This is a genomic window from Paraburkholderia sp., assembly GCF_047605525.1.
In the GTDB taxonomy this organism is placed as follows: Bacteria; Pseudomonadota; Gammaproteobacteria; order Burkholderiales; family Burkholderiaceae; genus Paraburkholderia.
The window spans coordinates 56,373-113,792 of the sequence record NZ_JASGFN010000024.1 but is presented as its reverse complement, the minus strand read 5'-3'; the positions used below and the strand labels follow the sequence as shown (position 1 = coordinate 113,792).

General features: G+C 66.4%; 51 protein-coding genes (2 of these 51 running past the window's edge). 24 read left to right on the top strand and 27 right to left on the bottom strand.

Features of this window, described 5'->3' with window-relative positions; genetic code table 11:
- Positions 1 to 818, bottom strand: the 5' portion of a protein-coding gene (locus QM685_RS28765) for a sulfurtransferase (protein ID WP_415121836.1). It extends 46 nt beyond the left edge of the window; the window shows 818 of its 864 coding nt (coding positions 1–818); the start codon lies at positions 816 to 818; its stop codon lies beyond the left edge, outside the window.
- Between the two features lie 227 nt (positions 819 to 1,045).
- Between QM685_RS28765 and dnaE the strand changes: the two genes are divergently transcribed.
- Complete coding sequence (dnaE, locus tag QM685_RS28760) at positions 1,046 to 4,609, top strand: DNA polymerase III subunit alpha (protein WP_415121834.1); 3,564 nt, start codon at positions 1,046 to 1,048, stop codon at positions 4,607 to 4,609.
- Between the two features lie 27 nt (positions 4,610 to 4,636).
- Here the strand turns inward: dnaE and QM685_RS28755 are convergent, their stop codons facing one another.
- Positions 4,637 to 5,398 (bottom strand): glycosyltransferase family 2 protein, encoded by a 762-nt coding sequence (locus tag QM685_RS28755; RefSeq protein ID WP_415121832.1) that lies wholly within the window; start codon positions 5,396 to 5,398, stop codon positions 4,637 to 4,639.
- A 366-nt stretch (positions 5,399 to 5,764) separates the two neighbouring features.
- Between QM685_RS28755 and msbA the strand changes: the two genes are divergently transcribed.
- Positions 5,765 to 7,558 (top strand): lipid A export permease/ATP-binding protein MsbA, encoded by a 1,794-nt coding sequence (msbA, locus tag QM685_RS28750; protein WP_415121830.1) that lies wholly within the window; start codon positions 5,765 to 5,767, stop codon positions 7,556 to 7,558.
- A 70-nt stretch (positions 7,559 to 7,628) separates the two neighbouring features.
- Here msbA and QM685_RS28745 read toward each other — a convergent pair whose 3' ends face one another.
- Entirely contained in the window at positions 7,629 to 8,588 is a 960-nt protein-coding gene (locus tag QM685_RS28745) for a glycosyltransferase family 2 protein (RefSeq protein WP_415121864.1), read from the bottom strand.
- Between the two features lie 340 nt (positions 8,589 to 8,928).
- On the opposite strand from QM685_RS28745, the gene QM685_RS28740 reads away from it, so the two are divergent.
- Positions 8,929 to 10,032: a glycosyltransferase gene (locus tag QM685_RS28740; protein ID WP_415121828.1), complete on the top strand. Its 1,104-nt coding sequence runs from the start codon at positions 8,929 to 8,931 to the stop codon at positions 10,030 to 10,032.
- A gap of 100 nt (positions 10,033 to 10,132) precedes the next feature.
- On the opposite strand, the gene QM685_RS28735 is transcribed toward QM685_RS28740, so the two are convergent.
- A complete protein-coding gene (locus QM685_RS28735) occupies positions 10,133 to 11,440 on the bottom strand; it encodes an O-antigen ligase family protein (RefSeq protein WP_415121826.1) in 1,308 nt (435 codons plus the stop codon).
- 253 nt (positions 11,441 to 11,693) lie between these two features.
- Here QM685_RS28735 and QM685_RS28730 point away from each other — a divergent pair, with 253 nt between their 5' ends.
- Entirely contained in the window at positions 11,694 to 12,539 is an 846-nt protein-coding gene (locus QM685_RS28730) for a glycosyltransferase family 2 protein (protein ID WP_415121824.1), read from the top strand.
- Positions 12,540 to 12,574: 35 nt separating this feature from the next.
- On the opposite strand, the gene QM685_RS28725 is transcribed toward QM685_RS28730, so the two are convergent.
- Entirely contained in the window at positions 12,575 to 12,904 is a 330-nt protein-coding gene (locus QM685_RS28725) for a hypothetical protein (protein WP_415121822.1), read from the bottom strand.
- A 207-nt stretch (positions 12,905 to 13,111) separates the two neighbouring features.
- On the opposite strand from QM685_RS28725, the gene QM685_RS28720 reads away from it, so the two are divergent.
- A complete protein-coding gene (locus tag QM685_RS28720) occupies positions 13,112 to 14,041 on the top strand; it encodes a recombination-associated protein RdgC (RefSeq protein WP_415121820.1) in 930 nt (309 codons plus the stop codon).
- Between the two features lie 192 nt (positions 14,042 to 14,233).
- Here the strand turns inward: QM685_RS28720 and QM685_RS28715 are convergent, their stop codons facing one another.
- The 4 genes from QM685_RS28715 to QM685_RS28700 all read right to left on the bottom strand — a co-directional run bounded on the left by QM685_RS28715 (position 14,234) and on the right by QM685_RS28700 (position 18,524).
- Positions 14,234 to 15,442 (bottom strand): MFS transporter, encoded by a 1,209-nt coding sequence (locus QM685_RS28715; RefSeq protein ID WP_415121818.1) that lies wholly within the window; start codon positions 15,440 to 15,442, stop codon positions 14,234 to 14,236.
- A gap of 135 nt (positions 15,443 to 15,577) precedes the next feature.
- Positions 15,578 to 16,054 (bottom strand): VOC family protein, encoded by a 477-nt coding sequence (locus QM685_RS28710; RefSeq protein ID WP_415121816.1) that lies wholly within the window; start codon positions 16,052 to 16,054, stop codon positions 15,578 to 15,580.
- Positions 16,055 to 16,182: 128 nt separating this feature from the next.
- The gene (locus QM685_RS28705) at positions 16,183 to 16,668 is read right to left on the bottom strand and encodes a VOC family protein (RefSeq protein ID WP_415121814.1); all 486 of its coding nucleotides are present in this window, start codon (positions 16,666 to 16,668) and stop codon (positions 16,183 to 16,185) included.
- Positions 16,669 to 16,865: 197 nt separating this feature from the next.
- On the bottom strand, positions 16,866 to 18,524 hold the full coding sequence (locus QM685_RS28700; RefSeq protein WP_415121812.1) for an SH3 domain-containing protein: 1,659 nt from the start codon (positions 18,522 to 18,524) through the stop codon (positions 16,866 to 16,868).
- A 284-nt stretch (positions 18,525 to 18,808) separates the two neighbouring features.
- Between QM685_RS28700 and QM685_RS28695 the strand changes: the two genes are divergently transcribed.
- The 4 genes from QM685_RS28695 to QM685_RS28680 all read left to right on the top strand — a co-directional run bounded on the left by QM685_RS28695 (position 18,809) and on the right by QM685_RS28680 (position 22,946).
- The gene (locus QM685_RS28695; RefSeq protein ID WP_415121810.1) at positions 18,809 to 19,234 is read left to right on the top strand and encodes a TOBE domain-containing protein; all 426 of its coding nucleotides are present in this window, start codon (positions 18,809 to 18,811) and stop codon (positions 19,232 to 19,234) included.
- A gap of 157 nt (positions 19,235 to 19,391) precedes the next feature.
- Positions 19,392 to 19,892 carry a GAF domain-containing protein gene (locus QM685_RS28690; protein ID WP_415121808.1) on the top strand — a complete coding sequence of 167 codons (501 nt, stop codon included), beginning with the start codon at positions 19,392 to 19,394 and terminating at the stop codon, positions 19,890 to 19,892.
- Positions 19,893 to 20,200: 308 nt separating this feature from the next.
- Positions 20,201 to 21,916, top strand: a complete 1,716-nt coding sequence (locus QM685_RS28685; RefSeq protein WP_415121806.1) for a putative bifunctional diguanylate cyclase/phosphodiesterase — start codon at positions 20,201 to 20,203, stop codon at positions 21,914 to 21,916.
- 220 nt (positions 21,917 to 22,136) lie between these two features.
- Positions 22,137 to 22,946: a mechanosensitive ion channel family protein gene (locus tag QM685_RS28680; protein ID WP_415121804.1), complete on the top strand. Its 810-nt coding sequence runs from the start codon at positions 22,137 to 22,139 to the stop codon at positions 22,944 to 22,946.
- Positions 22,947 to 23,021: 75 nt separating this feature from the next.
- Here QM685_RS28680 and rng read toward each other — a convergent pair whose 3' ends face one another.
- The 9 genes from rng to upp form a co-directional block, all read right to left on the bottom strand.
- Entirely contained in the window at positions 23,022 to 24,491 is a 1,470-nt protein-coding gene (gene rng / locus QM685_RS28675) for a ribonuclease G (protein WP_415121802.1), read from the bottom strand.
- 9 nt (positions 24,492 to 24,500) lie between these two features.
- Positions 24,501 to 25,130, bottom strand: a complete 630-nt coding sequence (locus QM685_RS28670) for a Maf family protein (protein ID WP_415121800.1) — start codon at positions 25,128 to 25,130, stop codon at positions 24,501 to 24,503.
- 296 nt (positions 25,131 to 25,426) lie between these two features.
- A complete protein-coding gene (rlmH, locus tag QM685_RS28665; protein ID WP_415121798.1) occupies positions 25,427 to 25,897 on the bottom strand; it encodes a 23S rRNA (pseudouridine(1915)-N(3))-methyltransferase RlmH in 471 nt (156 codons plus the stop codon).
- Positions 25,898 to 25,924: 27 nt separating this feature from the next.
- Positions 25,925 to 26,377 (bottom strand): ribosome silencing factor, encoded by a 453-nt coding sequence (rsfS, locus tag QM685_RS28660; RefSeq protein ID WP_415121796.1) that lies wholly within the window; start codon positions 26,375 to 26,377, stop codon positions 25,925 to 25,927.
- 4 nt (positions 26,378 to 26,381) lie between these two features.
- On the bottom strand, positions 26,382 to 27,071 hold the full coding sequence (locus tag QM685_RS28655; protein ID WP_415121862.1) for a nicotinate-nucleotide adenylyltransferase: 690 nt from the start codon (positions 27,069 to 27,071) through the stop codon (positions 26,382 to 26,384).
- A 77-nt stretch (positions 27,072 to 27,148) separates the two neighbouring features.
- Positions 27,149 to 28,072, bottom strand: coding sequence for an oxygen-dependent coproporphyrinogen oxidase (gene hemF / locus QM685_RS28650; protein ID WP_415121794.1), 924 nt, complete (start codon positions 28,070 to 28,072; stop codon positions 27,149 to 27,151).
- A 182-nt stretch (positions 28,073 to 28,254) separates the two neighbouring features.
- Positions 28,255 to 29,553: a phosphoribosylamine--glycine ligase gene (gene purD / locus QM685_RS28645; RefSeq protein WP_415121792.1), complete on the bottom strand. Its 1,299-nt coding sequence runs from the start codon at positions 29,551 to 29,553 to the stop codon at positions 28,255 to 28,257.
- Between the two features lie 180 nt (positions 29,554 to 29,733).
- Complete coding sequence (locus QM685_RS28640) at positions 29,734 to 30,462, bottom strand: YebC/PmpR family DNA-binding transcriptional regulator (protein WP_415121790.1); 729 nt, start codon at positions 30,460 to 30,462, stop codon at positions 29,734 to 29,736.
- 583 nt (positions 30,463 to 31,045) lie between these two features.
- Complete coding sequence (upp, locus tag QM685_RS28635; RefSeq protein ID WP_415121788.1) at positions 31,046 to 31,696, bottom strand: uracil phosphoribosyltransferase; 651 nt, start codon at positions 31,694 to 31,696, stop codon at positions 31,046 to 31,048.
- 245 nt (positions 31,697 to 31,941) lie between these two features.
- Between upp and QM685_RS28630 the strand changes: the two genes are divergently transcribed.
- From QM685_RS28630 to QM685_RS28560, 15 genes are all read left to right on the top strand, one after another.
- Positions 31,942 to 32,721: an SDR family oxidoreductase gene (locus tag QM685_RS28630; protein WP_415121787.1), complete on the top strand. Its 780-nt coding sequence runs from the start codon at positions 31,942 to 31,944 to the stop codon at positions 32,719 to 32,721.
- A 60-nt stretch (positions 32,722 to 32,781) separates the two neighbouring features.
- On the top strand, positions 32,782 to 33,171 hold the full coding sequence (locus QM685_RS28625; protein WP_415121785.1) for a methylglyoxal synthase: 390 nt from the start codon (positions 32,782 to 32,784) through the stop codon (positions 33,169 to 33,171).
- Between the two features lie 70 nt (positions 33,172 to 33,241).
- Entirely contained in the window at positions 33,242 to 34,216 is a 975-nt protein-coding gene (locus tag QM685_RS28620) for a quinone oxidoreductase family protein (RefSeq protein ID WP_415121860.1), read from the top strand.
- Between the two features lie 186 nt (positions 34,217 to 34,402).
- Positions 34,403 to 34,516, top strand: coding sequence for a potassium ABC transporter ATPase (locus QM685_RS28615; RefSeq protein WP_415121783.1), 114 nt, complete (start codon positions 34,403 to 34,405; stop codon positions 34,514 to 34,516).
- Complete coding sequence (kdpF, locus tag QM685_RS28610) at positions 34,513 to 34,605, top strand: K(+)-transporting ATPase subunit F (protein WP_415121781.1); 93 nt, start codon at positions 34,513 to 34,515, stop codon at positions 34,603 to 34,605. Before QM685_RS28615 ends, kdpF begins: the two co-directional genes overlap by 4 nt.
- Positions 34,602 to 36,407, top strand: a complete 1,806-nt coding sequence (gene kdpA, locus QM685_RS28605) for a potassium-transporting ATPase subunit KdpA (protein WP_415121779.1) — start codon at positions 34,602 to 34,604, stop codon at positions 36,405 to 36,407. The genes kdpF and kdpA overlap by 4 nt, the downstream gene beginning before the upstream one ends.
- Positions 36,408 to 36,515: 108 nt before the next feature.
- Positions 36,516 to 38,600, top strand: coding sequence for a potassium-transporting ATPase subunit KdpB (kdpB, locus tag QM685_RS28600; RefSeq protein ID WP_415121777.1), 2,085 nt, complete (start codon positions 36,516 to 36,518; stop codon positions 38,598 to 38,600).
- A 57-nt stretch (positions 38,601 to 38,657) separates the two neighbouring features.
- Positions 38,658 to 39,236 (top strand): potassium-transporting ATPase subunit KdpC, encoded by a 579-nt coding sequence (kdpC, locus tag QM685_RS28595; RefSeq protein WP_415121775.1) that lies wholly within the window; start codon positions 38,658 to 38,660, stop codon positions 39,234 to 39,236.
- A gap of 190 nt (positions 39,237 to 39,426) precedes the next feature.
- Positions 39,427 to 42,435, top strand: a complete 3,009-nt coding sequence (locus tag QM685_RS28590; RefSeq protein ID WP_415121773.1) for a DUF4118 domain-containing protein — start codon at positions 39,427 to 39,429, stop codon at positions 42,433 to 42,435.
- Entirely contained in the window at positions 42,428 to 43,126 is a 699-nt protein-coding gene (gene kdpE, locus QM685_RS28585; protein WP_415121771.1) for a two-component system response regulator KdpE, read from the top strand. Before QM685_RS28590 ends, kdpE begins: the two co-directional genes overlap by 8 nt.
- A 190-nt stretch (positions 43,127 to 43,316) precedes the next feature.
- The gene (gene sugE / locus QM685_RS28580; RefSeq protein WP_415121769.1) at positions 43,317 to 43,637 is read left to right on the top strand and encodes a quaternary ammonium compound efflux SMR transporter SugE; all 321 of its coding nucleotides are present in this window, start codon (positions 43,317 to 43,319) and stop codon (positions 43,635 to 43,637) included.
- A 235-nt stretch (positions 43,638 to 43,872) separates the two neighbouring features.
- The gene (locus tag QM685_RS28575; protein WP_415121767.1) at positions 43,873 to 44,484 is read left to right on the top strand and encodes a DUF4126 domain-containing protein; all 612 of its coding nucleotides are present in this window, start codon (positions 43,873 to 43,875) and stop codon (positions 44,482 to 44,484) included.
- Between the two features lie 101 nt (positions 44,485 to 44,585).
- Complete coding sequence (locus QM685_RS28570) at positions 44,586 to 47,075, top strand: ABC transporter permease (RefSeq protein WP_415121858.1); 2,490 nt, start codon at positions 44,586 to 44,588, stop codon at positions 47,073 to 47,075.
- A 25-nt stretch (positions 47,076 to 47,100) separates the two neighbouring features.
- On the top strand, positions 47,101 to 47,514 hold the full coding sequence (locus QM685_RS28565; protein ID WP_415121765.1) for a group II truncated hemoglobin: 414 nt from the start codon (positions 47,101 to 47,103) through the stop codon (positions 47,512 to 47,514).
- A complete protein-coding gene (locus QM685_RS28560; protein ID WP_415121763.1) occupies positions 47,507 to 48,154 on the top strand; it encodes a DUF924 family protein in 648 nt (215 codons plus the stop codon). Before QM685_RS28565 ends, QM685_RS28560 begins: the two co-directional genes overlap by 8 nt.
- Positions 48,155 to 48,213: 59 nt before the next feature.
- On the opposite strand, the gene QM685_RS28555 is transcribed toward QM685_RS28560, so the two are convergent.
- The 9 genes from QM685_RS28555 to QM685_RS28515 all read right to left on the bottom strand — a co-directional run.
- Positions 48,214 to 50,130 carry an ArnT family glycosyltransferase gene (locus QM685_RS28555; RefSeq protein WP_415121761.1) on the bottom strand — a complete coding sequence of 639 codons (1,917 nt, stop codon included), beginning with the start codon at positions 50,128 to 50,130 and terminating at the stop codon, positions 48,214 to 48,216.
- Between the two features lie 268 nt (positions 50,131 to 50,398).
- Positions 50,399 to 51,145, bottom strand: a complete 747-nt coding sequence (locus tag QM685_RS28550; protein WP_415121759.1) for an SDR family oxidoreductase — start codon at positions 51,143 to 51,145, stop codon at positions 50,399 to 50,401.
- 50 nt (positions 51,146 to 51,195) lie between these two features.
- Complete coding sequence (locus QM685_RS28545; protein WP_415121757.1) at positions 51,196 to 51,786, bottom strand: TIGR00730 family Rossman fold protein; 591 nt, start codon at positions 51,784 to 51,786, stop codon at positions 51,196 to 51,198.
- A 3-nt stretch (positions 51,787 to 51,789) separates the two neighbouring features.
- Positions 51,790 to 52,515, bottom strand: coding sequence for a TetR/AcrR family transcriptional regulator (locus QM685_RS28540; RefSeq protein ID WP_415121755.1), 726 nt, complete (start codon positions 52,513 to 52,515; stop codon positions 51,790 to 51,792).
- 285 nt (positions 52,516 to 52,800) lie between these two features.
- Complete coding sequence (locus QM685_RS28535) at positions 52,801 to 53,460, bottom strand: diacylglycerol kinase (RefSeq protein ID WP_415121753.1); 660 nt, start codon at positions 53,458 to 53,460, stop codon at positions 52,801 to 52,803.
- A gap of 22 nt (positions 53,461 to 53,482) precedes the next feature.
- Positions 53,483 to 54,514: a glycosyltransferase family 4 protein gene (locus tag QM685_RS28530; protein WP_415121751.1), complete on the bottom strand. Its 1,032-nt coding sequence runs from the start codon at positions 54,512 to 54,514 to the stop codon at positions 53,483 to 53,485.
- A gap of 49 nt (positions 54,515 to 54,563) precedes the next feature.
- Positions 54,564 to 55,505, bottom strand: coding sequence for a UDP-2,3-diacylglucosamine diphosphatase (locus QM685_RS28525; RefSeq protein ID WP_415121749.1), 942 nt, complete (start codon positions 55,503 to 55,505; stop codon positions 54,564 to 54,566).
- A gap of 867 nt (positions 55,506 to 56,372) precedes the next feature.
- Positions 56,373 to 56,897, bottom strand: coding sequence for an RDD family protein (locus QM685_RS28520; protein WP_415121747.1), 525 nt, complete (start codon positions 56,895 to 56,897; stop codon positions 56,373 to 56,375).
- Between the two features lie 31 nt (positions 56,898 to 56,928).
- Positions 56,929 to 57,420, bottom strand: partial view of a DUF3106 domain-containing protein gene (locus QM685_RS28515; protein ID WP_415121745.1) — the 3' portion only. Its footprint extends 282 nt past the window's final position; the window shows 492 of its 774 coding nt (coding positions 283–774); its start codon lies beyond the right edge, outside the window; it ends in the stop codon at positions 56,929 to 56,931.

Sequence of the window (57,420 nt, the reverse complement as noted above, 5' to 3'; positions counted from 1 at the left end):
GTCTTGCCCGCGACGTACAGCGGCGACAACTGCTGCTCGGGCGTGACCACCGCGCGGCAGCCGAAGCATTGCGCGGTCGCGGTCGGTTCGAGTCGCGGGTTCAGCGCAGTACGATAGTCGAATACGAAGCAGTCGCCGTGGTAGTGCGCGCCGCCCACTTCCTCGAAATATTTCAGGATGCCGCCCTCGAGCTGGTACACGTTCTCGATGCCGACCTCCTTCATATGGATCGCCGCCTTCTCACAGCGGATGCCGCCGGTGCAGAACGACACGACCGTCTTGCCTTCGAGATCCGCGCGGTTGTTCTCGATCACCGCGGGGAACTCGCTGAATTTCGTGATGCGATAGTCGAGCGCGTTGTCGAACGTGCCGACGTCGACTTCGAACGCGTTGCGCGTGTCGAGCATCACGACCGGGCGGCCTTCGTCGTCGTGACCGCGGTCGAGCCAGGTCTTCAGCGTGGGCGCGTCGACGAACGGCGCGCGGCCGAGCTCGGGGCGGATCGCCGGCTTCTTCATCGTGATGATTTCACGCTTGAGCTTGACCAGCATGCGTGTGAACGGCTGCTTGTCCGACAGGCTTTCCTTGAATTGCAGATTCGCGAACTTGCCTTCGAAAAGGGGATCGTGGCGGATGTAGTCGATGAACGCGTCGGTATTCGCGCGCGTGCCGGCCACGAACAGATTGATGCCTTCCGGCGCGAGCAGCACGGTGCCGCGCAGGCCGAGCGCATTGCAGCGTTCGGTGACGAGCGGGCGCCAGGCGGCGGTGTCTTCGATGGTCGCGAATTGATACGCGGCGAGATTGACGATACTCATGTGTGTTCAGCGGGAAAGGGGGCCGGCATGGTGGCAGGCTTGCGCGGCCACGTCGGATGAGGCGAAGCCGCTATTATCCCTCAACCCGGCGTTTTGCCGATTCGGCCGAATGGCTGATGGTTTGCGCCAGCGCAAACTCGCGCCGCCGCGCCATCCTGTCGACCCCACCCTGGCCGGATGGCCAACGCGTCTTTTTGGCATGAACACGCCGGAACGGTGGAGTTACAATGTCGCCCATGTCAGATCCCCGCTTCGTTCATCTCCGCGTTCACTCCGAATTCTCGATTGCCGACGGCATCGTGCGCCTCGACGACATCGTCGCGGCGGCGGCCAAAGACGGTCAGGGCGCGCTCGCGCTCACCGACCTCGGCAACGCATTCGGCCTCGTCCGTTTCTACAAGGAAGCGCGTGGCAAAGGGGTCAAACCCATTGCCGGCTGCGACGTCTGGATCACCAATCCGGACGACCGCGACAAGCCTTCCCGTCTGCTGCTGCTGGTCAAGGACCGGCGCGGCTATCTGAACCTCTGCGAACTGCTCAGCAAGGCGTCGCTCACGAACCAGTATCGCGGCCGCGCGGAAATCGAAGCCGGCTGGCTCGAATCCGGTCTCGGCGAGGGGCTGCTCGCGTTGTCGGGCGCGCAGCAAGGCGACATCGGCCTCGCGCTCGCGGCCGGCAACGAGGAGGCGGCCAAACGCAACGCGCGGCATTGGGCGAAGGTGTTTCCAGGCGGCTTCTATATCGAGTTGCAGCGCTGCGGCCAGCCCGGCGGCGAGCAGTACGTGCAGCAGGCGGTCGCGCTGGCGGCGTCGCTGAAATTGCCGGTCGTCGCGACGCACCCGATGCAGTTCATGACGCCGGACGACTTCACCGCGCACGAAGCGCGCGTGTGCATTTCGGAAGGCGACATTCTCGCCAATCCGCGCCGTCAGAAGCGCTTCACGCCCGAGCAGTATTTCCGCACGCAACAGGAGATGACCGAGCTGTTCGCGGACATTCCGTCGGCGCTCGCCAACACCGTGCAGATCGCGAAGCGCTGCAATCTGACGCTCGAACTCGGCAAGCCGAAGCTGCCGCTCTTTCCGACGCCCGACGGCATGTCGCTCGACGACTACCTGGTGCAACTGTCGAAAGAGGGCCTCGAAAAGCGGCTCGAACAGTTGTATCCGGACGAGGCCGAGCGTAACGCGCAGCGCGAAACCTACTACCAGCGCCTCGAATTCGAGTGCGGCACGATCATCAAGATGGGCTTTCCGGGCTACTTCCTGATCGTCGCGGACTTCATCAACTGGGCAAAGAACAACGGCGTGCCGGTCGGGCCGGGTCGGGGCTCGGGCGCGGGTTCGCTGGTTGCGTACGCGCTCGGCGTGACTGACCTCGATCCGCTGCGCTACAACCTGCTGTTCGAACGTTTCCTGAATCCGGAGCGGGTGTCGATGCCCGACTTCGACATCGACTTCTGCCAGCACGGGCGCGACCGCGTGATCCAGTACGTGAAGGACAAGTACGGCGCGAACGCGGTGTCGCAGATCGCGACGTTCGGCACGATGGCGGCGAAGGCGGCGGTGCGCGACATCGGCCGCGTGCTCGATCTCGGCTACATGTTCACCGACGGCGTCGCGAAGCTGATCCCGTTCAAGCCGGGCAAGCACGTGACGATCGCCGACGCGATGAAGGAAGAGCCGCTGTTGCAGGAGCGCTTCGACAACGAAGACGAAGTGCACCAGCTCCTCGAGCTCGCGCAGCGCGTGGAAGGTCTGACGCGTAACGTCGGCATGCACGCGGGCGGCGTGCTGATCGCGCCCGGCAAGCTGACCGATTTCTGTCCGCTCTACACGCAGGGCGACGAAAGCGGCGTCGTCAGCCAGTACGACAAGGACGACGTCGAGGCGGTCGGCCTCGTGAAGTTCGACTTTCTGGGCCTGACCACGCTGACCATTCTGGACTGGGCCGAGCGCTACATCCGCCGCCTCGATCCGTCGAAGCAGGACTGGTCGCTCGCCCAGGTGCCGCTCGACGACCCGGCGTCGTTCTCGATCCTGAAGAAAGCGAATACGGTCGCCGTGTTCCAGCTGGAAAGCCGCGGCATGCAGGGCATGCTGAAAGACGCGCAGCCCGACCGCTTCGAGGACATCATCGCGCTCGTCGCGTTGTACCGTCCGGGTCCGATGGACCTGATCCCGAGCTTCTGCGCGCGCAAGCACGGCCGCGAAACGGTCGAGTATCCGGATCCGCGCGTCGAACCTGTTCTGAAAGAGACCTACGGCATCATGGTCTACCAGGAGCAGGTGATGCAGATGGCGCAGATCATCGGCGGCTATTCGCTCGGCGGCGCCGACCTGCTGCGTCGCGCGATGGGCAAGAAGAAGCCCGAGGAGATGGCCAAGCACCGCGAGATTTTCGCGGAGGGCGCGGCGAAGAACGGCCTCACGCGCGAGAAGGCGGACGAAACCTTCGACCTGATGGAGAAGTTCGCGGGCTACGGCTTCAACAAGTCGCACGCGGCCGCGTACGCGCTGCTCGCGTACTACACCGCGTGGCTGAAGGCGCACCATCCGGCCGAATTCATGGCGGCCAACATGTCGCTCGCGATGGACGACACGGACAAGGTCAAGATCCTGTTCGAAGACTGCCTCGCGAACAAGATGGCCGTGCTGCCGCCGGACGTGAATCTATCGGCGTACCGTTTCGAGCCGGTCGCGGAAGCCGACGGCAAGCGCTCGCGCACGATCCGCTACGGTCTGGGCGCGATCAAGGGCAGCGGCCAGAATGCGATCGAAGAAATTCTGCGCGCGCGCGAAGAAGGTCCGTTCATCGATATTTTCGATTTCTGCAACCGCGTCGATCGCCGCATCGTCAATCGCCGCACGATCGAGGCATTGATTCGTGCCGGCGCGTTCGACACGCTGCACGCGAACCGCGCGCAGTTGATCGCATCGGTGTCGCTCGCCATGGAAGCCGCCGAGCAGGCGGCGGCCAATGCGTTGCAGGCGGGGCTGTTCGATATGGGCGATGCGCCGTCGCAGGGTCACGAACTCGTCGACGAGCCGGAATGGCCGGAAAAGAAGAAGCTCCAGGAGGAGAAGGCCGCGCTCGGCTTCTACCTGTCGGGCCATCTGTTCGATGCGTATAAGGACGAAATACGCCGCTTCGTGCGCCAGAAAATCGGCGAGCTGAAGGAAGGGCGCGACAAGTTGGTCGCGGGCGTGATCGTGTCGCTGCGCACGCAGATGACCCAGCGCGGCAAGATGCTGATCGCGCTGCTCGACGACGGCACCGGCCAGTGCGAAGTGACGGTGTTCAACGAGGTCTTCGAAGAGCACAAGCAGTTGTTCAAAGAAGACGAACTGCTGGTCGTGCAGGGGCAGGCGCGTAACGACGCATTTACGGGCGGCATCCGCTTCACCGTCGAAACGGTCATGGACCTCGGCCGCGCGCGCTGCCGTTACGCGGACTCGGTGAAGGTGCAGATGAACGGCAATGCGGATGCGCTCGCGTTGCGGCGCGTGCTCGAAGCGCATAGCGCGGGCAAGGACGAGCCGGCTGCGGCGCCGGCGGCCGCGCCGCGCGGCAACGGTGGGGGGCGCAACGGCGGCTTCGGCGGCGATGGCGGCCGTCAGCGTCAGCCGGTGCAGATTCCAAACGGACTCGCGGTGCAGGTCGTTTATCGCAGCGAGAACGCGCAGGGTGAGATGCGTCTCGGCGACGCGTGGCGCGTGAAGCCGACCGATGAACTGCTCGCCGCGCTGCGCGGCGAGTTCGCGGGTAGCTCGATCGAGATCGTCTATTGACGGATGGCGGGATGGCGTGGTCGCCGCTTACCGCCCGCCGGTCTCTTCCAGGCGTGCGAGCTTCAGAAACCGGTAGTACACCGTCTCCGCATTGAACAGTGCGATCATCAGGCCGGCGCGGCCGTCCAGAAAACCGCGCCGCAGCAGGTAGGTGCGCACGAAGGCCCACAGGCCGCGCCCGAGCGCGAGGCGAATGCCGCCGCGCTGCCCGGCCAGGTAACGCTGCCGCGCGCCGGCCGTCGAATACGCGTCGAGCTTGCGCAGTACGGCCTCGTAGTCTTCGTACGAGTAGTGCATCAGCTTGCCGGTCAGGCGCTGCGCGGGTGTGTCGAACACGAGGCGCTCGTGCACGAGGTCGTCGGAGAAGCGCGCGGTGCCGCGTTTGAAGAGGCGCGGAATCCAGTCCGGATACCAGCCGCTGTGATGAACCCAGTGGCCGCAGAAACTCGATAGACGATCCACCGCGTAGACATCGGCGGCGGGCGCCGTGACGGCGGCGCGGATCGACGCGGCGAGTTCGGGCGTGACGATTTCGTCGGCGTCGAGCGACAGGATCCAGTCCGTCGTGAGCGCGTCCACCGCGCGGTTCTTTTGCGGGCCGAAGCCGGGCCAGTCCGTCTGTTCGATCACGCGGGCGCCGTGCGCGCGGGCGATGTCGGCGGTGCCGTCGGTGCTGCCGCCGTCGATCACGACGATCTGATCGGCGAAGGCCACGGCCTGCAGGCATTCGGCCAGCCGCGCCGCCGCGTTCCGGGTGATGAGGGCGACGCCGAGAGTGGTTTCTTGCATACCTGGGTTGCGTGGAGGACGAAATGACGGAGTGGCCCACGCAGGCGGGCCGATTGCGCGCGGGCGGATTCGCCAGCCAGAGCGCCAGCCCGCGCCGCGCGAACACATGACCGCGCACACCCTCTTCGCGAGCGGCAAACGAACCGACGAATACGCCGACGAATGCACCACCAAACGAGCAGCGAGTATACACAGCCAATCCGTCCCCACGCCAGCGCGCCGCCCCGCCGTGTCTTTGCGCGCATGGCGTTACGCACTCCGCGCCGGCGGTCATCTTCAACCGATTACAATGCTCTTTTTTAATATTTCACGCGGCGGCCGGACCGTGCGCCGCGTGCTCGCCGTTTCGCATTTTCAGAGGATTCCTTGAGCGCGAAGCCAACGTTAAGCAAACCCATGGGTTCAGGCGATGCGTCGTCGCCGGCTGTCGTCCTGCGCCGCCTGTGGCCGTTCATCAAGCCGCTGCTGTGGGTCCTGCTCGGCGCGATCGCCGCGATGGCGGTGAGCGCCGGCACCGACGCCGCCATCCCCGCGCTGCTCAAGCCGCTGCTCGACAAGGGCTTCGGCTCCCATGCGGTCGACAAGACCAAGTGGCTCGTGCCGATCGCGGTGATCGGCCTCGCGCTGATCCGCGGCGTCTCGCAATACGCATCCGGCTACCTGCTCGCGTACGTGTCGAACAGGATCCTGCTCGAACTGCGCCTGAAGATGTTCAACCGCATGATCCACACGAGCGTCGCGTTCTTCCAGCGCGAGACCGCGAGTACCGTGATCAACGCGATCGTCTTCGAGGTCAACCAGATTCTCAACGTGCTGCTGAGCGTGATGGTCACGCTCGTGCGCGACTCGCTGACCGTGATCTTCCTGCTCGGCTATCTGTTCTATCTGAACTGGCGCCTGACGCTGATCGTCGCGGTGCTGCTGCCGGGCATCGGCTGGCTGGTCGGCAAGATCAACCGCCGGCTGCGGCGCCTGAACCGCGAGCATCAGTTGCTCACCAACGAGCTGTCGTACATCGTCGAGGAGACGGTCGGCGGCTACAAGGTCGTCAAGGTGCATAACGGCGAACAGTACGAGATCGACCGCTTTACCGCGATGAGCAAGCGCCTGCGCGGCTACGCGATGCGCATGACCGTCTCCGGCGGCCTCGCGCAGCCGCTGACGCAGTTCCTCGCGTCGATCGCGCTCGCGGTCGTGATCACGATCGCGGTGGTGCAGTCGTCGTCGGATCAGACGACGGTCGGCGGCTTCGTCGCGTTCGTCACGTCGATGCTGCTGATCATCTCGCCGTTGAAGCACCTGATGGACGTAAACCAGCCGCTGCAGCGCGGCATGACCGCGGCCGAACTGATTTTCGGTCTGATCGACGAGCCGGCCGAGCCGGAAGGCGGCGGCAAGCCGCTCGAGCGCGCGCGCGGCGAAGTCGAGTTCCGCGACGTGTCGTTCAGCTACGGCACGAACTCCACGCACCACCGCCATACCCTCGATCAGGTGTCGTTCAAGGTCGCGCCCGGCGAGATGGTCGCGCTCGCGGGGCCGTCCGGCAGCGGCAAGACCACGCTGGTGAACCTGCTGCCGCGCTTTTTCGATCCGACCGGCGGCGCGATTCTCGTCGACGGCGTTGCGCTGCCCGAATACGACCTGCACGCGCTGCGCGGGCAGATCGCGATGGTGAGTCAGGACGTCGTGCTGTTCAACGACACGATCTCGCATAACGTCGCGTACGGTCAGGATGCCGATCCGGACAAGGTCAAGGCGGCGCTGCGCGCGGCCAACCTGTGGGACACCGTGCAGGCGATGCCGCAGGGTATCGAAACGCTGGTCGGCGACAACGGCATGATGCTGTCGGGCGGCCAGCGCCAGCGTCTCGCAATCGCGCGCGCGATCTACAAGGACGCGCCGATCCTGATTCTCGACGAAGCGACCTCGGCGCTCGATTCCGAATCCGAGCGCCACGTGCAGGCCGCGCTCGAAACGTTGATGAAGGGCCGCACGACGCTCGTGATCGCGCACCGCCTTTCGACGATCGAGCGCGCCGACCGGATCCTCGTGATGGAAGCAGGGCGGATCGTCGAGCGCGGCAGCCATCGCGAGTTGCTGGCGCAGGACGGGCTGTACGCGCATCTGCATCGCATCCAGTTCCAGCAGACCGCGGCGTGAATGGGCGCGTTTTAGCGCGCGCGATAGCAGCCATGCGGGACCCGGGCCCGGCGTTCAGCCCGCCTGAACTTCAGCGCCTGTTTCCGCGCACGACCCGCTTGATCCAGAGCCCCGGCGCGTAAACCACCGGGCAGCTCGCATACAGAAACATCCGGATCCGCAGCCCGAGCTTCACCCCGGCACTGCGCGTCAACAGCCCGAGCCGCTCGCCCGGCCCAGCCGCTTCGAACATCGCGTGGATGAACTGCTCGCGCGCGAGCTTCGGCGCCATCGCCGCGCGCATGCGTTCGCCGACGCCGGCGATGTCCGCGTCGCGCTGCAACTGCGCGAGCTCCGCGAGTCCATAACGATTGCTCTGCCGCATCCGCGCGATCAGCTCGTCGACCGACTGGTAGCGCCGTTTGCGCGAGAGCCCGCCGCGCCGGTAGCGCACCAGCGGCTCGCGCAGGCTGATTGCGCCGCCCGACAGGATCGCGCGCAGCACCATGATCTGATCTTCGGCCGCGGCGCCCGGCAGCATCGGCCCGAAGCGCTCGATCAACCGTCGCGACCATGTGTGTGCCGCGCCGATCAGCCAAGGACGGCCGGCGAGCCAGTCGTCGAAGCCGCGGTAGCCGTCGAGTTCGGTCGGACTCACGCACTCGTGCACGTGGCCGGCTTCGTCCATGTCGGCGAGATCGGTCGCGATCAGGTCGGGACGGCGGCCGTGCGCGAGCCAGCAAGCGACGACGCGCTCGCAGCGCTCGGGCGCGGACATGTCGTCGCCCGCGGCGACGAACAGCAATTCTCCCCGCGCCATCTGCGCGAGTTGCGACAGATGCGCGCTGATGCCCTGGTTGACCGTGTTGCGCCGCGTGATCACGCGGTGCGGCCCGTCGTAGCCGGCGAGCGCCGCTTCGATCGCGGCGAAGGTGGCGTCGCTGGACGCGTCGTCGGATACGATGATTTCGAGCGGCTGATAAGTCTGCGCGAGTGCGCTGCGCACCGCGTCGCCGATCTGCTGCGCCTGGTTGTAGGCGATCACGAGCATCGAGACGAGCGGGCGGTCGCTGCCGGAGCCGGTGGCTGGCGCAGCCGGCGCGGCGGCCTGCGCTGACACGTTGGGATCGGCGGGCGCGCGGGGTAGGGCGGACGTGGCGGGCGGCGGGCTATCGGTCATGGAGTCGGGGCAAAGGCGATTGGTCTAGATTCTAGCCGCTGACAGAGGCGCCGCGCGGCGGACCCGGCAAGCAGAGCCCGAGACCGGCAGGGCAGACCAAACCAGGCCCGCAATAACGCAGCCCCACGAACCCCATCCTTTACAATTGCCGCTGCCCCGATACCCCGCACGCGCGGCCCGTTACGCGCGTGCGCCTCACCGAGACCGATCCTTGACAGAGCCAACCCGCGAGCCGAGCCGCGACCCGAGCGGCCGTCCCCTCACCGACATCGCGTTGACCGCCCAGGCGCTGAAGAATAGCGGCGGCGCCGAGCGCTACACGCGCGATGTGATCGCCGGTCTGCATCGGCTCGGTCTGCGTCCGACGCTGTTCGCGCGCGAGATCGACCGCGCGCTGCCCGAGGCCGCATGGATCGACGCGCAGCCGCTCAACGTGCGCTGGGCGCCGCGCAAGCTGCGCAATCTCGCGTTCGACTGGCGTCTGAAGCAGCGCCTGAAGCGGCATCGTCCCGCCTGCGTGTTCTCGATCAATCACTCGACGCATGCCGATGTCGCGCTGTGCGGCGGCACGCATCCGGGCTCGCTCGAAGCGGCGGGCCGCGCGCCGCGCCGCAGCGACGAATGGCAGATCGCGCTCGAGCGGCGCGTCTATACGCGCGCGCGTTCGATCGTCGCGCATTCGCAACTGATGAGCCGCGAGCTGCAGCGCTTTTACGGCGTGCCGGCCGAGCGCATCGACGTGCTTTATCCGCCGGTCGATACCGAACGCTTCAAACCGCTCGACGACGCCGCGCGCGCGGCGGTGCGCCGTCGACTGGATCTGCCGGAAGACCGCGTGATCTTCGTGTTCTCGTCGACGAGCCATGAGCGCAAGGGCTATCCGCTGCTGGAGGCGTTTTTCTCGCGCACGACGCTGCCGGTGTGCCTCGTCGTGGCCGGCCGCCCGGTGGCGAAAACCGGCGACACGATCCGCTATGCCGGCTACAGCAAGGAGATCGAGAAGCTGTTCGCGGCCGCCGACTTCACGGTCGTCGCGTCGGCGTACGAGCCGTTCGGGCTGGTTGGCGTCGAATCGGTGATGTGCGGCACGCCGCTCGTGATCGCGGACAATGTCGGCTCGGCGGAGACCGTGACCGGCGCGGCGAAGATCGGGTTTTCGCGGCAGTCGGCGGGCAGCTTCGAGCGCGCGATCGAGCAGGCGGTGGAACGCGTGAAGAGCGGCGGCGCGCGGATTGCGGCGCCGCGCGACAGTCTCGTGTACGACCCGAGCGTCGACGCGCATGTCGCCGCGCTTTATGAGCTGTTCATGCGTTGATTCGCGCCGCGCTGAAGGTCGAAGCGTGGCGCGACGCCGGACACTCACTCGAGCCTTCACTGCGCCATGCGTTGCGCAGTTCACGGAAAGGGGCAGCAGGTCACTTCACCTCGGCCCGCGTTCCCCCGCATCCGTTGTCCCGCGCGAGCGTCGCCATTCGCGGCTCGCACTGCAATTCACGCTTTCTTGCATCGATCACCGCCAGCAGCGTCGCGACCAGCAGCGCGAGCAGCACCGTGACCATGATCGGCACGAGCACGTCGATCGTGAGCCCGAAAATCACGGTGCTCGTCGCGACCGCGAGGCCGGCATACGCGGCAGCGCGAATCGTGGGATCGGCGGCGTATCGGTGCCGCCAGAAATAGATCGACATCCCGTAATAGAGCAGCAGCAGGCAGATCACGCCGATCAGGCCCATCTCGGCGAGCGTCGAGAAAAAGTCGCTATGCGCGCGCTCGTTGACGATTTCGGCCTTCACTTCGCCGCGTTTGGCCATCGCGCCGAGTTCTTCGACCAGATGGCCCTTGCCGATGCCGTACAGCGGATGGTGCATGAAAATGAGCCGCGACGCGTCCCACAGTTGCAGGCGCAGGCCCGTGGCCGTGTAGTCTTCGCCCTTGTGCATCATCGACACGTCGTTCGGCACTTCGGCCAGCCGCTTGTGAATGCGTCCGGTCGACAGCAGCCCGCCCGCCGCGATCACGATCGCGAGCGTCGCGATCGCGAACCGCTTCTTATGCGTGAACCAGTGGTACTGCATGCCGAGCAGCACGACGAACACCGGCACCGCGAGCCAGCCGCCGCGCGTGCCCGACAGGAACGACGCATAGCCGCCCGCTACCAGCGCCAGCGCGCGCGGCACCAGCACGCGCCAGTCGCGCGGGTTGTCCCAGCCGAGCGTGAACACCGACAGGAACGCGAGCAGCAGCGCGGTATCGCCGAACGGAATCGCGTTCGTGTACGAGTTGTTCAGACGGTTCGCGTCGGTCCAGCCGCCCGGCGGCTGATCGATGATCGCCCACAGGCCGACCGCGAGCGCGCCGGCCGCGCAGCCCCAGCCGATCATCCGCAGATTGCGCGACGGCAGTTGCCGCAGCAGCAGGAACACCGGCAACGCGAACACGAAGCGCGACAGCGCGTCGAACTGGCGCGGCAGCCAGTAGCCGAACACAAGCTGCTGCACGCCGATCGCGACGACGAGCGCGAGCATCCCGATGGTGAACCAGCGGTAAGTGCGCAGCGCGGAGAAATAGCCCGGCAGGCGCCGGTTGACTACGGCCGCGCCGAGCGCGAGCGCGACGATCGCGAAGAAACAGTACCCGGTGCCGCCGCGCCAGATCAGATTGACCGCGGGCGCGAGAAACAGCAGGACCGTCGTGAGCCAGACCAGGCTGGAAGCAAAAATCATAGGTCTACGATATGTAAGAACACTACCGTTCCGGTGGTGGATTGCTGGGGCGCCGGACCATTTGAATTTTTTCAAGACGGCAGAGCGATCCGGATTATAACCATGTGCTTCCTTGCAGAATGCTTGCTGCCGCACGCGGTAAGGATACGGCTGCGTCGATCGCGCGCCGGGGCGGGGGCGGTACAATCGCGCGACACTCATGGCCGGCGCGCGGCGCATGCCGCGCCCGCATCCAGCCCAACGGACCGACCCGATGTTCTCAATCATCATCCCGACCTGGAACAACCTGCCTTACCTGCGCCTCGTGATCAGAAGCCTGCGGCGTCATTCGACGCACCAGCACCAGATCATCGTGCACGTGAACGACGGCTCGGACGGCACGCTCGCCTGGGTGCGCGACGAGGGCATCGAGCACACGGAGTCGCCCGGCAACATCGGCATCTGCCACGCGGTCAACATCGCGGCGGCGCGCGCGACGCGCGACTACATCGTCTATATGAACGACGACATGTACTGCTGCCCCGGCTGGGACGACGCGCTCGTCAAACGCCTCGCGCGGATGCCGGCCGACAACCTGTTCATGCTGTCCGGCACGATGGTCGAGCCGGTCGATTCGGGCAACCCGTGCGTGGTGGTGCGCGATTTCGGCCGAGACGCGCAGGTGTTTCGCGCCGACGAGCTGGTCGCCGCGACGCCGGACCTCGTGCGCGCCGACTGGCGCGGCGCGACGTGGCCGCCGACGCTCGTGCATCGCGACTGGTGGTTCAAGGTGGGGGGCTACAGCAGCGAACTGAGCCCGGGCATGAGCAGCGACAACGATTTCTCGATGAAGCTGTGGGATGCGGGCTGCCGCGTGTTCCTCGGCGTCGGCGACAGCCTCGTCTATCACTTCCAGCAGAAGAGCACCGGCAAGGTCGTCAAGAACGACGGGCGCCGCCAGTTTCTCAACAAGTGGGGAATGACGCAGGCGACCTTCGACCGCTACTACCTGCGGCGCGGCACCGCGGTCGACGGCGCGCTCGCGGTCGGCGATCCGGAACCCACCGGCCGGCTGCGGCGCGCGCTGTTGAAGTCGCGCATCAAGCGCGCGTTGGGGTGACGGGGGCGGGCGGCGCGCGGGGCGGTGCCCGGGCTTCAGACCCCGCCGGTCACGAGCGGCAGCACCGTCAGATCCGGGTGCGTGCCGTCGACGATGCTGCGTCCCACGTGCACTGCTTCGTAGAGCGCTTCGTCCTGACTCGCGAAGCTTTCTTCGCCGTCCGCGTGAAACGGCACCGCATGGCCCGGAATATGGGGATCGGCGCCCGGATGGCAGACGTAGCCCAGATACGTGTAGCGGATGTCCCGCGCGTCCGGCGCGCCGGCTGCATGAGACGCGTCGGGCGGGTTCTTCTCGACAGGCGATACATGGATTTCGAAGCCCTCGTATTCCACCGTCTGCCAGGCTGCGGTTTCATCGGCCATGGCCGCCTCCGTCCTGATCTTTCCTATCAAAAAGTCTAGGTGATTTGCCGTTAAAACGCGCATGAACAACCCTTGGAGAAAGCCTCTATAAAAGGATTTTCATATTCAGATTGAAAATCCGTTCGCGTAACGCAATGCCCCGTCAAAACCGCTGGAAGCACTTACGTCGGATAAAATGGCGCGCTTTGCCCGGAATCGACTTCGCTCATGTGGTTCAAAAACCTTCAGTTGCACCGTCTTCCCGCTCCGTGGTCCGTCACCCCCGAACAGATGCAGAAGTGGCTCGCGCCGTACGCGTTCGCGCCCGGCAACAGCGTCGAGATGCAGGCGCACGGCTGGGCGCCGCCGCGTGACGGCGACTCGCTCGTGTACGCGCTCAACGGCCAGATGCTGCTGACGTTTCGCGCGGAAAAGAAGCTGCTGCCCGCGTCGGTCGTCACGCAGGTGACGCGCGAGCGCGCGCTCGAACTCGAGGAGCAGCAGGGTTTCAAGCCCGGCCGCAAGCAGCTGCGCGAGTTGAAGGAGCAGGTCACCGACGAGTTGCGGCCGCGCGCGTTCAGCATCCGCCGCGACACGCGCGTGTGGATCGATGGCAGGAACGGCTGGCTCGTGATCGATGCGGCGTCGCAGGCGGTTGCCGACGACGTGCGCGGGCTGCTCGTGAAGTCGATCGATCAGTTGCCGCTGATGACGGTGCGCGTCAAGCAGTCGCCGGTCGCGGCGATGACCGGCTGGCTGCTCGACGGCGACGCGCCTTCGGGCTTCACGCTCGATCAGGACACGGAATTGCGCTCGGCGACCGAAGGCAACGCGACGGTGCGCTACGTCGGCCATACGCTGGATATCGACGACATGCGTCGCCACATCGAAGCGGGCAAGCAATGCATGCGGCTTGCGATGACATGGAACGATCGCGTGTCGTTCGTGCTGACGCCGTCGCTGACGATCAAGCGCGTGACGCCGCTCGACGTGCTGAAGGAAGCGAGCGATCCGACCGCGCAGAACGACGACGAACGCTTCGATTCCGACGTCGCGCTGATGACCGCCGAGCTCGATCGCATGCTGACCGATCTGGTCGAGGCGTTGGGCGGCGAACAGGGCGAGGAAGGCTTCGCGTTGCCGCGGGCGGCGGCCTGATTGCGCGATGAGCGCGCGCGGCGCAAGACCGGCGCGGCTGCCTCGAGTTCGACGCCGCTGGAAAACGATAGCCGCATCAATGGCTTGCGGACTTTTCCGGAAAGTTATGCACAGATTTGCCAACAAAAACTGTGGGTAACTTCGGCTTCGGCGCGTGTGCGCGAAAGTCACCACCTTCGCGCCGTCATGCGGTCATTCCTCGAGCAGCAGCGCGCGTTTGCGCCGTAGCAGCGCCGAGCCGGCCGAGACCGCCGCGCCGATGCCGCCCATCGTCAGCGATAGCGTGACGATCAGTGGGCCGGTTTGCGCGCGCGCGGAAAAGATGCTGACCAGCAAACCGGCGAGCGGCTGCGTCAGGTTGTTCAGCAGGATCGCGACGCCGATGGTCTTGCCGTAGTCCTCGGGCGGAATGATCTGCAAACGCGCGCTGCGGATATAGACGTTGAACATCTTGTCGAAGCCGACGATCAGCAGGAAGCCGAGCGCATAGCCCCACGGCGCCGCGCTCGCGCCGGCGATCACGCCGCCCGCGCAGATCGTCACGAATGCGACGAGGCCGAGTACGCGCGCGGGCCATCCGGCGCGCGCGACCGTCAGCAGAACCAGCACCGTGGCGATCGCGCCGGCCGTTTGCAGGCCCGCGTAGTAGCGGTTCGATTGCGCGTGAAAGCCCGTCACCATCGCCGCCGAGGTCGCGAGCGTCACGCCGATCACGAGGTTTTCGGCGGCCGCGAGCAGGATGACTTTCCTGAGACCCGGCAGCGTCCACACATGATGCAGCGCGACGCGCAACGGCTGCGTCCAGTGGCCGGCGGGCGCGGGTGCGACAGTGGGCGCGCGAAAGCCGCTTAGCCGCTGCCAGACGAACAGCGCGGCGTCGGCGGCGAGAAACAGCACGCCGCTTGCCGCGACCACCGATTCCCAGCGCCACACGCCGAGCAGCAGCGCGGCCAGCATCGGACCGAGCACGAAGCCCAACTGGTCGGCCAGTTGCGAGTAGGCGAGCACGCGCTGAATCTGCTGCGTGCTGAAAATTTGCGGCAGCATCACCTCGCGCGCGACGAGCCCCTGGCTCGTCAGCACGCCGCACGCGGCCGACAGCGCGATCAGCCAGCCGATGCCGCCGAACACCGCATACGCGGCAATGCCGCCGAAGCACGCGAGCGCGCGCGCCGCCTGGCTCACGCGCATCAGCCGAAGCGGCGGAAAGCGGTCGCACAATGCGCCGAAGAGCGGGAAGACGAGGTAGCGCGGCAGCGTTTCGATGAAGAACGCGAGGCCGGACCACGAGACCTCGCGTGTCGTCTGGAATACGACGAGCGGGACGAGAAAGAGCAGGATCTGATCGGCGAGACGCGCGACAAACAGCGAGCAGAAGAAAGCCTGATGATTGACGCGCACCGTGAATGTCCCGCCGTTTTATGGATCGAGACCGATGCTAGCAAAGATCGGGCGAGCGTGACTGCGTGGGGCCGGGTGCGAGGCCGTCGCGCATGCGGGCGGGGTCCCGCGGTGTTGCGCTTGCCGTAAGCCCTTCTATTCGCGCTGATACGCTTTCCTGAGCTCCGCGATATCGAGCTTGATCATGTTCATCATCGAGACCATCACGCGATTCGCCTTCTCGCGATCCGGGTCGCGCAGCATCTCGAGCAGCCCGTCGGGCACGATCTGCCACGACACGCCGTAGCGGTCCTGCAGCCAGCCGCAGGCCATCGTCTTGCCGCCGCTGTCGAGGAAGGCCGACCAGTAGCGGTCGACTTCCTCCTGCGACGCGCAGTGCACCATCAGCGAGATCGCCGGCGTGAACTGGTATTGCGGGCCGCCGTTCAGCGCCATGAACTCCTGGCCGTCGAGTTCGAACGTGATGGCGAGCACGTCGCCTTTTCGTCCGGGACCGGCGTCCGTGTAGTGCAGCGTGGTGGCGATACGCGACGCCGGAAACACGGACAGGTAGAAGCGCGCGGCCTCTTCCGCGTTGCCGTCGAACCATAGGCACGGGGCGATTTTCTGCATGACGTTGCTCCTTCGGAACTGCTGCGGGTTGGCTTCGGTTCAGGCTCGGGCCGGCGGTGCGGCGGCGCGGCGCTCATCCGCCGCTCATTCGCCGCTCACCCACCGATCATCCGCCGGTCATTGGCCGGCTACTTCTTCTCGTCCGGCGAGCACGGCATCGCGGCCATCGCCTGCTGGATTTCCTCGGGGCTCAGATCGCGCTTGTGCGTCGCGAGCGACCAGCTATGGCCGAACGGGTCCTTGACCTGGCCATAGCGGTCGCCCCAGAACATGTCGGTGACGGGCATCGCGACGGTGGCGCCCGCCTCGACCGCCTGCCTGAAGCTCGCGTCGACGTCCGGTACGTAATGGTGGATCGTCACCGGCGTGCCCTTCAGCGTATTCGGGCCGAATGCCTGATGTTCGGGCCATTCGTCGGTCAGCATCAGCATCGAGTCGCCGATTTTCAGCGTCGCGTGCATCACCTTGCCGTCCGGCCCCGGCAGGCGGACCTGTTCGACGGCGTTGAAGGCTTTCGTGTAGAACGCGATCGCCTCGGCGGCGTTCTTGCAGATCAGGTACGGCGTGAGCGAATGCATCCCGTCGGGGATGGGTTTGACTGCGGCGCTAGACATGACGACGACTCCTTGAAGTAACGGTTCTTCAGTGGAAAGACGCGGCTGCGTATGCCGGGTCTTCAACGTTACGACGAGTCTGTTGCCGCTGGATCGACACTCCGGAAAAAATATTTTTTTGGCGAGGGGCAGGAGCAGGAGCGCAGGCTGGGCGGCGCCCTTGGCGGGCGCCTGCGCCTCTTTCCTTTGCCCGCGCGTTATCCGGCCGGATTGTCCTCGTCCGGCGGCGGCGCGGACGGCGCCGCGGCGCCCACCGGCGCGCCGAGAATGCTGATCTGGAACGTGCGCGTGGCGGCGAGCGACTGCAGCGTCGCATCTTCGGGAACGTGCTCGTAGAGCGGCAGGATCACCGAGCCGCCGATCACCGCGCGCCGGCTGTTGTCGGCGGGCCGCAGCCCCCATACGTCCTGATAGACGACGGGCACCGCCATGCCGTCGCGCGTCGTGTTGCCGATGTACAGCATCACGTGGCCGCCGATATAGATCAGCGTGCGAAACGGCACGCCATGCCGTGCCAGATAGTCGAGCCGCTCGGCGGGCGTCGACCCGGACAGGTCGACCATGCGCCCGGCGCTCATCTGCGTCGACGAATGGCGCGGCAGCCACACGCCGAACGCGGCGAAGATGCTTTGCAGTTCCGACGAACAGTCGTTGTAGAGCCCGCTGTTGCCCCAGCCGTACGGCCGCCCGATCAGTGCCTTCATCAGCATCGCGAGATGGCGCGGCGTCGCGGCGAGCGGCATCGGCGCGATCTGCGTGCCGTCGAGCGACGCGGTGCGGATCAGCGCGCGGCCGTCGGGGTCGCGCGCGGGCACGAGGAGTTGCCGCGCGGCGAGTGCAGGGACGCTGTTTTCGCTGGCGGCGTCTGGCGTGCCGCCACTCGTGGTTTTGCTGACGACCTCGCCGGTAGCGGCGCTGCCCGTCGCCGACCCCGGTAACAGCGGCAACATCGTGCCCGCCGGCGCGTCGAAGCGGAACACGCCGTGGCTGTCGCTGACCGCCGCCGACGCCACGATCACCGCGCCGAGCGACTTGCCGGCCGCCGCGCGCCATTGGTCGACGAAGCGGTCGTCGGCGAACGCGACGCCGTCGCTGCGCACCCAGCCCTGCACGTCGGGCGTCTGCACGTACTGCCACGCGCCGTCGACGCTGCCGCCGAGCACATAGAGCGGCGTGCCCGGCCGTACGGCCGAGATCTGCAGGTTGTCGAACGGATAGCCTTCGCCCGCCAGACGATGGTCATAGAACGACGGATCGGTGGTCGGCAGTTCGCGCACCATCAGGTTGCCGGTTGCGATCGCGCGCCGCTCGGGCTGATAGACCGGCGTCCGCGTAAACTGTGCGACGTCCATGTTGCGCGCGATCGCGTCGATCCACGCCTTGTCGTGCGGGCGGAAATTCTCGCCGTAGCCGATCACGCTGCCGTGCTTGCCGGTGTTGTCGAACTTGTCGATGCGGCGCTGCTGCAGCGCGGCAATATCCTGTCCTTGTTCGCGAAAGACGCGCGCCGTGACATACGCGGCGTTCCATGGCGACGGTGCGTTCGCGCCGGTGCCGAAGTAGCGCGCGAACAACGCGGCGAAGTGCGCCTGCTGCTCGGCGGCGCCGAGGAACGGCCGGTCATAGTCCGGGCTCCGCGGATCGAGCCAGTGATCGACGTTCTGGTCGTAGTGGGCAAGCGGGAACAGCGTGACGTTGTCGACGAACGCGTGCGTGTCGCGCGGCGGCGCCGGATTGCTGCACGCGACGAGCGTCGTGATGGCGGTGCCCAGCGCGATCGCGCGGCAGATGCGGCGCGCGCCGGAGCGCGAGACGGCGACACGAGGAAAGGCGCGGGGCAAGGCTGCTACGGGCATAAAGGTTCGGCATATGAGGTTCAAGGGCACGATGATACGGTGTCGGCGCCGCGCGCGGCGAGTTAACGCGCCGCGGACGTTGGCGGCGGCGCCGTGCGGGCTGGGTTGTGCGTTGCCAACACCCGTACATCACGCTTTTGTGCTTTCATCCGGTTGCGGCGCATACGCTTTCCCACACGCCTTCCATTACACTCGCTTTATCCATCCACACCGCGCCGCGCGGCGCTGCTTTGCAACGCCCGCGCGAGGCGCTTCAATCAGCTTCAATCAATCAGGAGCACGCGATGAAAACCAGCGCACGCAATCAGTTCAGCGGTGAAGTGACCGAGGTCAAACATGGCGCCGTCAACGACGAAGTCACGCTGCGCACCCAGGACGGTCTCGAGATCGTCGCGATCATTACGCACGGCAGCGCGAAGTCGCTCGGACTTGCCGCGGGCAAGAAGGCATTTGCGCTCGTGAAGGCGTCGTCGGTGATCGTGATGGTCGACGTCGCGAAGCACCAGGTGTCGGCGCGCAACTGCATCGAGGGGACGGTGGCGGCGGTGACGAAGGGCGCGGTCAATTCGGAAGTGACGATCAACGCGGGCGGCGCGCAGATCGCGGCGATCATCACGAACGACAGCGCCGATCGCCTCGGCCTCGCGAGCGGCAAACCGGCGACGGCGATTTTCAAGGCATCGAGCGTGATCGTCGGCGTCGATCAGTAGAGCGGGAGATGCATGATGCGCGCGATGAGTCGGCGTGAATGACGGCGTCGATGACGGCATGTAGCGCAGCACGCTGCATCCCCGATATCCGAATAGCCGCTTGCTTTACACTGCACGCGTTGCCGTTTCTCTTTCCGCTTTCATCACGGACGCCGTCATGTTCGAAGTTTCCTCCGCCTCGCATCTGCCCAAAGCCGCGCAATACGAAGAACTGGTCGCGCAGGCGCGCGCGCTGCTCGCCGGCGAAACCGACTGGATCGCCAATGCCGCGAATTTCTCCTCGTTCGTGTTTCATTCGCTGAGCGATCTGAACTGGGCCGGCTTTTACTTTCACGATGGCCGTGAACTCGTGGTCGGCCCGTTCCAGGGCAAGCCCGCGTGCGTGCGCATTCCGCTCGGCAAGAGTGTCTGCGGCACGGCCGCGCAAACGCGCCAGACGCAGGTCGTGCGCGACGTGCATGCGTTTGCCGGCCATATCGCGTGCGATTCGGCGTCGCAATCGGAAATCGTCGTGCCGCTCGTCGCGCCGGACGGTACGCTGATCGGCGTGTGGGATGTCGATAGCCCGGTTCTCGCGCGTTTCGACGAAGAAGATGCGAAGGGTATGGAAGCGCTGTGCGCGGCGTTCATCGAGGCGGCGCTGCCGCGCGGCGTGTAGTTTCCGGGCGCAATTTCCTGATGCGCATGCGGCGCGCCGCATGAAAGCGCGCTCCAATCTCTTGAACCGGCCCTTGTCGCGACGCTCGTCGCCGCCGGCTTTTACCCGGTCGGCGGCCATTTGCTACCTATATTTTGGAGGTTTTTTTCCATGCGTTAGCATGCGGGATCGCGCGTGAAAGCCGCTATCATAAGCACGATTGTCACGTGCTCCCGGCAGGGTGGAACGTTGGCTCCGTCGTTTGCGCGCTCCTCGGCAAGACTCCGCACACACTCGTTTCGACTACTCAGGACAACAAGGCCGGCGCGATGCATCACCCCCCTCACGTCGATGCGCGCACGCGCGATGCCGCTCTCGCGGCCGCGCCCTACGGCATGTTCATCTGCACGACGGACGGCCTCTTCGAGACCGTCAACGCCGCTTTCGAAAAATTGACCGGTTATCCCGCGCGGGAATTGATCGGCCAGCGCTCGTTCGAGTCGCTGCACGATCCGGCCGAACTCATCAAACGCCGCGCTGAATTGCCGTCGCTCGCGGCGCTGAATTCGCGTTATGAAGGCGAGTGGACGTATGTGCGGCGCAACGGCTCGCCGGTTCGCGTCGCGTTCGCGCTGGCGCCGCTCAATGTCGAATTCGCGCACCCGCATTTGCATGGATTGGCATTCCCGGCCCCGCGCTACGTCGGCATGGCGGTCGACATCACGCGCTATGCGCAATCCGAAGCGCGCCTGTGGTACGTCGCGCATCACGACGGCGTGACGCGTCTGCCGAATCAAACGCTGTTTACAGAACGGCTCGAAGTGACGATCGCGCGTTGCCAGCGCAGCGGCAGCAGCTTCACCGTGCTGATCGCCGAACTCGATCACTTGCGCAAACTGCGCGATGCGCTCGGTCTGCATGCGGCGGAACTCGTGCTGCAGATCGTCGGCGAACGGCTGCGCGGGCTGTTTCCGCACGACGGCACGATCGCGTCGATCGGCGGCACGCAGTTCGCGCTGCTCGTCAACGAAAACGGCGCGGCCGCCGATGCGTTCGCCGCCGAAGCGCTCGACCGTCTCGCCGAGGCGATCGATTACGCGGGCACCACGCTGAACATCACCGCGAGCATCGGCATCGCCGCGTATCCGGCCGACGGCGCCGATGCGCCGACGCTGATGCGTCGCGCGAGCGTGGCATTGTCGGCGGCAGCGGCGGTAAGCGGCAACGCGGTGCGGCGCTTTTCGACCGCGCTCGAAGGGCAGGCCGCGCGCCGCTTCGAACTGGAGACGATGCTGCGCGAAGCGCTCGAGCGCCAGCAACTGCATCTCGTGTATCAGCCGCAGGTCACGCTCGCGACGGGCCGCATCGCGCAGGTCGAGACGCTGCTGCGCTGGAATCATCCGCGGCGCGGCATGATCAGCCCGGTCGAGTTCGTGCCGGTCGCGGAGGAAGCGGGGCTGATCGAGCGGATCGGCGAATGGGTGATCCGCACCGCGTGCCGCGATGCCGGCCTGCTGCTGCGGCAGACCGGCACGTTGCCGCGTTTCGCGGTGAACGTGTCGCCGCAGCAATTCCACCGGCGGGACCTGTTCGACACGATCCGCGACGCGCTCGAGGACGCCGCGCTCGAGCCGTCGTATCTCGAAGTGGAAATCACCGAAGGCGCATTGCTCGGCGACATCGATCAGGCGTTGCACACACTGCATGCGTTGCGCGCGCTGGGCGTCGAAGTTTCGGTGGACGACTTCGGCACCGGCTATTCGAGCCTCGCGTACCTGACGCGCTTTCCGCTGAACCGCCTGAAAATCGATCGCTCGTTTGTGCTCGGCATGAGCACCGATCCGCAGAGCGCGGCGCTGGTCGGCGCGATCATCGCGATGGCGCATGCGTTGAAGCTGCGGGTGACCGCCGAGGGGGTCGAAACGGCCGGGCAGGCCGCGCAACTCGAAGCACTGGGATGCGACGAGGCGCAGGGGTTCTGGTTTTCGCGTCCGTTGACTCTTGCGATGCTGCGTAACGTGTTGAAGCCGATGGGCACGTTTTGACGCGTGACGATGTGCCGTCCACCATCGTGCGGGTAGAAATGACACGCACGCTTCCGCCTTGTGACGCCTTGCGGCGCAGGCATTCCGCTGTCCGGCTGCACGCGGTTGGTGCATTGACAACGAAGCCTGGGCAAGTCCCATTCCCCGGTGTGTAAGGCGAAGGACAGGAACGTATCCTGCTTCCCTGTGCATTGGGACAACGCAACTGAACAAGAGACTGATGAACGACCTTCTTACCCGTCTATTTCATCTTCAGCCGTCGCTGCTCATCACGCTGACGCACGACGCCATTCATATCGCGGTCGCCGCGCTGATTCTGGTGATCGGCTGGTGGCTGTCGAACCGTGTCGGCGCGATGTTCGCGAAGGCGCTCGCCCGCACGCACGCGGACCCGACGCTGGCACCGATACTTGCCACGATGGGCACATGGGGTGTGCGCGTGCTCGTGTTTATCGCGGCGCTCGGCGAGGTGGGTATCGCGACCGCGAGCGTGCTTGCCGTGCTCGGCGCGGCCGGCCTCGCGATCGGTCTCGCGCTGCAGGGTACGCTGCAAAACATCGCGGCCGGCATGATGCTGCTGTTGCTGCGGCCGTTTCGCGTCGGCGACGTGATCGAAGGCAGCGGAGCCGCGGCCGGCATCGTGCGCGAAGTGGGGCTGTTCACGACGCGTATCGAACGCGGCGACGGCAACCTGGTGTTCGTGCCGAACAGCCAGATCTGGAGCAATCCGGTGATCAATTACAGCAGCGGCGGCACGCGGCGCATCGAGGTCGAAGTGGAACTCGCGCAGCGCAAGGACGTGGATGCGGCGATCGGGCAGTTGCAGAAACTCGTGGCCGACGAGCCGCGTGTGCTGAGCGGGGCTACGTTGGCGCCGGTGGTGACGGTGGCGGATTATCCGGAGGATGGCGGCGCGAAGCTGAGGATTGCGGCGTGGGTGAGAACGCCGGATGCGTCGCTCGCGGGCGGGGATTTGCAGGAGCGGGCGCAGGTGGTGCTGGAGCAGGCGGGGTGTGAGGTGGCGGGGTAGGGGGCTGGTTGCTGGCTGGCGAATTGGCGAGACCGACGGCCGCGTAGCAGAGGCAGCCGTCACTCAGGTACCGCCTCACATTAAAACGATGTCGTACTGCTCCTGACTCAGATTCGACTCCACCTGCAACGACACCGGCTTGCCGATGAAATCAATCAGCATCGCCAGATGCTGTGACTCTTCCTCGAGAAACAGATCGATCACCTGCTGCGACGCGACCACGCGAAACTCGCGTGGATTGAACTGCCGCGACTCGCGCAGAATTTCGCGCAGCACGTCATAACAAACAGTCCGCGCCGTCTTTACCTGCCCCTTGCCCTGGCAAACCGGACAAGGTTCGCACAGCACGTGCGCGAGCGATTCACGCGTGCGCTTGCGCGTCATTTCAACGAGCCCCAACTGCGAGAACCCATTGACCGTCACGCGCGTACGGTCGCGCGACAACGCCTTCTTCAGTTCGCCCAGCACCTGGTCGCGATGCTCGACGTTTTCCATATCGATGAAATCGATGATGATCACGCCGCCCAGATTGCGCAGCCGCAATTGCCGCGCGATCGTATGCGCGGCTTCGAGGTTGGTCTTGAAGATCGTGTCGTCGAAATTGCGCGCGCCGACATAACCGCCGGTGTTCACGTCGATCGTCGTCATCGCCTCGGTCTGGTCGATTACGAGATAGCCGCCCGACTTCAGATCGACGCGGCGCGACAGCGCGCGCTGAATCTCGGCCTCGATGTTGTACAGATCGAAGAGCGGCCGCTCGCCGGTGTAGTGGTGCAGCTTCGACGACACCGCCGGCGTAAACTCCGCCGCGAAATCGGCGAGCATCTGATGCGTCTCGCGCGAATCGACCTGGATGCGCGAGCTTTCATCGTTGACGAAATCGCGCAGCACGCGCTGCGCGAGATTCAGATCCTGGTAGAGCAGACTGGTGGGTGGCATACGCTGCGCCTGTGACAGAATCGTTGCCCACGTCTTGCGCAGATACGCGACGTCGGCGGCGAGTTCTTCACTGGTTGCGTCTTCGGCGATCGTGCGCACGATATAGCCGCCTTTCTCGTCGGCGGGCAGCACGGCGGTCAGACGCGCGCGCACGGCCTCGCGCTCGGCCTCGCTTTCGATCTTCTGCGAGATGCCGATATGCGGTTCCTGCGGCAGATACACGAGCGTGCGTCCGGCGATGCTCACCTGCGTGGACAGGCGCGCGCCTTTCGTGCCGATCGGGTCCTTGACGACCTGCACCATCAGCGTCTGACCTTCGAAGACGATCTTTTCGATCGGCTGATGCGGCGTTTGATGTTGTGCTTCCCCGGCGATGCGCGGATGCCAGATGTCGGCTACATGAAGGAACGCGGCGCGTTCGAGGCCGATGTCGATGAACGCGGATTGCATGCCCGGCAGCACACGCACGACCTTGCCGAGATAGACATTGCCGACGCGCCCGCGCGACAGCGTTCGTTCGACGTGAAGTTCCTGGACGGCCCCCTGCTGAACGAGCGCGACGCGCGTTTCCTGCGGCGTGACATTGATCAGGATTTCTTCATTCATGGTGTTGTTCTAGAAGTCGATGCGCGCCGCGCGCAGGAGGGCAGCGGTTTCAAAAAGCGGCAAACCCATGATACCCGAATAGGACCCGTCGATATGCTCGATAAACTCCGCCGCGCGTCCCTGCACGCCATAGGCGCCCGCCTTGCCGAGCGGTTCGCCGCTCGCCGCGTAGCGCCTGAGCGCGTCTGCGTGCACCGCAGCAAAGCGCACCTTCGACACCGACAGCGCCGCGGGCAGCAACGCGCCGTCGGCGTCGATCACCGCGACGGCGGTCAGCACTTCGTGCGTGCGGCCCACGAGGCGAGTGAGCATCGCGACCGCGTCGCCGGCATCGACAGGCTTGCCGAGAATCGCGTCGTCGATCGTGACGGTGGTGTCCGCCACGAGGATCGGCCGCGCCGTATGGCCACCATCGACGAGCCGTGCGCGTGCCGCATGCGCTTTCGCGATACACACGCGCTGCACGTAGTCGCGCGCGTGTTCGCCCGGTAGTTCGGCTTCGAGCGCTTCGGCGTCTTCATCGGGGCGCGGCAGCAGCAGTTCGAAACGCACGCCGAGCTGTTGCAGTAGCTCCTGACGACGCGGACTTTGCGACGCGAGATAGACGAACGGATGGAGCGAAGCGGAGGGCGTGGGCATGAGCGGTGTCTCGATGGAGCGGAAACGGATGGCGTGAGGGCGGTGAATGCGATGAACGCAGGCGAGCATCAGTGATGCGTGCGGGGCGGGCGTTGATCCGGTGAGCCGATCGAAGCGGCATATCGATAAACACGTCGAAGCACCGCGCGTGCGCGCAGATCGTTGCATGAAACGACACGCAGTGCAAATGCATCAACCCGCGCCGGCTGGCAGCCCTGCGCGGCACGTTCAGGTGTATCGATCAGGGAGAGCGCAACGAACAGCGGCAACGCATCGCTTGCGCACGCTTCATGCGTTCACGCGCGGTGATACGGGTGATTTTGCGTGATGGTCCACGCGCGGTAAAGCTGCTCGGCCAGCAGCACGCGCACCATCGCATGCGGCAAGGTGAGGCTGGACAGACGCAGCAGCATATCGGCGCGCGCCTTCAGTTCGGGATCGAGCCCGTCCGCGCCGCCGATCAGAAAGGCCACGTCGCGCCCGTCCTGCTGCCAGCCCGGCAGCGCTCCGGCGAGCTGCATCGTGGTCCAGTCCTTGCCGCGTTCGTCGAGCGCGACGATGCGCGTGTTCTTCGGCAGCGCGGCTTCGATCTTCTGCCGCTCGGCGGCCATCACGCTTTCGGCCGACCGCCCCGACGAACGCTGCTCGGGTTTGAGCTCGCGCAACTCGATGCGCAGCTCGGGCGGCATGCGTTTCGCGTATTCGTCGAAACCGGCCGCGATCCAGTCCGGCATCTTGTGGCCGACGGCGAGGATATGCAGTTTCATCGCGAGGAACGCAGCGGCGCGCCGTGCTTACTTGCGACGAGCGGCCGTCTTGCGCGCGGGCTTCGCGGCCGGTGCTTCCTCGTCGTCTTCGTCCTCGTCGGCATCGCTGGCGTGCGCGCCGCCGAACGGACTCGGGCTCGACAGCTTGATGCGCACCGGCTTGTCGCCCCAGATTTCCTCGAGGTTGTAGTACTGGCGCAGCGCCGGTTGCAGGATATGGACGATCGCGTCGCCGCAATCGACCAGCACCCATTCGCCGATATCCTCGCCCTCGGTGCTGATGATCTCGCCGCCGGCTTCCTTCACGCCTTCGCGCACGCTCGACGCGAGCGCCTTGGTTTGCCGGTTCGAGGTGCCGCTCGCGACGATCACGCGATCGAACAGCGAGGTCAGGTGGGTGGTGTTGAACACCTTGATGTCTTGCGCCTTGACGTCTTCGAGAGCATCGACGATGACGCGCTGCAGTTTACGAATGTCCATGGAGTTACCGGTGGTACAGATGATGTTGAAGAATATAGTCCCACACCGCGGCGGGAACGTGACTCGCGGCCTGATCCTGTGCTTCGCCGCCCGCGAGGGCGAGCCGCTGGTTCACCTGTTCGCGCAGATGCGCGCGAATGTCGGTGGCCGACACGTCGAACGCGAGTGTCGTGTCGATCAGCAGATGGCCGCAGGGCGTGGCCTGCAGCACGTCGGCGCCCGCGCGGCGCGCGGCGATTTCCCGCGCGACCACCGGAGGAATCGACGCGAGGTCGAAGCCGGGCCGGGTGGCCACGCCGATGTGCGCGAGTTCGAAGAGGCGCCGCCAGTCGTGCCACGTGTCGAGATGCACGAGCTGGTCCGCGCCGATCAGCAGGGTGATCGACGCATCGTCGCCTTCGCGTTCGCGCCAGCGCCGCAGTGTGTCGACCGTGTAGGTCGGGCCGTCGTGCTCGATTTCGTCGGTCGCGACGCGCACGGTCGCGCCCGGCAGCGTCAGCGAGCCGGCCGCCGCGCGCGTCATTGCGAGCCGGTGTTCGGCCGGCGATACGTCCGCCTTCTGCCACGGCTGGCCGGCCGGCAGCAGCACCAGTTCGGTCAGCCGCAGCACGTCGGCGAAACGCCGCGCGAGCGCGAGGTGGCCGTCGTGGATCGGGTCGAATGTGCCGCCCAGCAAACCGATCCGGCGAGGCAGGGCGACAGGATGAGCGTTCGGCTTCAGGTGAGGATCCTTTGTCGTGACCGTGGGCAACGCAGTGCGGCGCTTGCGCGTCACATCCACTCCCGCGGCACGAGAAAATCGCTGTACAAACGCGCTTCCGGCGTGCCCGGCTCGGGCTGCCAGTTGTAACGCCAGTTCACCACGGGCGGCATCGACATCAGGATCGACTCGGTGCGTCCGCCGCTTTGCAGCCCAAATAGTGTGCCACGGTCGTAGACCAGATTGAACTCGACGTAGCGGCCGCGCCGGTACGCCTGGAACGCGCGCTCGGATTCGCCGTACGGCGTGTCGCGGCGCCGTTCGATGATCGGCAGATAAGCGTTCAGAAAGCCCTCGCCGACGCTCCTGAGCATCGCGAACGATGGCTCGAAGCCCGGCTCCGAAAAATCGTCGAAGAAAATTCCGCCGATGCCGCGCGGCTCGTTGCGGTGCTTCAGGAAGAAGTATTCGTCGCACCAGCGCTTGAAGCGCGGGTACAGGTCCGCGCCGTACGGATCGAGCGCGTCGCGGCAGACGCGATGGAAATGCCGCGCGTCTTCCTCGTAACCGTAGTAGGGCGTCAGGTCCATGCCGCCGCCGAACCAGAACACCGGCGCTTCGCCTTCCTTCGTCGCGATCAGCAGGCGCACGTTCATATGCACGGTCGGGCAGTGCGGATTGTGCGGATGCAGCACGAGCGACACGCCCATCGCCTCGAAGCCACGCCCCGCCAGTTGCGGCCGCGCGGCGCTCGCCGAGCCCGGCAGCGCATCGCCCGCGACGTCCGAAAAGCCGATGCCCGCGCGCTCGAAGAACTGGCCGCCTTCGAGAATCCGCGTGACGCCGCCGCCGCGCAGCTTTTCGCCGGGCGCGCGCCGCCAGGCGTCGGTCGCGAACGGCGTGCCGTCGAAGGCGCCGAGCGTGTCCGCGATATGCGATTGCAGGCCTTGCAGCCAACTGCGCACGGCCTGTGCGTCGTAGCTCGAATCGGTCATGAATGCAGATGCTGAGGGCGGCACGCTCGTCGTGCCGCGGGGTTCTTCGGGGGAGCGCGCCGGTCACGCCCGCCTGCCCGCTTTGCCGGGCCGTCGCGACGAGCGCGAAAAACAGTGTAGCGCCGGCAGTTTAGCCCAGCGCGGTTGTCGCCCCGCCGTATGCGTTCGAGCGGGGCGGGCGCTTAGTGCTTGCTGTCGTGCTTGCCGTCGTGCTTGCGGTTCAGCGCGCGATAGCCGATGTCGCGGCGATACTGCATGCCGTCGAACGAGATATGGTTGATCGTTTCGTAGGCGGCTGCCTGCGCGGTGCGCACCGAATCCGCGAGAGCGACGACGCACAGCACGCGGCCGCCCGACGTGGTCAGCTTGCCGTCCGTCAACGTGGTGCCGGCATGGAACGTGACTGCATCCGCGGTTTCCGCGGGAATGCCGTTGATGCGGTCGCCTTTCCTCGGCGTGTCCGGATAGTTGTGCGCGGCGAGCACGACGCCGAGCGCGGTGCGGCGGTCCCATTCGAGTTCGACCGTATCGAGCGTGCCGGCGATCGCCTGTTCGACGACTTTCGAATAGTCGCCCTTCAGACGCGCCATGATCGGCTGCGTTTCGGGGTCGCCCATGCGGCAGTTGAATTCGAGCGTCTTCGGGTTGCCCTGCGCGTCGATCATCAGGCCTGCGTACAGGAAGCCGGTGTAGCGGATGCCTTCCTTCTCCATGCCGCGCACGGTCGGCAGGATGATTTCGCGCATCACGCGCGCATGCAGTTGCGGCGTGACGATCGGCGCGGGCGAGTAGGCGCCCATGCCGCCGGTGTTCGGGCCCTGGTCGCCGTCGAGCAGGCGCTTGTGGTCCTGGCTCGACGCGAGCGCGAGCACGTGCTTGCCGTCGACCATCACGATGAAGCTCGCTTCCTCGCCGGCGAGGAATTCCTCGATCACGACGCGCGCGCCGGCATCGCCGAGCTTGTTGTCCGACAGCATCATGTCGACCGCGGCGTGGGCTTCTTCGAGCGTCTGCGCGACCACCACGCCCTTGCCGGCGGCGAGGCCGTCGGCCTTGATCACGATCGGCGCGCCCTTCGCGTCGAGATACGCGTGCGCGGCGGCGACGTCGGCGAAGGTTTCGTATTCGGCGGTCGGGATGCCGTGGCGCTTCATGAACGCCTTCGCGAAGTCCTTCGAGCTTTCGAGCTGGGCCGCCTCTCTGGTCGGCCCGAAAATCTTCAGGCCGCGCGAGCGGAACAGGTTGACGATGCCGGCCGCGAGCGGCGCTTCCGGCCCGACCAGCGTGAACGCGATCTGCTCTTTTTCGACGAAATCCGCGAGCGCGGCCGGCTCGGTGATGTCGAGGTTGCGCAGACGCTCGTCCTGAGCGGTGCCGCCGTTGCCCGGCGCGACGTAGACGAGCTGGACCCGCGGCGATTGCGCGAGCTTCCATGCGAGCGCATGTTCGCGACCGCCGGAACCGACGACGAGTAACTTCATGTGAATCCCCGAGACTTGAAAACCATAAACGGCCGGGCGGTGCGCCCAGCCGTGCAATAAACCATCAACAGCGAGGGCGAACGACGCCCGATGTCCGGCGGCGCGGCAACGGCTTGCCGCAAGCCGCATGCAGGATGCGCGCCATGCATGTCAGGCGCGTCACGCGTCGCCGGCGCAGGCTCATTCGCCGGCGATCGACGCGTTTGTATAGACTTCCTGCACGTCGTCCAGATTTTCCAGCGCGTCGAGCAGTTTCTGCATCTTCACCGCGTCGTCGCCGGTGAATTCGACTTCGGTCTGCGGCTTCATCGTGACTTCGGCCAGTTCGGCCTTGAAGCCCGCCGCCTCGAGCGCAGCCTTCACCTTCGAAAAATCGTGCGGCGGACACAGCACTTCGATGCTGCCGTCCTCGTTCGTGACGACGTCGTCGGCGCCGGCTTCGAGCGCGGCTTCCATCAGCGTGTCCTCGGCGGTGCCGGGCGCGAACAGGAACTGGCCGACGTGATCGAACATGAACGACACCGAGCCGTCGGTGCCCATGTTGCCGCCGTTCTTCGAGAATGCGTGGCGCACTTCCGCGACCGTGCGGGTGCGGTTGTCGGTCAGCGTGTCGACGATCACCGCCGCGCCGCCGATGCCGTAGCCTTCGTAGCGGATTTCCTCGTAGTTCGCGCCATCCGCGCCGCCGACGCCGCGCTGGATCGCGCGGTTGATGTTGTCTTTCGGCATGTTCGCGTCGGTGGCCTTGTCGACCGCGAGCCGCAGACGCGGGTTCGAGTCGATCTCGCCGCCGCCCAGACGGGCCGCGACCTGGATTTCCTTGATGAGCCGCGTCCAGACCTTGCCGCGCTTGGCATCGGCCGCTGCTTTCTTATGCTTAATATTGGCCCATTTCGAATGACCCGCCATACTTTTCTCCGTCGCGCGCGCCAGCGGGGCGCACGCATAGTGCAATTGTCGTTGCGAAGCCGGGCGCTTCGCGCGCCTCGATGTCAAACCGTTCGGGGCAAGCCTGCCGGTGCCCGGACCCTCACCGCCGTCTTGCAGCTACAGCGCGGCGGTTATCGCCCGCCTGACCGGACGCCGGCGGCGCGGTTGGGGCGGGGCGGCGGGCGTGCGGCAAACGCGGCGCCAGCCGGACAGACACCGCTTCAGCGATGCGCCGGTCAATGCGGGAGGCCGGGGTTGCCGCGGTCGTGCAGGCGAGGTGCAGGTCAAGCCGTGGGTCGAGCGGATTCGAATTTTATCATGCCGCGACGGGGCGGCAGAGGGGGCTGTGGCGCGAAACCGGGCGGAAATGCAATGAAAATGAAGCGGAAATGAAATGGCGCCGGCGGGGTGTCGGGCAAAGGCGACGAGTGCGGGCGAGGGCCTGGCAAAGAAGCGAAAAAGAAGCAGAAAAGCTGCGGAAATCCGCGCAATCCCGTGGTGGCGATAATCGCGGGGGCCGGCCGCCACCGCCCGTCTTTTACACGCCTCGCGCCGCGCATCCTCAGTTCTTCGTCCCGAACAACCGGTCGCCCGCATCGCCGAGGCCCGGCACGATGTACGCATGCTCGTTCAGCTTCGAATCGAGCGACGCGACGTACAGCTTGACGTCCGGATGCGCGTCCTGGAACACCTGCACGCCCTCGGGCGCGGCGACCAGCGCGAGGAACATGATGTTCTCGCCGGCCACGTTGCGGCGCTTGAGCACGTCGACCGCGTGCACGGCCGAGTAGCCGGTCGCGACCATCGGATCGCACAGGATGAACACGCGGTCTTCGAGGTCCGGCAGCCGCACCAGGTATTCGACCGGGCGATGATCCTCCGCGCGGTACACGCCGATGTGGCCGACGCGCGCCGACGGCACCAGTTCGAGCAGACCGTCCGACATGCCGACGCCCGCGCGCAGCACCGGCACGATCGCGAGCTTCTTGCCGGCGATCACCGGCGCGTCGATCTCCATCAGCGGCGTGTTGATGCGCCGCGTGGTCATCGGCAGGTTGCGGGTGATCTCGTAGCCCATCAGCAGCGTGATCTCGCGCAGCAGGTCGCGGAACGTGCGCGTCGACGTGTCCCGGTCGCGCATGTGCGACAGCTTGTGCTGGATCAGCGGGTGATCGAGGATGAAAAGATTGGGAAAACGGCTGTCCTGGGTCATGGCGGGCTCGCGCGCGGCGGCAAGGTGGATCGGTTCGGCGCGCTGCTTCGTTGGTGCCGCCCATGCGTGAAGGACGGCAGGGCAGGCGGGCGCGCCATCGCGCAAGTTTACCGAAAGAGTGCCACCCGACGATACCGGAGATTGCAGCGGCCCGGCGCAGTCCGGCACCGATTCTTCTAGAATCAGGGGAAACTTCGCAACGCCCGCGCGCGCGGGCGCCGGAACTCCGACACGAGGACACACGGATGGACATGGGAATCGCAGGACGCACCGCGCTCGTTTGCGCGGCGAGCAAGGGTCTGGGACGCGGCTGCGCGGAAGCGCTCGCCGCCGAGGGCGTCAATCTGACGATCGTCGCGCGCACCGCTGAAACGCTCGAGGCGACCGCCGCGGAGATCCGCAAGCAGAGCGGCGTCGAGGTCAGGACGGTCGCGTGCGACATCACCACGCCCGCGGGCCGCGCCGCGGCGCTCGCCGCCTGTCCGCAGCCGGACATCCTCGTCAACAACGCGGGCGGCCCGCCGCCGGGCGACTTCCGCAACTTTACGCACGAGGACTGGATCCGCGCGCTCGAAAGCAACATGCTCACGCCGATCGAGTTGATCCGTCAGACGATCGATTCGATGAGCGCGCGCGGCTTCGGGCGCATCGTCAACATCACGAGCTCGGCGGTGAAGGCGCCGATCGACGTGCTGGGGCTGTCCAACGGCGCGCGCTCGGGCCTGACCGGTTTCGTCGCGGGCCTCGCGCGCAAGGTCGTGCCGACGGGCGTGACGATCAACAACCTGCTGCCGGGTCTCTTCGACACCGACCGCATCGCGGTCACGTTCGAGGCGCAGGCGAAAGCGCAGAACATTTCCATCGACGACGCGCGCAAGCAGCGCATGAAGACGATTCCGGCCGGGCGCTTCGGCAATCGCGACGAATTCGGCCGCGCGTGCGCGTTCCTGTGCAGCGTGCATGCGGGCTACATCACCGGGCAGAACTGGCTGATCGACGGCGGCGCTTATCCGGGCACCTACTGAGCCGCGCGCAACCACCCACCACGACAACGACAGTCACAACGGTTTGAGGAGTCTTACGTCATGACCACCCGCATTGCACTGATCGCGCACGATCACAAGAAGGACGACATCGTCAAACTGGCCGGCGAATACGTCGACACGCTCGCGCGCTGCGAGATCGTCGCGACCGGCACGACCGGCGGCCGCATCAGCGACGCGCACGGCCTCACGGTCGAGCGCATGCTGTCCGGCCCGCACGGCGGCGACCTGCAGATCGGCGCGCAACTCGCGGAAGGGCGGGTCGACATGGTGATTTTCCTGCGCGACCCGATGACGCCGCAGCCGCACGAGCCGGACATCAACGCGCTCGTGCGCGCCTGCGACGTGCACAACATTCCGTGCGCGACGAACATCTCGACCGCGCGCATGGTGCTCGACGTGTTGACGCTGCGCCTGACGGGCCAGGCCTGACAGCGCGCCGGCTGCGCTTCACGGATATCCGCACGCACATCCAGACAGCCAGACAGATCAAGGAGACATGATGACCAAGGCAATCCGATTCGATAAAACCGGCGGCCCGGAAGTGATGAAATGGGTCGACGTGGAAGTGGGCGAGCCCGGCGCGGGCGAGATCCGTATCCGTCAGACGGCGGTCGGCCTCAACTATATCGACGTGTATTTCCGCACCGGTCTTTATCCGCTGCCGCTGCCGGGCGGCCTCGGCATGGAGGCGGCCGGCGAGGTCAGCGCGGTGGGCGCGGGCGTCAGCGGGATCAAGGTCGGCGATCGCGTCGCGTATGTCGCGCGGCCGCCCGGCGCGTATGCGCAGGAGCGCGTGCTGCCGGCCGCGCAGGTCGTCAGGCTGCCTGATGGCGTAAGCGACGAGCAGGCTGCGTCGGTGATGCTGCAAGGGCTGACCGCGCAATATCTGCTGCGCCGCACGTATCGGGTGAAGGCCGGCGACACGATCCTGATCCAGGCCGCGGCGGGCGGCGTCGGCCTGCTGGTGTGCCAGTGGGCGAAGGCGCTCGGCGCGACCGTGATCGGCACGGTCGGCTCCGACGAAAAAGCGGAGATCGCGAAAGCGCACGGCTGCGATCACGCGATCGTCTACACGCGCGAGAACTTCACGAAGCGCGTGCGCGAGATCACCAACGGCGCGGGCGTGCCGGTCGTCTACGATTCGATCGGCAAGGACACGTTCGAGAAGTCGCTCGACTGTCTCGCGCCGCTCGGTCTTTTCGTGAGTTTCGGCAATGCGTCGGGGCCGCTGCCGCCGATCGATTCGTCGGAATTCGCCGGACGCGGCTCGCTGTTCTTTACGCGTCCGACGCTGTTTACCTATATCGCCAAACGCAGCGATTACGACGCGATGTCGGCCGAGCTGTTCGACGTGCTGATCTCGGGCAAGGTCAAGACGAGCATCAATCAGCGTTACGCGCTGCCGGACGTCGGGCAGGCGCATGCGGATCTCGAAGGCCGCCGCACGACGGGCTCGACGATTCTGCTGCCGTAAAAGGAGGGCGCGCCGGGACGCGAGCAGAAAGCCTTACCGTATCTCCCCGAGGGCCGCGCCATCGAACGATGGCGCGGCCCTGTCCGTTTACGCGATTTTTACGCGCGCCCCACTATCTTTGACCGGGCCTTTAGGCCGCTTGGCATACCGTTGCATCTATCCAGAATCCGTGAATGGAGAACAAGAATGGATGTGCTGTATGTCGGGGGCCTGGTGCTGTTTGCCGCGCTGACCTTTGGGCTGATTGGCGGCTGCGAGAAGCTCATGCAGTTCCGCCGGGGACAGGGAGCGCGGTCATGAGCTGGATGATGTGGCTCGCCGGCGCGTCCACCGCGCTGCTGTTTATTTATCTCGTGTATGCGCTGCTGCGCGCGGAGGACATTGAATGAACGCGAACAATGTCCTGCAATCGAGCATTTTTATCGTCGTGCTGCTGGCCGCCGCGGTGCCGGTGGCCCGCTATATCGGCGCGGTGATGGACGGCAGCTCGCGTGTCGTGCGCGTGGGGGCGCCGCTCGAGCGGCTGCTCTATCGCATCGCGGGTGTCGATCCGTCGGCGGAAATGGGCTGGAAGCACTATGCGATCGCGACGATCGCGTTCAACGTGCTCGGCGTGCTGTTCCTGTACGTGCTGCTGCGCGTGCAGGGCTGGCTGCCGGGCAATCCGCAGCAGTTCGGCCCGATGACGGTCGACAGCGCATTCAACACGGCGGTCAGCTTCGTGACCAACACGAACTGGCAGGACTACACGCCCGAGCAGACCGTCGGCTATCTGACGCAGATGCTCGGCCTGACCGTGCAGAACTTCCTGTCGGCGGCAACCGGCATCGTCGTCGTGATCGCGCTGATTCGCGGCTTCGCGCGTCATACCGCGCAGACCATCGGCAACTTCTGGGTCGATATCACGCGCGTGACGATGTACGTGCTGATTCCGATGTCGATGATCGTCGCGGCGCTGCTGATGAGTCAGGGCGTGATCCAGAACTTCAAGGCGTATCAGGACGTGCCGACGCTGCAGACCACCACCTACGCCGCGCCGAAGCTCGACGCGCAAGGCAATCCGGTCAAGGACGCGAAAGGCAATCCGGTCACGGTCGACACGCCGGTGAAGACGCAGACCCTCGCAATGGGCCCGGTCGCGTCGCAGGAAGCGATCAAGATGCTCGGCACCAACGGCGGCGGCTTCTTCAACGGCAACTCCGCGCATCCGTACGAAAATCCGACGCCGTTCTCGAACTTCGTGCAGATTTTCTCGATCCTGATCATCCCGGCCGCGCTCGCGCTCGTGTTCGGACGCGTGATCGGCGACCGCAAGCAGGGTGTGGCCGTGCTCGCGGCGATGACGATCGCGTTCGGCGTATGCGTGTTCGGCGAAATCAGCGCGGAGCAGGCCGGCAATCCGGCATTTACCGCGCTGCATATCGATCAGTCGGCGAATGCGCTGCAGCCGGGCGGCAATGCGGAAGGCAAGGAAACGCGCTTCGGCATCGCGCAGTCGGGCATCTTCACGGTCGCGACGACGGCGGCTTCGTGCGGCGCGGTCGCCAATACGCACGATTCGCTCACGCCGATCGGCGGCCTGTATCCGATGCTGCTGATGCAGCTCGGCGAAGTGATCTTCGGCGGGGTCGGCTCCGGCATGTACGGGATGCTCGTGTTCGCGCTGCTCGCGGTGTTCGTCGCGGGTCTGATGATCGGCCGCACGCCCGAGTACGTCGGCAAGAAGATCGAGGCGTACGAGATGAAGATGGTGTCGATCGTCGTGCTGCTCACGCCGCTGCTTGTGCTGGTCGGCACGTCGATCGCGGTGCTCACCGACGCGGGCAAGGCCGGCATCCTGAACCCCGGCGCGCACGGCTTCTCCGAAATCCTCTATGCGTTCAGCTCGGCCGCGAACAATAACGGCAGTGCGTTCGCGGGTCTCACCGTGAGCACCCCGTTCTACAACTGGCTCACCGGCATCGCGATGTGGTTCGGCCGCTTCGGCACGATCGTGCCGGTGCTCGCGATCGCCGGCTCGCTCGCCGCGAAGAAGCGCATCGGCGTGACCGGCGGCACGCTGCCGACGCACGGGCCGCTCTTCGTCGTGCTGCTGCTCGGCACGGTGCTGCTGGTCGGCGCGCTGACCTACGTGCCGGCGCTCGCGCTCGGTCCCGGCGTCGAGCATCTGATCATGATGGGCGCGCATTGACGCGGCCCGTGCGAATCAGCGGCTAACAGGTGAAAAAGCGCGCGCCGGCGGATGCCGGGAAAGACCCGGCCACACCGCGGCGCGCGCACAGGGATATTCGAGGATTCAATGACTGAACATAACGCTACGAGGTCCATGTTCGATCCGGTGCTGGTGCGCCCGGCCATCGTGGACTCCTTCAGGAAGCTCACGCCGCGCACGCAATTCCGCAATCCGGTGATGTTCTGCGTGTACGTGGGCAGCATTCTGACCACGATTCTGTGGATCGCCGCGCTCGGCGGCCAAGCCGAGGCGCCCGCGGGCTTCATTCTCGCGGTTTCGCTGTGGCTGTGGTTCACGGTGCTGTTCGCGAACTTCGCGGAAGCGCTCGCCGAGGGCCGTTCGAAGGCTCAGGCCGCGTCGCTGCGCAGCGCGAAGAAAGACGTGATGGCCAAGAAGCTCAACGAGCCGCATCCGAAGTCGCCGATCCGCATCATGACGGCATCCGATCTGCGCAAAGGCGACGTCGTGCTGGTCGAAACCGGCGACGTGATTCCGGCCGACGGCGAAGTGGTCGACGGCGTCGCGTCGGTCGACGAATCGGCGATCACCGGCGAATCGGCGCCGGTGATCCGCGAGTCGGGCGGCGACTTTTCGTCGGTGACGGGCGGCACGCGCGTGCTGTCGGACTGGATCGTCGTGCGCGTCACCGCGAATCCGGGTGAGGCGTTCCTCGATCGCATGATCGCGATGGTCGAAGGCGCGAAGCGTCAGAAAACGCCGAACGAAATCGCGCTGACCATTCTGCTCGTTGCGCTGACGATCGTGATGCTGCTCGCCACCGCGACGCTCCTGCCGTTCTCGATGTTCTCCGTGGAAGCCGCGAAGGCCGGTCATGTGGTAACGATCACCGCGCTCGTCGCGCTGCTCGTGTGCCTGATTCCGACCACGATCGGCGGATTGCTGTCGGCGATCGGCGTGGCCGGCATGAGCCGCATGATGCAGGCGAACGTGATCGCTACCTCAGGCCGCGCGGTGGAAGCGGCCGGCGACGTCGACGTGCTGCTGCTCGACAAGACCGGCACCATCACGCTCGGCAACCGCCAGGCATCGCAGTTCGTGCCGGCGCCGGGTTTCACGGAAGAAGCGCTCGCCGATGCCGCGCAACTGTCGTCGCTCGCCGACGAAACGCCGGAAGGCCGCAGCATCGTCGTGCTCGCGAAGCAGCGCTTCAACATCCGCCAGCGCGATATGTCGTCGTTGCATGCGGTGTTTCTCTCGTTCAGCGCGCAGACCCGCATGAGCGGCGTCGATCTGCCGGGCCGCGAAATCCGCAAGGGCGCGGCCGATGCGGTCAAGCACTACGTCGAAATGCACGGCGGCCGTTTCCCGAACGAGGTCAACAACGCGGTCGCGGACGTCGCGCGGCGCGGCAGCACGCCGCTCGTGGTCGCCGAGAAGGGCGAGCAGGGCGCGCGCGTGCTCGGCGTGATCGAGCTGAAGGACGTCGTGAAGGGCGGCATCAAGGAGCGTTTCGCCGAGCTGCGCAAGATGGGCATCAAGACCGTGATGGTGACGGGCGACAACCGCCTGACCGCCGCGGCGATCGCCGCCGAAGCGGGCGTCGACGACTTCCTCGCCGAAGCGACGCCGGAAACCAAGCTCGCGACGATCCGCGCGCATCAGGCGGAAGGGCGGCTCGTCGCGATGACCGGCGACGGCACCAACGACGCGCCCGCGCTCGCGCAGGCCGACGTCGCGGTCGCGATGAACACCGGCACGCAGGCGGCCAAAGAGGCCGGCAACATGGTCGATCTCGACTCGAACCCGACCAAGCTGATCGAGGTCGTCGAGATCGGCAAGCAGATGCTGATGACGCGCGGCTCGCTGACCACGTTCTCGATCGCCAACGACGTCGCCAAGTACTTCGCGATCATTCCGGCCGCGTTCGCGTCGACCTATCCGGCATTGAATGCGCTGAACGTGATGCATCTGGCCACGCCGACCTCGGCGATCATGTCGGCGGTGATTTTCAACGCGCTGATCATCGTGCTGCTGATTCCGCTGGCGTTGAAGGGCGTGCGTTATCGCGCGCTGGGCGCCGCGATCCTGTTGCGCCGCAATCTGCTGATTTACGGTCTCGGCGGGATCATCGTGCCGTTCATCGGCATCAAGCTGATCGATATGGTGCTCGCCGCGTTCGGCTGGGTGTGAGGCCGCGCGCCGGAAACAGGAAGCAACACAACGGAATAACCCAGGGAATCACCCATCATGAAAAATCTGTTCCGTCCGTTGATCGTGATCTTCGTGGTGCTCACCGCGATCACCGGACTCGCTTATCCCGCCGTGATGACCGCGTTCGGTCAGGCGGTCTTCCACGACCAGGCCAACGGCAGTCTGCTCGAGCAGAACGGCAAGGTGGTCGGCTCGGCGCTGATCGGCCAGCAGTTCGACGCGCCGCAGTACTTCTGGGGCCGGCTATCGGCGACGAGCCCGATGCCTTACAACGCGCAGGGCTCGAGCGGCTCGAACCTCGGGCCGAACAACCCGGCGCTGCTCGACGAGATCAAGGGCCGCCTCGACGCGCTGAAGGCGGCCGGCACCGATATGTCGAAGCCGGTGCCGGTCGATCTGGTCACGTCGTCGGGCAGCGGTCTGGATCCGGAGATCAGCCCGGCCGCCGCCGCGTATCAGATCGAGCGCGTCGCGAAGGCGCGCAAGCTCGCGGCGAACGACGTGCAGGCACTCGTCGAGCGCTACACGACGGGCCGCCAGTTCGGCGTGCTCGGCGAGCCGCGCGTGAACGTGCTGAAGCTGAATCTCGCGCTCGATGAGATGAAGCGCGGTTAAACAAACGGCAACGAGATGAACCGCGCGGCGCGCATCGTCTGAAGGCGCTGCGCCGCATCGTGGGCATGCGTTGAAAACCCGGTCGGGAAAGAGCGGCGTCCGTGTGGCGCCGCGTCGTCATTTGCGGGCCGGCGCGGGCCGTGCCACCATACAGACACCGCCGCTCGCACGACTATGAACAACCCTGAGCATGAACCGCCCCAATCCTGACGAGCTGCTCGACAAGCTGCAGCGCGACGAAGAAAAACGCCAGCGCGGCCGGCTGAAAATTTTCTTCGGCGCGTCGGCGGGTGTCGGCAAGACCTATGCGATGCTGCAGGCCGCGCGACGCCGCAAGGAAGAAGGCGTCGACGTGCTGGTCGGCATCGCCGAAACCCATGGGCGCGGCGAAACCGCGGCGCTGCTCGCCGGACTCGATGTGCTGCCGCTCGCGCATATCGAGTATCGCGGCCGCAAGCTCGGCGAGTTCGATCTCGACGCCGCGCTCGCGCGCAAGCCGCAACTGATCCTCGTCGATGAACTCGCGCATTCGAACGTGCAGGGCGCGCGTCATCTGAAGCGCTGGCAGGACGTCTACGAACTGCTCGACGCGGGCATCGACGTCTATACGACGGTCAACGTGCAGCACCTCGAAAGCCTCAATGACGTGGTCGGCCAGATCACCGGCATCCGCGTGTGGGAGACCGTGCCGGACCGCGTGTTCGATCATGCCGACGAAGTCACGCTGGTCGACTTGCCGGCCGAGGAACTGCTCGACCGGCTGCGCGACGGCAAGGTGTACATGGCGCAGCAGGCCGAGCGCGCGGTGCGCAACTTCTTTCGCAAGGGCAACCTGATCGCGCTGCGCGAGCTCGCGCTGCGCCGCACCGCCGATCGCGTCGACGCGCAGATGCGCGAGTATCGCGCCGACCGTTCGATCCAGCGCATCTGGCAGGCGCGCGAGCGGCTGCTGGTGTGCGTCGGGCCGGGTCCCGAGGCGCCGGCGCTGGTGCGCTCGGCGGCGCGGCTTGCCGCGAGCCTGAAGGCCGACTGGCTCGCCGTTTATGTCGAGACGCCCGCGTTGCAGCGGCTGCCCGATGCGCGCCGCGAACGCACGCTGGACGCGTTGAAGCTCGCCGCCGAACTCGGCGCCGAAACGGCGACGCTCGCGGCCGCCGATGCGCTCGACGCGCTGATCGGCTACGCGCAGGCGCGCAACGTGTCGAAGCTGGTGGTGGGCGCGTCGTCGCGCACGGGCATCAGCCGCCGGTTGCGCCGGCCGTTCGGCGAGCGCATCGCCGAGAAGAGCGGCGATCTCGATCTGACGCTGATCCGCGTGTCGTCCGGGCGCGACGGCGGCGAGCAGCGGCGTCTGCTGAACACCACCGCGAACGCATGGCGCGAGGCGTTGAGCGCGGCGCGCGAGCGCCGTTCGCCGGCCCGCGCCTACGTGCTCGCGCTCGCGCTCGGCACCGGCATCACGCTGCTGTCGAGCCAACTGATCGATCGCATCGATCTGACCAACCTCGTGATGCTGTATCTGCTCGGCGTGATCTTCACCGCGGTGAAGCTCGGGCGCGGGCCGGGCGTCGTGCTGTCGTTCCTGAGCGTCGCCGCGTTCGATTTCTTCTTCGTGCCGCCGCGCATGTCGCTGTCGGTGTCCGATACGCAGTATCTGCTGACCTTCTTCGGCATGCTGCTGACGTCGCTCGTGATCAGCCATCTCACCTCGAGCCTGCGCCGCGAGGCGAGCGTCGCGCGACGCCGCGAGCAGCGCACCGGCGCGATGTACGAGATGGCGCGCGAGCTTGCCGCGGCGCTGACCACCGAGCAGATCGTCGGCATCGGCAGCCGGCACGTGAGCGAGGTGTTCGGCGCGCGCGTCGCGATCCTGCTGCCCGACAGCGCCGATCAGGTCAGGCAGAAGATCGAGGACCCCGACGCGGCGATCACGCTCGAGGGCGAGCAGCTCGATCTCGACGTCGGCCAGTGGGTCTACGATCAGCAGAAGCCGGCCGGGCACGGCACCGACACGCTGCCCGCGGCTGCCGCGCTGTATCTGCCGCTGAAAGCGCCGATGCGCACGCGCGGCGTGCTCGCGGCCGTGGTGCGCGACGAGCGCGAGCTGAACGTGCCCGAGCAGCGGCGCATGCTCGACGCATTCGCCGCGCAGATCGCGCTCGCGCTCGAACGCGTGCATTACGTCGATATCGCGCGCGACGCGCTCGTCAACATGGAGTCGGAGCGGCTGCGCAATTCGCTGCTGTCGGCGATCTCGCACGATCTGCGCACGCCGCTCACGACGATCGTCGGCTTCTCGTCGATGCTTGCGCAGACGCGGCGCGCGTCGGCGGATGCGGCGGCCGAAGCCTCTGCCCAGGTGCAGCAGTCCGCCGCCCAACGCAGCGACGAGCTCATCGAAGCAATCCACGAAGAGGCGCTGCGCATGACCGGCATCGTCACGAATCTGCTCGACATGGCGCGGCTGCAGGCCGGCAGCCTGCAACTGAACCAGCAATGGACGCTGCTCGAGGAAACCGTCGGCGCCGCGCTGCGCGCGTGCAAGCGCGTGCTGGCGGGCCGTCCGGTGCAGGTCACGCTGCCCGCCGATCTGCCGCTGCTGCATCTCGACGCGGTGCTGATGGAGCGGCTGTTCTCGAACCTGTTCGAGAACGCGGCGAAGTACACGGCGCCCGGCATGCCGCTGACGATCGGCGCGCAGCAGATCGACGCGGACGGCGCGCCGTTCGTGCGCGTCACGGTCGACGACGACGGCCCCGGTCTGCCCGCCGGCATGGAAGCGCGGGTGTTCGAGAAGTTCACGCGCGGCGAGAAGGAGTCGGCGAAACCGGGCATCGGCCTTGGGCTCGCGATCTGCCGCGCGATCGTCGAGGCGCACGGCGGCACGATCGGCGCGTTCAACCGCGTGGCCGGGGACGGCCGCATCGAAGGCGCGCGCTTCTGGTTCACGCTGCCGGTCAGGACGCCGCCCGAAGCGCCCGATGCGCTGGAAGAAGACGAAAGCGCCGCCGTCGAACCGCCGCAACCCGAAGCCGCTGCCGGGCCGGCGCCGCATGCCGCTTCGCCGGTCGCCTCGCAGGCCTCGCAGGCCGCCCCGCAGCTTGACGCACCACGCACCGACATCCAGTCCGGCAGCGCCACCGCCGCCGACCTCGATCCCGCCGACCTCAACCCGTTAGCCAGACCCGCCCATGAGTGACCCGAGCATCACCGTCGTTCTGATCGAAGACGAAAAGCAGATCCGCCGTTTCGTGCGCACCGCGCTCGAAGGCGAGGGCATCGCCGTGCATGATGCCGAAACCGGCAAGCAGGGGCTCGTCGAAGCGGCGACGCGCAAACCCGACCTCGTGATCGTCGATCTCGGGCTGCCCGATACCGACGGCCTCGAGGTGATCCGCGAGCTGCGCGGCTGGAGCGAGCTGCCGGTGATCGTGCTGTCGGCGCGCACCCAGGAAAGCGAGAAGGTCGCCGCGCTCGACGCCGGCGCCGACGACTACCTGACCAAGCCGTTCGGCGTATCCGAACTGCTCGCGCGGATCCGTGCGCATCTGCGTCGGCGCAATCACGGCGGCGCGAACGAATCGCCGCAGGTGCGCTTCGGCGCGGTCACCGTCGACCTCGCATTGCGCCAGGTCACGCGCGACGGCGCCGCGATCCATCTGACGCCGATCGAATACCGGCTGCTCGCGACGCTCGTGCGCCACGCCGGGCGCGTGCTCACGCACCGGCAGTTGCTGCGCGACGTGTGGGGGCCGTCGCATGTCGAGAGCCATCACTATCTGCGCATTTACATGGCGCATCTGCGCGGCAAGCTGGAGCGCGATCCGGCGCAGCCGGAGCATATCGTTACCGAGACGGGGGTGGGATACCGGCTGGTCGGCGCGGTCTGACGCGGGGGATCGACGCGGGCGTGTCAAAGCACGTACCAAACGCGTGCGCCAAACGCGTGCGCGGCATGCCGTCGCGCCATTGCGCGCCCTGTGCCGCCATGCCCGCTTCGCTATAATCGCCCGACGTAAGGACGACCTTACGCTTGCATCGATCATCGGGGACGGCCCCATTTTTTCATGGAGCTGTCAGATGTCCTGGTTTCTTCTGCTGATAGCCGGTTTGCTCGAAGTCGCGTGGGCGGCCGGTCTCAAGACTTCCGAAGGTTTCACCCGCTTCTGGCCGTCCGTGTTCACGATCGTGACCGCGCTCGGCAGCTTCGTGCTGCTCGCCGTCGCGATGCGCCAGTTGCCGCTCGGCACCGCCTACGCGGTCTGGACCGGCATCGGCGCGGTCGGCGCGTTCGTGTTCGGCGTCGTGATGATGGGCGAGGCGCTGAGCGTCGCGCGCGTCGCCAGCGCGTCGCTGATCGTGATCGGCCTCGTCGGGCTCAAGCTGTCGTCCGGCCACTGAAGCGGCAGCCCGTGGCTGGCCCGCTGTGCCGCGGCGGGCTTTGCCACTTCGCCACACGTCTGTTCGCTGCTCTACGTCCTGCGAATTAACGTGGCTATAATGAGACAGAAACAACCTGACATTTCCTGCAGCCCGGCTGGCGCGGCCGGCCGGGCGAGTCTGACGACTTCGGCGCGGAGCTTCCGCTCGTTCCCGCCGCGGCGCCCGGGCGCGCACAAAGCGTGTGGAGGCGGCCATGCTTGAATCACTTTCGCTTGCTGCTGGCCTGTCGTGGGGCAGCGGTCTGCGCCTCTATCTGACGGTCCTGCTGGCCGGCGTGTTCGAACGTCTCGGCCTCATTCATCTGCCCGATACGCTGTCCGCGCTGTCCTCGCCGTGGGTGATCGGCGCGGCGGCGGCACTGACGCTCGCCGAATTCCTTGCCGACAAGATCCCCGCGTTCGATTCGCTGTGGGACGCGATCCATACCTTTATCCGCATTCCGGCCGGCGCCGTGCTTGCCGCCGGCGCGCTCGGCCATGCCGATCCGGCGCTCCTGACCGTCGCCGCGCTCGCGGGCGGCACGCTCGCCGGCACCGCGCATCTCGCGAAGGCAGGCACGCGCGCGCTGATCAACCTGTCGCCGGAACCGGTGTCGAACGTCGTGACGTCGACCGCCGAGGATGGTCTCGTGTTCGGCGGCGTGCTACTCGCGCTATTCGTGCCGCTCGCGTTTCTGGTGCTGATGGTAGGCTTTCTGCTGCTCGCGGCATGGGCGTTGCCGCGGCTGTGGCGTGGCGTGCAGGGCGGTTTTCGCGGCATGGCCACGCACATGGTGTCGCGATTTGCGAGGAGCAGGCACGATTGAGTGAAGCACTACGAGGTTCCAGCACGGGTTCCGGTACGCACGTCGGCGTAAGACCGGCGCATCGGCTCGGCGGCGCGGATCTGCTGCGCCAGGCGATCCGCATGACGGCGCGCGACTGGCGCGCGGGCGAACTGACGATGCTGCTGCTGGCGCTGGTGCTGGCCGTCGCGGCGCTCTCGAGCGTGGGCTTTCTCGCCGACCGGCTGCATCAGGGGCTCGAGCGCGATGCGCGGCGCATGATCGCCGCCGATTTCATCGTCCGCGCCGACCATCCGGTCGATCCGCAATTCGCCGCCGAGGCGCACGCGCTCGGCTTGCGCACCGCCACCACGGCGATCTTCCCGAGCATGGTCAATTCGACCGGGGCGCAGCCGCTCACGCGGCTCGCCGCCGTCAAGGCAGTGTCGGCGGGCTATCCGCTGCGCGGCGCGCTGCGGATCGCGCCGGCGCGAGGCGCGGCCGATCATCCGGCGACGTCGATTCCGGCGCCGGGCACCGTGTGGGTCGACGAGCAGTTGCTCGACGCGCTGAAGCTCAAGGTCGGCGATCCGGTGAAAGTCGGCAACCGCGACTTCACGATCGGCGCGCTGATCACGCGCGAGCTCGACCGCGGCTTTTCGTTCGTCAACTTTTCGCCGCGCCTGATGCTGCGCGCCGACGAAGTGCAGTCGACCGGTCTCATCACGTACGGCAGCCGCGTCACGTACCGGCTGCTGGTGGCGGGTTCCGACGAGGCGGTCGCGCGCTTCACGCAGTTTGCGCACGACCACGTGGACGGCGGCAAGATGCGCGGCGTCGCGCTCGAATCGCTGCACGACGGCCAGCCGCAGGTGCGCCAGACACTCGATCGCGCGGGCCATTTCCTCACGCTCGTGTCGCTGCTGACCGCGTTGCTCGCGGCCGTCGCGATCGCGATGGCCGCGCATCGCTACATGCGCCGGCATCTGGACGGCTGCGCGGCGATGCGCTGTCTCGGCGTGAGCCAGGCCGCGCTGCGCGCGCTGTTCATCCTCGAATTCGTCGGGCTCGGCGTGATCGGCGGAGTGCTCGGCGTCGCGCTCGGCTATCTCGGCCATCTCGCGCTGCTGACGTGGCTCGGCGGCCTGATCGACGTGGTGTTGCCGCAGCCGACGCCGTGGCCCGCGCTCGAAGGCATCGCGGCCGGCCTCGTGCTGCTGCTCGGCTTCGCGCTGCCGCCGCTGCTGCCGCTCACGCGCGTGCCGCCGGTGCGCGTGCTGCGCCGCGAGTGGGGCGAGGCGGGCCGTACCGCGTGGGCCGCGTACGCGCTCGGCATCGCGCTGTTCGCCGGGCTGCTGATTCTCGCGGCGGGCGAATTGAAGCTCGGCGGGATCGTCGCCGGCGGCTTCGGCGGCGGGCTGCTCGGGTTCGCGCTGATTGCGCGGCTCGCGCTGTGGGCCGCCGCGCGCGTCGTGCGCAGCGAGCGCGTCAACGCGGGAATCGGCTGGCGCTATGCGCTCGCGTCGCTGGAGCGGCGCAGCAGCACCAGCGCGCTGCAGATCACCGCGCTCGGCATCGGCCTGATGTGCCTGCTGCTGATCGCGATGACGCGTAACGACCTCGTGCAAGGCTGGCGCAAATCGACGCCGCCCGACGCGCCGAACGAGTTCATCATCGATATCCAGCCCGATCAGCGCGACGCGGTCACGCAGTATCTGGACACGCACGGCATCGCCGGCGCGGCGCTGTCGCCGATGGTGCGCGGGCGGCTCGTCGCGATCAACGGCAAACCGGTCAACCCGGACTCGTTCAAGGGCGAGGACGCGCGGCGTCTGGTGGATCGCGAGTTCAACCTGTCGTACACGACGCAACTGCCCGACGACAACCGGATCGCCGCGGGCAGCTGGTTCGGCGACACGACGAAGCCGCAGATCTCGATCGAGCAGGGGCTCGCGAAACTGATCGGCGTGAAGCCCGGCGACGTGCTGCGCTTCGACGTCACGGGCCTCACGGTCGACGCGCCGGTCACCAGCGTGCGCAAGCTCGACTGGGGTTCGTTCAAGGTCAACTTCTTCGTGCTGATGCCGCCCGCCGCGTTGCGGGATTTTCCGGCGACGTTCATCACGAGCTTCCATCTGCCGCAGGACAAACAGTCGACGATCGACGGCCTGATCGCCGCGTATCCGAACCTCACCGCGATCGACATCGGCCCGATTCTCGCGCAGGTGCAGCGCGTGTTGCAGCAGGTGATCGGCGCGGTGCAGTTCCTGTTCGCGTTCACGCTCGCGGCCGGCGTGCTGGTGCTGTACGCGGCGCTCGCCGGCACGCGCGATGAGCGTATGCGAGAATCCGCGCTGCTGCGCGCGCTCGGCGCGTCGCATCGCCAGGTGCGCGCGGTGCAGGTTGCCGAATTCGTCGCGGTCGGTGCGCTCGCCGGTTTGATGGCGGCTATCGGCGCGCAGATCGTCGGCTCGGTGCTCGCCACGCGCGTGTTCGAGTTTTATCTGGACTTCGATCCGTGGGTGCTGCCCGCGGGTGTCGCCGCCGGCATCGCCTGCGCGGGCGTGGGCGGCTGGCTGAGTCTGCGGCATGTGTTGTCGCGGCCCGCGCTGCAATCGCTGCGGGACGCGTGATCTTTTTCTGGTTGACGAACAAGGTATGAGCGATCTGAACGACGAAGTGTCCACGGCGCAGCCGACGGCCTTCGAGCTGGTGGGCGGCGAGGCGCGCGTGCGCGAACTGGTCGACCGGTTTTACGACCTGATGGATCTCGAAGCGGATTTCGCCGGGATTCGCGCGCTGCATCCGGCGTCGCTCGACGGTTCGCGCGACAAGCTGTTCTGGTTCCTGTGCGGCTGGCTCGGCGGCCCCGATCACTACATCAGCCGCTTCGGCCATCCGCGTCTGCGCGCGCGGCATCTGCCGTTCGCGATCGCGTCGGGCGAGCGCGACCAGTGGCTCCGCTGCATGGCGTGGGCGATGCAGGATATCGGCTTGCCCGAGCCGCTGCGCGAGCGCCTGCTGGGCTCGTTCTTCGAAACCGCCGACTGGATGCGCAACCGCAATGGCTGATACGCCGCGGCACGAAACCTCGACCACCCCGTACACATTCGAAGCCGACTACGCGGCGCTCGCGCCGCGCGCCCGTGAAGTTCTCGACTGCTGGTTCGGCACACCCGGTTCAGCCGACTACGGCACCGAGCGCAAGCTCTGGTTCTCCCGCGACGACGCTGTCGATGCGATGCTGCGCGAACGCTTCGGCGCGCTGATCGACGCGGCGAACGCGGGCGAGCTCGATGCGTGGCAGGACTCGCCGCTCGGCGCGCTGGCGCTCGTCATCGTGCTCGATCAGTTCTCGCGCAACTGCCACCGCAACACGGCGCGCGCGTTTGCCGCCGACCGCAAGGCGCTCGCGGTCGCGCAATGGATGGTCTCAAGCGGCGCCGACCGTCTGCTGCCGGGTGTGCATCATCGCGCGTTCGTGTATCTGCCGTTCGAGCACAGTGAGACGCTCGAGGATCAGCACGAGTCGCTGCGGCTGTTCGAGCAGCTCGCGGCGGAGCCGGGTGGCGAGTCGTATTACCGCTACGCGGTGCGGCATGCGGAAATCATCGAGCGGTTTGGGCGCTTTCCGCATCGCAATGCGTTGCTCGGCCGCGTGTCGAGCGATGAGGAAAGCGCGTTTTTACGCGAGCCCGGTTCGTCGTTCTGAACAGATGCGCACGGATGCCGACGCTCGCTTCGCGATGACGCGCGATGCGGTTCAGCGCGCTAGTCGTCGCCGCGCACGGCACCGGCAACCGGCGCGCGCACGAATACCCGCAGCAGTTCATCCGTATCGCCCGGCCGCGCGCCGGACCAGAACAGTTGCCAGTCGCCGGGCGGCGGCCGCCGGTCGCCGCGATGGCTTTCCTCGATCAGCCACGTGCAGGCGGTGCTGCGCAAGTCCTCGTTCGGGCGGTGCTCGATGCCGGTGTAGTAGTAGAGCATCGGCGCCTCGGATTCGCCGAGGTTGGAGCTCGCCATGCAATCGCCGTCGTTCCATTCGATATCCATCTTCGCGCCGAGGTCCTGGAACACCGAACGGTAGCTCTTCGCGTAATCGAGCCAGGGCAGCAGCAGGGTGCTGACGAGTCCCCACGCGAGTATCGCGCCCGCGCACCAGCTCAGCGCGCCGCGCCATTTGCCGGCGTACTTGAGCGACGGCAGCAGCCACAGCCAGCCGAACGTCAGCAGCAGCGCACCCGCGATCAGCAGGGGTTGGACGGGCAAGACCCAGTCGAGCGGCAGCCAGCGGCCGAGCCGATGCAGCGACGCATGCGTATTCGCGGGGCTTGTCATGATCGACCAGACGATCCACACGAGCGCGGCCGCGCTGCCGAACAGCACGCGGCTCGTCATGTCCCAGACGGTGTGTGCGCGCGCCGGCAGTCTTTCGACGCCCTGCATCGCGAGGAGCGCAAGCGGCCCGATGAACGGCAGGATGTACAGCTCGCGCACGGTCGCCGACATTTGCAGCACGGCGAAGCCGATGCCCGCGAAAATCGCCGGCAACGCGACGCGCGGTTCGCGCCAACGCCGCCATGCGCCGCCCGCGAGCGCGGCGAGCGCGAGTGGCACCACCGGGAAGCCGACGCTGAGCACGGTACGCAGCACGAACAGACGGCTCTCGTTTTCAGAGCCGAGCTCGGCCACCGAAAAACCGAAAAAACGCCCGACGTTGTTATCCCACAGCCACACCTTGAACAGCGCTTCGGAGCGTAGATAGAAGCAGATCGGCCAGATCAGCGCGAACGGCGCGCACACGAGCGCGGCGAGGCCGAGCGCGCCCGCGAAGCCGCGGCTGCGGCACGCGGGATAGAGCGCGAGCACCGCGCACAGGGTCGCGCCGAACACGAGCGGCACGAACAGGCCCTTCGCGAGCAGCGATACGCCGACGCCCGCGCCGAACATCACCGCGCCGCTGAGAATCGCGTGGCGGCGTTCGCGTGCGTCGAGCGGTTCGGTCCGCCGCGGCGGCGAATGCGGCTGGAAAGGTGGCGCCGCATCGCGCAGATGCACGAGCACGAGTTCGAACAGGCCGCAGAAGCCGAGCGCGGCGCCCGCCATCAACGCGACGTCGGTCATCATGTCGTGCACGTGCTTGATGACGGCGAGCGTGCCGCCGAACAGCGCGAGCGTGCCGATCACGCGCAGGTCGAACCAGCTCGACGCGCCGGCCGCGCGGCGCGCGACGCGCGCGGTGTAGTAGACCGTCAGGCCCGCGAACAGCGCGCTCGCGAGGCGCGCCGCGTCGTGCAGCGGCAGGTAGCGGCCCAGCATCCACGCGAGGCCGGCGGCGACCCAGTCGTAGATCGGCGGTTTTTCGACGAAAGGCTGGCCCGCGTTGGTCGGCACGACGAGGTCGCCGGTATCGAGCATGTGCTGGATGATGCCGAACGTGTAGGTTTCGTCCTGCTTCCATGGCTCGTGGCCCAGGATGCCGGGCAGTAGCCACGCGCTGAGGATCGCCAGCGCGACGACCCACAGCAACGGCCGGTTCGCCGCGAGCGCGCGCCAGCGTTGCAGGCCGCGCGCGGTGGGAGAAGCGGCGGTGCCGGAGGCGTTGGCGGCTGCTTGCGATGTTTGCACCGTCGCGGGTGCGGCGGCATTCTCCGCGCGCCAACGTGCAGGCTGCTTGTCATGCATGGAAGTCTCTGTTCAGCGTATGCGGCGGCGGTGTCGTATTTATCGGAACTGGCTTGCACCGCTTGCGGATTCATACGGTCCGGACGATTGTAGCGCCGCTTTATTACTGGACATTACAGGCACATGCGAAACGCGGACGTTTTATGCACACGTGTGTCGGTTTCCCATCAGATCGACGGGAATCGCAGGGGAAGAGGGAAAGGTACGACGGAAAAACAAAAAGCGCGGCCGAAGCGGACCGCGCTTTGCACTCGGGATACGCGGCCGCTCAGCGGCCGCCGGCTACGTCGAACAGCGCGCCCGTCACGTACGATGCCGCATCGCCGAGCAGCCAGACGATCGCCTCGGCCACCTCGTTCGCGCTGCCGGGACGGCCGAGCGGCGTGGTCGCGCCCAACTGCGCGGCGCGCTCGGGCTTGCCGCCGCTCGCGTGAATCTCGGTATCGATCAGGCCGGGGCGCACTGCATTCACGCGCACGCCCTGAGGGCCGAGTTCTTTCGCGAGGCCGAGCGTCATCGTGTCGATCGCGCCCTTCGAGCCCGCGTAGTCGACGTATTCGTTCGGCGAGCCGAGCCGCGACGCCGCCGACGAAATATTGACGATCGCGCCGCCCGCGCCGCCGCGTTGCGTCGACATGCGCCGCGCCGCTTCGCGCGCGCACAGGTACGCGCCCAGCACGTTGACGTCGAACATGCGTTTCAGACGCGCAAGGTCCATGTCCGCAAGCTGGCTCGACGGCGCGACGATCCCGGCGTTGTTGACGAGCGCGTCGACGCGGCCGAACGTCTGCTGCAGCGTATCGAACATCGCGATTACATCGGCTTCGTTCGCGACGTCGCCGGCAATCGGCAGCGCGCGGCCGCCCGCGCGTTCCACCTCGGCGACCGTCTGTTCGGCCGCGGCGAGATCGCGCACGTAGTTCACCCCGACGCACCAGCTGCGCGCGCCAAGCAGACGCGCGGTTGCGCGGCCGATGCCGCGGCTGCCGCCGGTGATCAGAACAGCTTTCGTCATGGAAACCTCGGGGCTCGGCGCGGGCACGAAGAAGCGTGCGCGTGCGACGCTCAAATCGCGTTGCTCTGGACCGGCGCCGCCCACTTGTCGCGCGCGGGCGGCCGATAGCTGCGCAGCTTGCCGATCAGCGCGACCGGATCGGCGTCGATCTGCAGCATGTCGAGATAGGTCTCGCGCATGAAGCCTTCGTCGACCGTATGCCGCAGCAACTGGATCAGCGGCTCGTAGAAGTGGTCCGTATTCAGCAGCGCGACCGCCTTGCCGTGATAGCCGAGCTGCGCCCACGTGAAGACCTCGAACAGTTCCTCGAGCGTGCCCGCGCCGCCGGGCATCGCGACGAACGCGTCGGACAGCTCGGCCATCATCTTCTTGCGATGATGCATGTCGGGCACCACGTGCAATTCGGTCAGGCCGTTATGGCCGACTTCCTTGTTGACCAGCAATTCGGGAATCACGCCGATCGCGCGGCCGCCCTCGGCCATCACCGTGTCGGCGATCACACCCATCAGGCCGACCTTGCCGCCGCCGTAGACCAGCGCGAGATCGGCCTGAACCAGCGCGCGGCCGAATGCGCGGGCCGCCTGCGCGTACAACGGTTTGGCTCCCATCGACGAGCCGCAATACACACATACCGACTTCATTGTTCAAACATCCTTCGATTCGTTGCGAGGCGCGGCGCCTTCCCGTGGCGGCAGGTAGTCGTAGAACTCGCGCTTGGGCAGCTTGCCCGATACGAGGTCGTCGAAGATCTGCCGCGAGCGGCCGCGCAGATAAGGCGCCATCAGCGAGACGATCTGCACGCTCACCTGATGCAGTTCCTCGCGGATCGCTTCCTGTTCGTTGTATTTGCGCGGGTTCATCACGAACTGGTACGACAGCCAGTACGTGCCGATCACGCCGACGTTGGTCGCGATGACCTGCACTTCCTGTGGTGTTGCGACCATTTCGCCGTCGGCGACGAGCTGCTCGCAGAACTGGCTCGCGAAGCGCACCTTGTGGCTGATGATCTGCTTGAAGTGCGTCTCGAGCGTACGGTTGCGCGCGAGCAGATCGTTCAGGTCGCGATAGAGGAAGCGGTAACGCCAGGTGAAATCGACCATGTACTGCAGATACGACCACATTTCGTCGATCGTCGCGCGATGGTCGTCGGGGAAACGCAGACGCTTTTCGATCTCCTGCTCGAACTGGCTGAAGATGCTGTTGATGATGTCGTCTTTGTTGCGGAAGTGGTAGTACAGGTTGCCTGGACTGATTTCCATTTCCTCGGCGATCGTCGTCGTCGTGACGTTCGGCTCGCCGATTTCGTTGAAGAGCTTCAACGAGAGTTCGAGAATCCGTTCGCGCGTGCGGCGGGGAGGTTTGGCTTCCATGTCGTCCGGCCCTGGTTGTGCCGGGCTGGGCGCGCGGCGGCGTGCCGCTGCTGCGTGTTCCACCCGGATGCGGTTGGTATGTTGAGCGCTCTGGAACCCGCCGCCGCGCGGCGGGCCCCCCGAAAGGGCGGGAAAGCGCGAGGCGGCGTTGCGGGGTGCCCGGTGCTTTCCAGCGAGACTATCGATCGATTATAAACCGAGCGTTCGACTACCCAACCGCCTGCCGGGATTTTCATGGTTTGAGACGCGGCGGCGCATGCGGATGATTCAACCCGCATCAAAAAATCAGAACCACGCGCGCAGCCAGCGCACGATCAGCGGACCGACGATCACGACCCACGTCATCACGCACATGCCGAGCGCGACCATCACGGCCGCGCTGCCGAGATCCTTCGCGCGGCGCGACAGCTCGTGACGCTCGAGCGAGATCCGGTCGATCGCCGCTTCGACGCTCGAATTGAGCAGCTCGACGATCAGCACGAGCAGCACCGAGCCGAGCAGCAACACGCGCGACACGGGATCGACCGGCACGAAGATGCCGCATGGAATCAGGATCGCGGCGAGCGTGAGTTCCTGGCGAAACGCGCTTTCCTCGCGGATCGCGACGCGAAATCCGGCCAGCGAGTTTTTCATCGCGTGCCAGGCGCGCGTGAGGCCGCGGTTGCCCTTGTACGGATTGAAGGGCAGTGGCGCGAGCGGATCGTCGGGGCTGAGCGGTTCGTGCTGGGGGGCGTGCGTGGCGTCGTGCCGGCTTGCGTTGTTTGTGTCGCCCGTGGCGTTCGCACGGTTGGCGCCGTTCACGCGATGCACGGCATCGGCATGCTCAGGCATGCCTTGCTCGCGCACGTCGTCGAACGGCTCGATGCTGGTGGTATCGCGTGCGGACTTGACGGCGCGCAGCGCGCCGCTCGACGCGCGACCGGCGCTGGATCGGCTGCTTCGCATGAATGGCTTCGCGCGCGCCGCGTCACGCGGCGGCGCTTTCCTCGCGATACGCGGTGCGCGACAGCGGCTTCAGATGCGCGGCGAATTGCGCGGATGCCGCCGCCCACGAGAAGCGCTCGGCCCATGCGCGCGCGTCCTGCCGATCGATCTTCAGCGCCGCGAGACAGGCCTCGCGCAGATCCTCGTGCATCGCGCCGGCGCCGCCGTCGCCGAGCACGTCGATCGGTCCGGTGACCGGATACGCGGCGACCGGCGTGCCGCACGCGAGCGCTTCGAGCAGCACGAGTCCGAACGTGTCGGTGCGGCTCGGGAACACGAAGACGTCGGCGGCCGCGTAGACCTTCGCGAGCTCAGCCTGCGTGAGCACGCCGAGATAGTTGACTTCGGGATAGCGCGACTTCAGTTCGGCGAGCGCCGGGCCTTCGCCCGCGACCCATTTCGAGCCGGGCAGATCGAGTTGCAGGAACGCCTCGACGTTCTTCTCGACCGCGACGCGTCCCACGTACAGGAAGATCGGCCGCGCGGTGTTGAGCACCTTCGAGTCCACCGGACGGAAGATCTCGAGGTCGACGCCGCGCGTCCACAGCACGACGTTCGTGAAGCCGAACTTCTCGAGGTCCTGCCGGACGACCGGCGTGGGCGCCATCACGGCAAGCGACGGCTTGTGGAACCAGTGCAGGAAGCGATACGTCGCCGCGAGCGGAATCCGGAAACGCGCCTGCACGTACTCGGGAAAGCGCGTGTGATAGGCGGTCGTGAACGGCAGCTTGTGTTCGAGCGCGTGAGCGCGCGCGGCCATGCCGAGCGGGCCTTCGGTGGCGATATGCAGAGCGTCGGGCGCGAAGCGGTCGATGCGCTCGCGCAGCTTGCGGCGCGGCAGCAGCGACAGGCGTATCTCCGGATAGGTCGGGCACGGGATCGTCCTGAATTCGAGCGGCGTCAGCAGTTCGACCTGATGGCCGAGCCCGGTGAGCTCGCGCCGCGTGTTCTTCAAGGTGCGCACGACGCCGTTGACCTGCGGCTCCCATGCGTCGGTGACGATCATGATTTTCATCGATTTGTTCATCGATCCGGGCCCTGTGGACGTGGAGGTGGGGAGGGGGCTACGCGGTGGCGCGGGCCTTGTGCGTGCCCGTTTGCGGCGCGCGCAGCATGGTCCAGTAGATCACCTTGAGTTCGCCTTCATAGGTCTCGACGAGCGCGGACAGACTCTCGACCCAGTCGCCGTCGTTGCAATAGAGCACGCCGTCGATCTCGCGCATCTCGGCCTTGTGGATGTGTCCGCAGACGACGCCGTCGCAGCCACGGCGGCGCGCTTCGTCGGTCATCACGCGCTCGAACGACGAGATGAAATTCACCGCGTTCTTCACCTGATGCTTCAGATATTGCGACAGCGACCAGTACGGAAAGCCGAGCTTGTTGCGGATCCGGTTGAACCAGCGGTTCAGCACCAGGATCATCGTGTAGAGCGTGTCGCCGAGATACGCGAGCCACTTCGCGTGCTGGATCACGCCGTCGAACAGATCGCCGTGCACGATCCAGAGCCGCTTGCCGGCAAGCGTGGTGTGAAACGCTTCGCCGCGCACGTGGATGTCGCCGAACGCGAGGTCGCAGAACTGGCGCGCGGCTTCGTCGTGATTGCCCGGCACGTAGATGACCTGGGTGCCCTTGCGCGCCTTGCGCAGCACTTTCTGCACGACGTCGTTGTGCGCCTGCGGCCAGTACCAGCCCTTCTTCAACTGCCAGCCGTCGATGATGTCGCCGACGAGGTACAGGTACTCCGATTCGTTATGGCGCAGGAAGTCGAGCAGATAGCCCGCCTGGCAGCCGCTCGAACCGAGGTGGATGTCGGACAGCCAGATCGTGCGATAGCGATGCGGATCGGCGTGACCGTCGTCGGGGTGGTCGGCGTGGGTATCGAGTGGCGGTGTCGCCGGCAGCGGCAGGCCGTGCTGGGAGGAAGGGGGGGCCGGGCGGAACGCGACGGGGTCGACGCTCGGGCCGGTCTGGCGGAACAGGGAAGTCGCGGACGTTTTGGAGTCCATGGCTCACGCGTCGAGTGGCGGTGCCCGTATTGGGCCAGGCGCGCGTGACTGTGCCGTGACAGTCATGAGAAGTTCTTATTACGGTGGGGGTGGTGGGGCCTGTTTCTTGTCGTTGTTCCTGGGGTGTTGGCCTTTCCTTGCATTCATGTCGGTCTGTTGGCGTTGCCCCTGTGCGGGGCGGCACCTACTTTCTTTGCTGCTGCAAAGAAAGTAGGCAAAGAAAGCAGCTTTACACCGCCAATGCTTAAGTGGGTCCCCTGGCCTGGAAGGGGTAGTGGTGCATCTGGAATCCGTGCCCTCGCACATTCCGCTTTCGTGACAAGGCCATCATTCTTCCGGCGGCGCTGCGCGCGCCGTAGCCCCGCTCAAAAACCAACGGCCGTTTCCCACGCCTCGCCGGGGTGCAGCCGACGGCCCCCGCTGCGCGGGCGAATCTCACTGGTTTCCCAGGCAGACCCGTCCACGACGCACGCAGTGCGGAGTGGGAGCGGATGAGCGCTGTGTCACTGAAGCGGAGTGTGCGAGGGCACGGATTCCAGATGCACCACGACCCCTTCCAGGCCAGGGGACCCACTTAAGCATTGGCGGTGTAAAGCTGCTTTCTTTGCCTACTTTCTTTGCAGCAGCAAAGAAAGTAGGTGCCGCCCCGCACAGGGGCAACGCCAACAGACCGACATGAATGCAAGGAAAGGCCAACACCCCAGGAACAACGACAAAAAACGCCACCACCGTAACGCAAGAGCAAACAGCCCCTCGCCCAAGGCGATTACTTCGCAAGCTCGAAGACCAGAACGAAGAGTCAGGAAACACGATCATCAAACACACTTCGCGCTCATGCACCCGACACGGCCCACGCGGCCCGAGCCCTCAGCGCGTGACCCCGATCACCCGCGTACCCGCAAGGCGATCATGCAGGAACTGCCGCAGCGGATCGAAGCGGCCACTCGTGGCCCACACCACGAACCAGACGCCCGCGATAACGAGCGTCTGCGGCACGCGCAGTCCCAGCAGCGGATGCAGCGCAAGCGGCGGCAGAAACCACAGCCACGCGAGCACATAGCGGGCGATCGCCCGCGCGGCGGAAAGCGGTGCTCCGTCGGCGGTAACGACGCGCAGGCCCCAGGTCTTCATCGGCAGTGTCTGGCCGCCGTGGGTCCAGAACCACACGAAATACACGCCGACGACGAGGCCGATCCAGCCGGCGAGCAGGTTGTGGTGCGTGAGTCCGTTGCGCTGCTGCGTCAGCGTGCTGAACAGATAGCCGGCGAGGAACACGACGCCGAACAGGATCACCGCTTCGTAGAGCAGCGCCGCGAGCCGCCGCCGCACGGTGGGCGCCGTGCCGCTGGCGGCGGAGGCGGGCAGGGTCGGGGTGGCGAGCGGCTGGGACACGGGTGAGGGGCGGGGTAAGAAAAGGCGGGACTCAGGAGCCGTTGAAGATCGACGGCGCCTCGGCCGGCGACACCGGCACCGGGGTGGCCGGCACGAAGCTGCCCGGGGCCGGAATCGCGGGAGGCGACGGCAGCGGGGCCGCGGCCGGTCCCGAGGCGGCAGCCGCGGCGCTTGCCGCCACTGCATCGCTGGCGCCGGCTTTTTGCTCACGCGCATTGACGAGCCGGTCGATGCCCTTGATCTCGTTGCGCGCAGACGGCGGCGCGCTAACGACGCTCGGCCGGCGCTTGTGCTCGCTGGCCGCGAGCCGCTCCTTCAGTTCCTCGGGGAGTTGCTGATAAGCCTTCCACGCGTTCTGCCGGGCTTCACGCGGCAACTCCTTCGATACCTGATAGTTTTCCCGCGCAACACGGCGCTGATCGGGCGTCATGCGTACCCATTCGCTCATGCGTTCATGCATGCGTTTTTGCGCTTCGGGTGACATCTTCGCGTAACGTGACGCGATCTTGATCCATTTGCGCTT

Coding starts and splice junctions, on each gene's coding strand:
- dnaE (WP_415121834.1), top strand. CDS start 1,046: ATGTCGCCCATGTCAGATCCCCGCTTCGTTCATCTCCGCGTTCACTCC.
- QM685_RS28755 (WP_415121832.1), bottom strand. CDS start 5,398: ATGCAAGAAACCACTCTCGGCGTCGCCCTCATCACCCGGAACGCGGCG.
- QM685_RS28745 (WP_415121864.1), bottom strand. CDS start 8,588: ATGCTCGTGATCGCCTACAACCAGGCGCAGCAGATCGGCGACGCGGTG.
- QM685_RS28735 (WP_415121826.1), bottom strand. CDS start 11,440: ATGATTTTTGCTTCCAGCCTGGTCTGGCTCACGACGGTCCTGCTGTTT.
- QM685_RS28730 (WP_415121824.1), top strand. CDS start 11,694: ATGTTCTCAATCATCATCCCGACCTGGAACAACCTGCCTTACCTGCGC.
- QM685_RS28725 (WP_415121822.1), bottom strand. CDS start 12,904: ATGGCCGATGAAACCGCAGCCTGGCAGACGGTGGAATACGAGGGCTTC.
- QM685_RS28720 (WP_415121820.1), top strand. CDS start 13,112: ATGTGGTTCAAAAACCTTCAGTTGCACCGTCTTCCCGCTCCGTGGTCC.
- QM685_RS28710 (WP_415121816.1), bottom strand. CDS start 16,054: ATGCAGAAAATCGCCCCGTGCCTATGGTTCGACGGCAACGCGGAAGAG.
- QM685_RS28705 (WP_415121814.1), bottom strand. CDS start 16,668: ATGTCTAGCGCCGCAGTCAAACCCATCCCCGACGGGATGCATTCGCTC.
- QM685_RS28700 (WP_415121812.1), bottom strand. CDS start 18,524: ATGCCCGTAGCAGCCTTGCCCCGCGCCTTTCCTCGTGTCGCCGTCTCG.
- QM685_RS28695 (WP_415121810.1), top strand. CDS start 18,809: ATGAAAACCAGCGCACGCAATCAGTTCAGCGGTGAAGTGACCGAGGTC.
- QM685_RS28690 (WP_415121808.1), top strand. CDS start 19,392: ATGTTCGAAGTTTCCTCCGCCTCGCATCTGCCCAAAGCCGCGCAATAC.
- QM685_RS28685 (WP_415121806.1), top strand. CDS start 20,201: ATGCATCACCCCCCTCACGTCGATGCGCGCACGCGCGATGCCGCTCTC.
- QM685_RS28680 (WP_415121804.1), top strand. CDS start 22,137: ATGAACGACCTTCTTACCCGTCTATTTCATCTTCAGCCGTCGCTGCTC.
- rng (WP_415121802.1), bottom strand. CDS start 24,491: ATGAATGAAGAAATCCTGATCAATGTCACGCCGCAGGAAACGCGCGTC.
- QM685_RS28670 (WP_415121800.1), bottom strand. CDS start 25,130: ATGCCCACGCCCTCCGCTTCGCTCCATCCGTTCGTCTATCTCGCGTCG.
- rlmH (WP_415121798.1), bottom strand. CDS start 25,897: ATGAAACTGCATATCCTCGCCGTCGGCCACAAGATGCCGGACTGGATC.
- rsfS (WP_415121796.1), bottom strand. CDS start 26,377: ATGGACATTCGTAAACTGCAGCGCGTCATCGTCGATGCTCTCGAAGAC.
- hemF (WP_415121794.1), bottom strand. CDS start 28,072: ATGACCGATTCGAGCTACGACGCACAGGCCGTGCGCAGTTGGCTGCAA.
- purD (WP_415121792.1), bottom strand. CDS start 29,553: ATGAAGTTACTCGTCGTCGGTTCCGGCGGTCGCGAACATGCGCTCGCA.
- QM685_RS28640 (WP_415121790.1), bottom strand. CDS start 30,462: ATGGCGGGTCATTCGAAATGGGCCAATATTAAGCATAAGAAAGCAGCG.
- upp (WP_415121788.1), bottom strand. CDS start 31,696: ATGACCCAGGACAGCCGTTTTCCCAATCTTTTCATCCTCGATCACCCG.
- QM685_RS28630 (WP_415121787.1), top strand. CDS start 31,942: ATGGACATGGGAATCGCAGGACGCACCGCGCTCGTTTGCGCGGCGAGC.
- QM685_RS28625 (WP_415121785.1), top strand. CDS start 32,782: ATGACCACCCGCATTGCACTGATCGCGCACGATCACAAGAAGGACGAC.
- QM685_RS28620 (WP_415121860.1), top strand. CDS start 33,242: ATGACCAAGGCAATCCGATTCGATAAAACCGGCGGCCCGGAAGTGATG.
- QM685_RS28615 (WP_415121783.1), top strand. CDS start 34,403: ATGGATGTGCTGTATGTCGGGGGCCTGGTGCTGTTTGCCGCGCTGACC.
- kdpF (WP_415121781.1), top strand. CDS start 34,513: ATGAGCTGGATGATGTGGCTCGCCGGCGCGTCCACCGCGCTGCTGTTT.
- kdpA (WP_415121779.1), top strand. CDS start 34,602: ATGAACGCGAACAATGTCCTGCAATCGAGCATTTTTATCGTCGTGCTG.
- kdpB (WP_415121777.1), top strand. CDS start 36,516: ATGACTGAACATAACGCTACGAGGTCCATGTTCGATCCGGTGCTGGTG.
- kdpC (WP_415121775.1), top strand. CDS start 38,658: ATGAAAAATCTGTTCCGTCCGTTGATCGTGATCTTCGTGGTGCTCACC.
- QM685_RS28590 (WP_415121773.1), top strand. CDS start 39,427: ATGAACCGCCCCAATCCTGACGAGCTGCTCGACAAGCTGCAGCGCGAC.
- kdpE (WP_415121771.1), top strand. CDS start 42,428: ATGAGTGACCCGAGCATCACCGTCGTTCTGATCGAAGACGAAAAGCAG.
- sugE (WP_415121769.1), top strand. CDS start 43,317: ATGTCCTGGTTTCTTCTGCTGATAGCCGGTTTGCTCGAAGTCGCGTGG.
- QM685_RS28575 (WP_415121767.1), top strand. CDS start 43,873: ATGCTTGAATCACTTTCGCTTGCTGCTGGCCTGTCGTGGGGCAGCGGT.
- QM685_RS28570 (WP_415121858.1), top strand. CDS start 44,586: ATGACGGCGCGCGACTGGCGCGCGGGCGAACTGACGATGCTGCTGCTG.
- QM685_RS28565 (WP_415121765.1), top strand. CDS start 47,101: ATGAGCGATCTGAACGACGAAGTGTCCACGGCGCAGCCGACGGCCTTC.
- QM685_RS28560 (WP_415121763.1), top strand. CDS start 47,507: ATGGCTGATACGCCGCGGCACGAAACCTCGACCACCCCGTACACATTC.
- QM685_RS28555 (WP_415121761.1), bottom strand. CDS start 50,130: ATGCATGACAAGCAGCCTGCACGTTGGCGCGCGGAGAATGCCGCCGCA.
- QM685_RS28550 (WP_415121759.1), bottom strand. CDS start 51,145: ATGACGAAAGCTGTTCTGATCACCGGCGGCAGCCGCGGCATCGGCCGC.
- QM685_RS28545 (WP_415121757.1), bottom strand. CDS start 51,786: ATGAAGTCGGTATGTGTGTATTGCGGCTCGTCGATGGGAGCCAAACCG.
- QM685_RS28540 (WP_415121755.1), bottom strand. CDS start 52,515: ATGGAAGCCAAACCTCCCCGCCGCACGCGCGAACGGATTCTCGAACTC.
- QM685_RS28535 (WP_415121753.1), bottom strand. CDS start 53,460: ATGCGAAGCAGCCGATCCAGCGCCGGTCGCGCGTCGAGCGGCGCGCTG.
- QM685_RS28530 (WP_415121751.1), bottom strand. CDS start 54,514: ATGAAAATCATGATCGTCACCGACGCATGGGAGCCGCAGGTCAACGGC.
- QM685_RS28525 (WP_415121749.1), bottom strand. CDS start 55,505: ATGGACTCCAAAACGTCCGCGACTTCCCTGTTCCGCCAGACCGGCCCG.